This window comes from Rufibacter radiotolerans (assembly GCF_001078055.1).
GTDB lineage: Bacteria > Bacteroidota > Bacteroidia > Cytophagales > Hymenobacteraceae > Nibribacter > Nibribacter radiotolerans.
Genome location: NZ_CP010777.1, coordinates 3329384 through 3387054 on the forward strand (window position 1 = coordinate 3329384; position 57671 = coordinate 3387054).

Genomic DNA, 57671 nt, shown 5'->3' on the forward strand with positions numbered 1-57671 from the left:
GATTTCATTCTTGTACTTTGAAAGGGTCAGGCCCAGGTCCCACTTGAACGCACTGGTATTGATCACCCGGCTGTTTAAAGAAAGATCCACGCCTTGGTTCAGCATTTCACCATTGTTGGTGAACATAAAGTCAAACCCGGTGGCTGAGATCAGTTGCTCCCGAACCAGCATATCATCTGTGACATTCCAGAAGGCGTCAACGCTCAAAGACAATCTTTCATTGAACAGACCCAGGTCCACCCCAGCGTTCAACTTCCGGTTGGTTTCCCACTGTAAGGCAGGGTTGCCTATGTTTCCTCTCACCAGACCCTGGAAATCTAAAAGGCTTTGAGAAACATAATACTGGCGGGCGGTATAGTTACCAATGTCATCATTGCCACTAATGCTGTAGGTGGTGCGCAGTTTCAGCATCTCCACAAGGTCTATGCCTGCCATGAAGTTTTCAGAGGAAACAAGCCAGGCAGCTCCCACAGACGGGAACACCCCAAATTTTCTATCAAACAAACTAATGCCGTTTTCAGCCTCTTTCCCAAACCGGGAAGAACCATCCACGGCCAGGTTAAGCGACAGAAAATATTTATTCAGGAAACCGTAATTGGCATCTGCGTAGTAATTCAACCAGAGCCAGTTGCCAATATCACCACCTGCTCTGCGCAAGGAGGCCGCACCGGTACCAATGGTTCTCAGTTCATCAGTAGCGGAGTTAAACCCAAAACCAGAATCTGTTTCACTGTCATTTTTGCTGTACCTAAGGCCTATGCTGCCATCTACACTGTGTATATGGTTAAAGGTTTTGTTATAGGCAAGGCGGGTGTCACTGAAAACCGCAAACAGCCTTTGTACCTGCGCGCCCATTCTGCTTTCTGCAATGGCGTTTTCTAATTGCTCTGAGCTGGTGCCTCTGCGCGGCACAAAGAAGTTCTCGCGTATTTTATCATAGGTAATGCCGTACTGTGTGCTGGCCACCAGATTTTTGGTTAACGCATAGTTAAACTTAGCTGAACCAAAGAACCTGTAATTGATACCAGTAGTCTGCATGGTATTGGTAATAGCCACCGGGTTACCTACATTAAAGATATCTGTGTCAGATAAGTTAGGGGAGGTAACCCCTGCGCTGGAAATCTCATTTCTGGATAGAAACGGAGCTTTAATTAAGCTAAGGTAAATGGGGTTGGTATTCACGGCAATGCCTTGGTCTGCCAGATTCTGCTCACTGTAAGTGAAGGCCACGTTGGTATTGACCGTGAGTTTTGGCGTCATGTTCAAATCAGCATTGAACAAGGTGTTGTACCGTTGGAACCTGGTATCCTTTACCACCCCGCCATTGTCTAAAACCCCAAGTGAGAGCGCATATTTGGCAATGTTGTCGCCGCCCACTACCCGCATGTAATAATTCTGGCTGTAGCTTCTTTTTAATACTTCTTTCTGCCAGTTTGTATTGTTATGGTAAGTGTAGTAGTCTGGGTTAGATACATTATCATTCATGTATGGCCGTGTCTGAATCTGGTTATCGGTGAGCCCGCTGCTTTTCAAGACATCACTCAAATAAATGCGATAGTTAGCGGCATTCATGACCGGAATATTATCAGGAGCCATGTTCAAACCAGCATAAGAGGCGAAATCTATCTTGGTGGCCAATTCCTGCGCCCGTCCGGTGGTGATAATAATGGCTCCGTTCGCGCCTTTAGACCCGTAGATAGAGGCCGCATCTTTGATAACCGTGATGTTATCTATGTCTTTGACATCAATATTGGAGAGTGGGTTGGTAAAATGATTACTGATGATAGAGCCACCATAATCATTCATGTCATAGATCATCCCGTCTACAATTACCAGTGGCTGGTTAGTGGTATACAGGGAGGAGTAGCCTCTTAGAAAAAGGTTAGCCCCAATACCGGGGGTACCGGAACGGCGCACCACGTTTAAGCCGGCCACTTTCCCCTGCAGGAAGTTTTCAGGGGTTTCAGCAGACGTTGCCCATTTCTGCTGATTTGGATCTAAAGATACTACCGCCCCTGTTCCCTGGTTGTTGGGTTTACTGATGTTGTTGGGTAAAACGGCGATATCATAAATGGAATTGAAATTTACTTCATTTAAGCTGATGGCAACGTTCGTTCTGCCTTTTACCGGTACTTCCTTCCGCTGATAGCCTTCTCCCTCTACCGTAAGACTAGTGGAAGAAGACGGGACAGCCACTGAAAAACCACCGTTATCATCTGTCAAGGCTGCGGAGAAGCCAGGCACACCCACACTTATACCGGCAAGAGGAAGTTTGGTAGCCGCTGCCGTAACAGTACCCGTCACTTTCAAGCCCACCACTGGCTGCTGTGACACCGCTATGGTATCAGAGGAGGCACCAACCGTTCCATTCTGCTGCGCAAATGCACAGACTGGTGTACTGGCTAAGGCCAGCAGGAAGGATAACTCTTTTATTCTTTTATACAAAACAGGCATGTAATTGCTTAGCTTATAGATGATTAAAATACTGGTACTAATTCCAGGTAATCTAGGGTGAGAGGGTTAAGGGCATTGTTTGTAGACAAGGCGCTTCTCAGAAAGGTGTCCAAATTGCCATATTTGGCAACCGTGTACTCTCCTATTTCCTGGCGTACGGCGGTGGTAGATGCCGCTACAGTTTTATAAGGTAACTCTGTGGCAGTGGCGGTTTTAAACGCTATTCGTTGGTCAAAGGCCCCCGTCTGAAAATCATTGATGACGCTCCAGTATACTTTGTACTTAGTAGAGTTCACGTTGGGGACAACATACCGCAGCCACAAACCAGAGGTGCTGTGCCCGGTGGAGCGCAGGTACCGGAACGTTTCCCCCGCTACCTCACTTCTCCTGGTCTGGACGGAAACGGTGCCGGCTTTGTCAGGGTGGCTTAACCGGGATTCCCTTATGCTATAGATGGATTCACCCTCTATTCTGATAGGCTTGATTTTCTCTTCATTGGCCACCGTGAGTTGATCAACCACTAACACCATTCCATTAGAGGTGCGCTCTTCCCGTAACACCGCATTAGGATCAATATGCACCTGCACCCCAGATCTGGAGGTAAGGGTTTGCGGCAAGGTCGCTTTTGTATAAACTCCCCTGAATACAAGGTCTTTGGCAACACTCCAATTGGTTAGGGCATCAGTGCTGTCAACGGTGCTGGTGGCGAAAAACTTCTTGAATCTGTCAAACTCAGCAGTATAGGCGGCATCTGTGAGCAGCACAAAGGTGTAGAGGGAGTCTTCATTTGCGACATTATAGACTCTCTGGAAAAACTGGTTCCGCTTAATAAACCCAGTGTTGGGGTCATAGACAGGTTTACCGGTTGCCGGGTCTACTCCTGTTTGTACCGCCAGGCTGTCTACAAACACCGTTTCTTCCAGTGACTGCAAATAAGCTTTCTGACGGGGGCTTAAGTTGGTAGAGGTTAAGAACTCCCAGGAATTCATTCTAGGCGTAAGAGGCGCATCCACTAAGTGCAATACTCCATTACCTGCATATAAATTTACTGCAATGATTCTTGCCGCGTCTACGGTAGAGGCGGCCTTGTTCCAGAAGATATTCTTTCCGCTTAAGGTCTTTATCTGGGAAGAAGCAGGTAAGGCAGTATGGCTAAAGTATTGTTGGTAACTGATGTGATTGCTCACAAATTGCTTTAACCTGTCTGGATTATTTAAAATGTTCGGGTCTAAATTCTGTAGGGCTTCATTGGTAGGCGCCCATACCGTGAATGATTTGGAAGACTCCAGCACCTCGTTTAAGCCAGTTTGCACAAGCAGCTCACTGAACCGGCTAATCCTGGGGTTTAGGCTGATCTCCTTCATCAGGTTACTACCAAGTGCCGGATCATTTAGAGTTGTATGTTCCTCCCATGCGTCCTTACAGGCAGAGAACCCTGCCAGAATGCAAACAAACAGTACTAATTTTTTATACAAAGCCATTTCTTATGTTTTTTATAAGCAAAACCGTCTTAAGAGCACCCTGGCCCAACTGTAGAATGGGGTCAGGGTGCCTGATTAGTGGACCATCAAATTATTACTGTGCGGACTATTCGTAAACTAGGGTACCGTCTCTCGCAATTTTAGGGAAGAGTTGATCCTGGTCTTCTGGGATCAACTGGATCATGTCAATCTGGTGCACACCATTGCTGGTAGAAAGGCCAACAAACTTAATCTTATGTCGGCCGGTAGTTTCCACCGTGACCGTGCCGGCCAATCTTGCATAAGAATTACCTGGTGTATTAGACACATGGCGTTTTATACCCTGGGCCAGCAATTCTCTTTCAACTCCACCTGGGTAGTAGAGTGCCATATTAATGGTTCTTGGCATTACCTGGTCATTAAAGTACACCTGTAGGGGCGACGAATTCAATATGGTTCTAAAACCAATCCAAACTTTGTATTTGCCTTTTACCACGGTAGGGGTAGTAAATTCCACCAGCCGGGCCACGTTTGAACTCATACGAACCGATAGGTAGTCGCCATAGGCATACCCGTCTGCACTGGCAGTAGAGCCGGGCACGTAGGTAATTCTGGGGTTATTGGAACCCTCAAAGTAAATATCCTTGAAAGCGCCCGGAGCGAAGGCAACACTAGTACCCCCAGACTTTCTGAATTGCGGCAATATTCTTAGTTCTGGTTGATCTGCCAGATCAAAATACACCCGAACCGGATTTCTCTTCTTGATCTGGAAGTTTTCTGTGATGGAGTGAAGCACCCCGTTGGTAGCGGTATTGTCACTGCCTTTTCTATCTACCTGGGCCCCTATCTCCAGCACACCGTTAAAAATATCCTCATTGATCAACACTTTTTCCCCCTTGAGTTTAGAAGTGATAACTTCTTGTGGTGCCAGAGTAGCATGTGATGGAGCTGTTACCAGATCAGCCAGGTACTTACTGTCATCCAAAATACGATAGGCCATGTTCAGGTAAAGGCTGTCCGTTTTATCTGAGGGGTTGCCGGTTTGGGAATACTTTGCCTTTAACTCATCGTAGCTGTTGATATTGATGCTTTTATACACCGAGTTCTTCTGCGCCAACACCGTATACCAGGTCTTCTTTGCAGTACCTCCATCCAAGTTGGAAGAATTTAATAGATTAAATAGACCTGTTGCTTTCAAGGCCGCAGTGAAAATGGAGTACTCTGGGTTGCTTTCCAGCATTTGGCCCACTGTCTGGTTAGCTGGTTGCAAAACACGGTCAATGGAGTGCACAATTCCGTTTCCTACCCTAATGTTCGCATTCACCACATTTGCCTGTCTGTTCACGCGGGTTCTGGCCACTCCATTCTCCAGTTCTGCCCCTGTGATGACGTACTGCCCCAGCATGGTTATCTTAGGGAGCTTGCCATCTGTAAAGCTTGAGGTAGAGATGGTATCTTCCAGTAGATGGAAGCGGATGATCTTCTTCATCTCCTCCACGTCTAACTGGTCCACAGAGGCAACGCCCTTCTCTTTCAGGAAGATGTCAATAGCCTCGTTGGTAGGAGCGAACATGGTGTAGGAACCATAGGCTGCCAGGAAACCGGCTACCTCGGTCTTTTCCAGTATTTTGATCAAACTGGAGAACTTGTCTGCGTTTTTCTCAAAGTACCCCAGCATGTTCACGTCTGAGGTGGTAGAAACGTCTACAATCTCAGATTCACAGCCTGCAAACAGGGTTATAATTATAAGGCAAAGTGCCAGTATTCTAGCCCTTAAGCTTTTGATGAAAATTAAATTTTCCATAATAAGAATTTTTTAATATTTATCTGCCTTTATAGAAAGGGTTTTGCTCAAGACTCTTGTTGGTGGTTAGCTCGTACTGGTAAATAGGCCAGTAGTGGCTATTCTGGTCTTTGTACTTACTTAAGATAGACTGCTGTCTTTCAGGAGAGGCACTGTTTATGACCATTTGGTTTAGCAGATCTTGGCGGGCGTAAGAATTTCTTTTGGCATTTCTTAACACATCAAACCATCTCTTTCCTTCAAAGGCGAACTCGCGGGCCCGTTCCTCCAGAATGAAATCAATCATATCATTCATAGAGTTAGCATCAATGTCTTTGTTGTCAGTGCCGGGCAGGGCGTTAGCCCGCTGGCGCACTCTGTAAATAAGCTCCAGTGCTTCTACCCCCCTTCCATTATTCTGGGCCACCAACGCCTCTGCCTTCATCAGCAGAATATCTGCGTACCTATAGAAGATCCAGGGAGCCGTTGACTGGTCCTGGCTTCTGCCGTCAGAGATATTGAAACCAAGGTATTTCCACACCTCACTGGTAGACACTTTCACAGATGCCGCGGCCCTGATATCAGCATTTAAAACATCTACCGGGTCTGGAGGGAACACATCTTCCAGCACCCGCGTAGCAGCCAGAAACCGCCTGCCCGTTGAGGTACTGAACATGGGGTAAAAAGGGTTGGTGCGCTGCGCGTTGAACTGCAGAGCGAATACCACCTCACTTGAAGTCCCCTGAGCGTAGAGTTGCTGATACCAAAGCGGATTGCCCACGCCTTGTACCAAACCAAACTGCCCTGAGTTGATCACCTTATCTGTAGCTATTATGGCGCTGTCATACTTCTCTTTCCAGAGGTACACATCTGCCTGCATGGCATTGATTGCATACTTTGTAATCCGGCCCTTATTAAAGGAATTGTTCCCGTAGTTGCTAGTGGCTAACTCTTCTGCCTTCAATAAATCCTTTGCCACCTGGTTTAACACCTGCGCTTGGCTTGATTTGGGCAAGGCTATCGTCTGTTCATCACTAATGGTAGCGGTTAATTTCAAGGGAACATCCCCAAAACTGCGGGCCAGGTAGAAATACATGAGCCCCCGTATGGCATAGGCTTCGCCCAGGTATGCATTTAACTGGGCCTGGGTAAAGGTCTGGTCTTCTGCCAGCGCGCCAGGGGCACGCTCTATCACGGTGTTGCACTGGTTAATGGTTCTGTAAAAAGCCCTCCAATCAGAAATAGGGTTGGTATCCACAATGTTCCCGTTCATTACCTCCAGTTCACTGGAGAAGATACCGGTATTGGCCATGAGCATGTCTGCCCTAAGTTCACCCCATAAAAATAGTTTTTCTGCAAAGCCAGGGCTCAGCATAGAGGCATAGATTCCCACTACCGCGGAATTCACCTGCTCCTTGGTTTTCCAGAATTCATCTCCTACAATCCCGTTCTCTGGTTTGAGGTCCAGCCAGGTATTGCAGGCACTTGAGACAAGCACCAACAGGACCAGCGTTGCTTTGTATATATGTTTCTTTAACATTCTATTTTCTGTTAAACAATAACAATAGGTTAGAACCTTACATTAACTCCCAACGTCAGCGTCTTCACCGGCGGGGTTCTGGAGTTATCAAAGCCAATTCTGAAGGGATCACTTCCGGCCAGACCCACTTCCGGATCCTGACCTGTATAGTTGGTGAAGGTAAACAGGTTGTTGGCGGTCACATAGACACTCAGGTCAGTCGCGCCAAACCGCTCTCCTATAGGCTTAGGCACATCATACCGGATGGTAAGCGTTTTAAACCGCAGGAAGGTACCATCTTCTACATACCGGTCTGAGGCCAGCCAGTTATAGCCCATTCTGTTCAAGGCTCGTGGCATGTCTGTCTCATCACCAGGGCGTCTCCATCTTTTCAGGATAGCGGTGCTTTGGTTGGAGTAGTCATACATGTTCTCTGTGCGCATTTTAGTCTCGTTCACAATGTCATACTTGTATCTGAAGTTGAAGAACATATTCACTCTCCAGTTCTTGTATCTCACAGAAGGCCCGAAACCACCAGTAAGCTTAGGGTTTGCATTCCCCAGGTACACCACATCTTTGTAGTCTATGTTTCCATCATGGTTAATGTCTTCATAAATGGCGTCACCTGGCTGAAACACATAGTCAATAGCGGGATATCCAAAACGCATGGGTACCGTCTGACCATTAGGTCCTACAATAGCATTGCCCTTTCTGTCTTTGGCAATAGTTGACTCGGCATCTTTATACACCCCCTTAAATCTGTAGCCATAGAATGAGCCAAAGGGGTTATTTTCCTGGATAGTGATCAGGTAGTTCCCGTTGGCGTTTAGGTTACCCCTCTCCCGTGGATAGTATTCAGAAATTTCCCTGATCATGTTCTGGTTATGGGACAGGTTCAAGCCAAAATCCACTGAAAGGTCCTTAGTTTTGTAGGCGCTCACATTCACTCCTACCTCCCAGCCTAGGTTGTCCATGGTGCCTACGTTCATGTCTACATCCGTGAAGCCGGTAATAGAGGAGATAAGTAGGTCCTGGAAGAACATGTCTTTGGTGCGTCTCTTATAGATATCGCCATCTATGGATACCCGGCGTTTCATCATCACCAGGTTAATACCCACGTTTGATTGCAATACAGTCTCCCACTTCAGGTTATTCAATTTCAAGGTTGACTGGTACAGGCCAGACATACCCAGGTAATTGTAGTCATAGTTTTCATACAGGTCATAGTGCCCGTAGCTGGCCCGGGGCTCATTTCCGCTTGATCCGTAGCTGCCTCTAAAACTCAGGTCATCAATAAATTGGAAGTTCTCCATGAAAGATTCCCCAGACACTCTCCAGCGCCCAGAGATAGAAGGGAAAGTTCCGTACCGGTTGTTCTCCCCAAATTTGGAGCTTCCATCGCGCCGTACCCCTACGTTGATAATGTAGCGGTCAAGGAAGCCGTACTGCGCATTCACTAAAAGGCCAACGCTTCTGGTTTGGGAAGAGGAGGAGCCCAAACGGTGCTCATTCCCCTGAATTCTGGAAGCAATAGAAGGATCTTGCAGGTAGGCAGAGGCTGTATTGGAGGTCATCACCCCAAAGCCCACGTTTCTGGCATCAAAGGTCATGAAAGAGAGTAACCCTTGAAAGGTATGCTTATCCCCTATCTTGGGAGTAAAGAGCAGGTTTGATTTTGTGGTAACACTAAATCTGTCATTGTCAGAGTCTGAGGCTCTGTTTACGGTGGTCTCTGTCCAGGGGCGGCCGGTAGCCGTTTGGGGCAGGAACATCTTTGTTTTGCTGTTATTAATATCAAACTGAATATCTGACGTAGCCAGCAACAAGCCTGACACCACATCATACTGCAGGTTGAATTTTGGGATAACCCGTTCCCCTAATTGTTTATTGATTCCCTCCCGCGCCATAGCTACCGGATTAAAGGTGGAAGGATAGCCTCCCTGGATATTGTTGGCCGGTGAGAAATAGTTAGGCGTGCGTTCTCCAAATTCATTGTATTCATACACACTCATATTGGGCATCTTGTTATAGGCAACGCTTCTTATGGAGTTAGTGTAGTTCTGGTTGTTGTCAAGGTGGGTATAGGCAAGATCTGTTCTGAATCTGATTCTGTCAGAAACGGTAAAATCCAGGTTGATACGCGCCGATATACGGGAGAGGTCTGTACCAATGGTGGTTCCCTGCTGACCGAAGTACCCGATAGAGGTATAGTATCTGGCTTTATCACCACCCCCTGACAGGGAAACGTTATGGTCCTGAATTTTTCCTATCTGCGTGATCTCATCAATCCAGTTGGTGTTTCTGTTGTAATTATGGTACCAGTAAGGATCCTTAGGATCATATTGAAACTCTTTGATAGTGGTAGTATTCAGAGGAGTTCCCGTTCTGTTCATAAAGGCTTCCGGGATGTACTGGGAGTATTGGTCACCATTTAGCATAGGAAGGGGGTCTGGCTGTTTGGTCAGTGACCCTCTGAAGGTGTAGTTAACGGTTGGTTTGCCTATTTTACCTCTCTTAGTGGTAATAACCAGCACCCCATTGGAGGCTCTGGCCCCCCATACCGCGGTTGCGGCGGCATCTTTTAATACTGAAATTTCTAGAATGTCTGTAGGCGCTATGTTCAGCAATTGGGCGTACCCCTGCTCATCTGCCGTAGCGAAATTAAAATCAGAAGCAATCTCAATATCATAGGGCATGCCATCCACTACAATAAGGGGCTCAGAAGAAGAGTTAATGGAAGAAGTACCCCGGATCCTGATCTGCATCCCTGCCCCTGGGTCACCAGTAGAAGACACAATATCCACGCCGGCAAGCCGCCCTTGTAACGCCTCATCTATGGACGCCGCAGGCAGTTCGGCCAGGGCTTTGGCATCAATGGTACCAATAGCGGAGGTCAGGTTACGCTTGTCCACGTCCAGCATTCCGGTACTGGTTTGTTGGTGAGATATAATCTCCACTGTATTTAAGGTGTTAGAGGTAGACTCCAACGCTACATTTACCTCAGACCGGCCATTGACAACAAAGGAGGAGTTCTTATAGCCTATATAGGAGATGACCACCTTGTTTTGAGGGTTCTTCATCCTCAGGGCAAAGCCTCCGTTAATGTCGGTGCTAACGCCGGCCAACGTCCGGTTCTCATTATCTACCTCATACACAGACACCCCAATGAGTGGCTCTTTGGTGACTTTGTCTGTCACCGTTCCCCTTACAATGGTCTGACCAGGCTGGGCATTGGCAAGCACACCGCAGCAAATGAAAACCGCCGTGAGAAGTAAGTAAGAAAAATTGCCTAAAAATCTTTTCATATTGATAATCTATAGATTATGAAAATTCTTAATTATCCTGGTACCGCAGGTAGTTATCAATCTGGTGAATTAAAGCTCTGTTAGACAGAATATTGCTGTTTGCCTTTATGGCGTTCGCTTTTCTTCCAAAAGCATCTGTAATCACCATTTGGCTACCTGTTAAGTTGACACCGAGGGTACCGGTATTGCCGTTCACCGTCTTAAATAAGGTTTCATAGCCTCTTGGCTCCTCAATCTGGTTTTTAAAGGGCACCTGCTCTTTGGCAATGATATGGTACTGGAGGAACCGGGCTACTTTATCCTGGTCTTCAGGGTTCGTAGGGGTGAAGTTAGGAACCCCTGTGGCTACGGCACCAGGTAAGAAACCATCCTTCACCGCCTGCTGTATGGCAGCATTGGTTGGGATTAGGTAAGTATAGGGGGTGCCCACGGTGGTTCCTTTTACATCCAGGGTAGCTGCATCAAACATTAAAGCAGATTTACTGAGGTAGCTATAGAAATGGGAGAAGTTAGGGTTGGCCGCAATATTCTGGCTTGGTTTCAGCTCAGTGAAGTTGAGAATACGGTCCACGTAATACACTACCCCGTTGCTGGTTTCCACAGGACCTGTGAGTTTAACCCGCTCATTTCTGTCAACATTTCCGGCCGCAAACACCTCATTGTTGTTAAACCTGATGTATTCCTCACTAAAGGTCTTAATGATGTCTTCGCCACTAAGGTCTTTGTAAATGGTATTGCGGTTATCACCGGCCGTGACAATGTGCAGGTCTATAATTCTCTGTAACCTAACCTGGGCCTGCGCCCCTGAAATAACAGCGCCTCCGGAAGGCGGGGTGTACACCCAGTAGTTAAAGCGGGTATCCCAGGAAAAACCGGCCGCGGTTAAGACGGCGTCAGAAATAAGGAATAGGGTATACTTTGTGTTGGGAGTGGTAAGGCTTTCTTTGTAGCCGGCCAAGGCCCTGATCATCATGGAATACTTAGGATCCAGATAGGCTTTTCCATAAACTGTATGGAATACATTGGCCTCCTGTACTTTATTGGTACCATAGAAGAAACCGTTGCTCAGCATCTTTGCCTCCACCACGTTGCCGGTTAGGTCTATTCTGGCTTCCTGGCTGGTTTTAAGAGGGGCCTGTTTGAATTTAGAAGGCCAAATGGCTGTAGGAAACAAATGCGCATTCAGGAAATCACGGATAATTTCAATGGGTGCCTCATCCAGTGATCTGTAGTTCTGCAAGAGAACGGTATTGATGTAATTGGTGACTACCTCATTCTTAGGGGCATAGATGGTATAGGTGTTTGACTGGCCTTCATTATTCTGGCGGTTGGCGCCCCGTACCTCAAAACCTTCATCATTTAAGGCAAACTCCAATTGTCCATCATAGATCTTGGCATACACCGGGCTGGTGGAACCTGTCAATACCTTGTTTCTGGCCGTTGCTTCACTGTTTTCCTGGTAATACACCATGTATTTCTCAAACAGGTTACGGAACACGCTGTATTCAGACTTGTTTGCCAGGTACTCTTCAATGTTGTCAAGGGGCAGAATAACCGTGTCCAATTCATGGATCACCCCGTTCTCAGCAATGATGTTTTGGTTTACCACTTTCGCATTCACCACATTAAAGCCCCCATTGTAGGCTGACCCAGGGTAAAACGCATTATAATCTGTTGGGCCCAACTGCTGGTTGGCAGAGAAAATCTGCATGAAGTAGGGCACGTACTTATTGTTGTTATCAGAGAACACATATCCCCCGGTCCGGTTTCCGGAAATAATGTTCTGATTCTGCAGCACCTGGTTGCCCACTTTTACCGTACCGGTGTACACGCCTTTATAGTAAGCCGTTCTCCGTTTAAAGGCCTGGTCTACCACCCAACCGGTGTTTGACTGATAGTCATCCAGCCTATCTGTCATGAAGGCGTTATACACCAACGCATAAGACACAATCTTGACGGCTGTCTCTTTATTGATGGCTTCTACCCCGGCAATTCCGTTTTCGGCAAAGTACTTGGCAAATGCCTGGTCATTTGGCGCAAAAAGCGTCCAGTACCCGGCCGCGCTAAGAATGCTCTTATACTCGGCCTTATCCACCAATGCCAAAAAGTTCTTGAAGTTACCTTTGGCTTCCAACTGCTGGTAAATGGCTGGCTCCAGGTTTTTAGGTCTGGCGTAGTACTCGTCCTTGGTATCACAGTTAGTAAACAGCACTAACAATGACAGGTAGTACAATAAAACTTTTACAGATTTGGTCATAACAACAATGGATGGTAAAGGCTTTAATAGTGTGTTTTGGCCTACATTAGTGGATGGTTTCTGCCGTAAGAGCCACCTTAAATACCACAGCCCTTTTATTATTTAGATTCTTTGATGGAAACAAGGGTAGTTTGGTGCCTGAGATAAGAGGCCTTCCAATAACCACTCTTTTTTTGCACCCACTTCACCCCTTTATTAGTCTCCGGAAACCAACGCAATCGATTGCGCTTACTCTTAAAAAAAAACCTATCCTTCCTCTAGCCCAGATTCCCAACTGAGTTAGTTCAGGCCTAGGCTATTTCCAATACTATGGAGTACTAATGGAGGTGCTTTTTACAGGAAGCAGTATCCTTGGAAGCGTGGCCCGGCATCACAGGAGGCCAGGCAGTGAGGAGGCAATGCCGGTGCAGGTTTTACTGTCTGGAGGCACTTGGCAATATTGTTCACCTTACAAAGGAACCATATTACCATGGTGGGCTTAAATACTTGTAGCTTAGTAAAGTTTCTTCATATAGTATCTGACTACAGGTTAAAACACGTTTTAATGAATTTGATAATTCTTTATGTTCTAAAGGTAATAACTACACCTCACACAACTGTCCTGCGCTGTCCTGCTCTTTCTTTAATTTTCATTTTTTTTCCTGCCTTATCTGGACCTCCTTTTACAAGAATAGGAATAAAGCCTCTGCTTATTGAAAATTTTTAAATTACAGGAAATACGTGAGGTAATTTAGGAAGGAAGGATCTTTGGCAGATAAGGTCTTCTAAGTTCTATCCATTTCCTGGGTGTTATTCCTGTTTCTTCCCTACCTACTTCTTCCCTATCAAAGCCTTCCTAGCCTGGTTACTCAACTCCTACTCTATATTCCAATGGGGCTATTCAGTTATCTCTATTGGCTATGGCCAAGCGCTCTGGTATGCCCTAGCCCAAAAGAGGGCTCCTGTTTTGAGCCTGTTTTCTTAAAAACGGGCTCAAAACGGAAATAAGCCCGAATGAATACCCCACCCGGGCAGGCCTGCTAGATCAGTCATCACCCCTAAACTATAACTGAGCGTTTTGGGCCTGTTTTAGAGAAAACAGGCCCAAAATGCATCCCGACCAATCGTTTCTCTTATGGTGCCTAATATGATAATCCTGCACCTGGATATGAGGTAGTGGCTTAGCTGGTCGTTTGGCTATGCCTTACCCCTGCCGGGCTTAAAGCAGATTTACGCAGATTTAATACTCTACCCTGAGGAGAGAAGAAACTCCTTTTGTCTCCCAACCCACAGAGCAGGGTGAAAGCGTAACCACTTCCCGCCTACCCTCTTTATTCCTCCTCCCGGAAAGGTTAGCAAGGGAATTGCCGACCATGGTTAGGAGCCTTTATAATTTGAATGGGCTACCTTTCATATAGACTTTATATTCCTTCACCATACCCGCAGTACTCTTATCTGTGCGGGGCAAATAGCGCAGGCCCTTAACGGTGACCGTTTCCCCTAAATCCACTACTAATTGGTGCGGGTGCCTGGGTTTGGCAGCGGCATATTGGGTATGCCAGAAAGTAGACTCCTGCTGGTCAAACACCCGGTCTGCCGCGTTATTAGCGGCGGTTACCTCCTCGCTGTCTGCGTACACTACCTTCCATTTCAGGCGGGATATTTGGTTACCCTTTTCATCCAGCAGTTCAAGCTCGGCTATGGAAGCATAGGGATCATCTTCCTTTTGGGCGCTCAAGGCCTCAAAGCAGAGGTATCGCCCATTTACCGGCTTGCCAAACGCTACCTCCTGCCAGCCCGGCGCACCCGGGAAACTCCCTGCATGTATTGGTTTTTCCCCTGTCAGATTCAATGTCTGTCCTTTGGTGCGGTGCAGCAAAGACTCATCTACGCTCAACTGGTCCAGGATAGGCTCTTTTAAACCGGCCACGGTAGTGGCTTGCGGCTGGTCCACGTCCAGGACAATAATTTCGTTTTCGCCTTTTTTCAGCCACACGCCCGGCACGAACAAGGTTTGTTGTGGCCCTATTTTCCAGAAACGCCCCAAGTTGTTGCCGTTTATCCATACCATGCCCTTACCCCATTTGCTTACATCCAGGAACGTGTCACCGGTTTCTTTGAGGGTAAAGGTTCCTTTGTACCAGGCGGGCCCGTCTGCACGGCCTTTTTTGAACTTCGCTTTCTTCTGGAACTTGTAGTCCACCGGGAAGTTATAGACCAGCCAGTTTTTCACCTCGGTGGTTTTCTGGCCATTTATAAGCTCCACTTTCTCAGTGATGCCTTTGCGGTCAATAATGGCTTTGCCGTAATTGACCCGGCCGGTGGCCTCTACCAGAATATCCAGTTGGGAGGCCTTGGCCATGGCGGGTAGTTCAATTGTGGAATCGCCCCGGCGCCGGTCTAATTTACCAAGGGGCTTGCCGTTCAGGAAAACAGTGGCCCAATCATGGACTTCGGTAATCACCAGCCGTTGCCTGGTAGACGAGGCCGGAAGCGTGGCGCGGTACAGGATGCGTCCCCAGCCCTGGTTAAAATACTCCATGGGCTTGATCTTCTCGGTTTTATTGGCCTTGGGCAGATTAGATAATAAGGCGGCACTTTCAGTGAGGGCAAAAGCCAGAATAGCAATTACTGGCTTGGCAGCCGGAATCTCGCCCAAGGTTTCACCGGGCTGCAGATAGTTTTTAAGGAGGTTGCGTACCGCGAAGAATTTCTCTGTGGTGTTGCCCTGCTCCCCAACCGGGGCATTGTAATCATAAGAGGTAGCCATGGCAGAATAAGGTGGCGCGTTGGCTCCCCCCCACTGCCCAAACGAGGTTCCGCCGTGGGCCATGTACAGACTGAAGGAAATCTTCCGGTCCATCATGTCTTTCAGGCTACCAATAAAGCTGCTCACCGAGCGGGTCTCATGCGGCCGGCCCCAATGGTCAAACCACCCCGACCAGTACTCGCTGCACATGAGCGGCGCACTAGGATTTAACTCCTGAAAGGTTTTGAAGCTATTGTCAATGTTGGTCCCGGCCCCAAAGTTGAGGGTGGTGGCCACGCCTTCCAGTTTATAGCGGTTGAAGTTACTGGGCCAGTCGCACCGGAAAAGCTGCACCTTATCAAAACCGGCGTCGCGCACGGCATCACGGGTGGCTTCCATGTAGGCCTGGTCCCCACCAAAGGTGGCGTATTCGTTTTCCACCTGCACCATAATGATGTTGCCCCCTTTTTGGATCTGAAGCGGCGCCAATTGTTTGGCTGCCTCTTTCAGGAACACCTTGGTGCGGTCCATGAAATACGGGTCTTGCAACGTACGCACTTGCACATCTTCCTTCTTCAGGAGCCACCAGGGCAAGCCGCCCATGTCCCACTCGGCGCATACGTAAGGCCCGGGCCGCACTATGCAGTACATGCCATTCTTCTGGGCCAATTTCACAAATTCCGCTACGTCATTCTGGCCTTTAAAGTCAAACTGGCCGGGCTGTTGCTCATGCAGGTTCCAGAAAAGATAGATGCACACGGTATTCATGCCCATGGCCTTGCTCAACTGAATACGCTGCTCCCAGTACTCCCGCGGAATACGGGGGTAATGCAACTCCGCCGCTCTAATCACAAAGGGTTTCCCGTTCAAAAGGAATTCTTTGTTACCCAAGGTAAAGGTACCGGGTTGATTACTCAACGGCTGGGCTTGGGAAGCAAAGGCCCATAAAAAGAGAAGAAGGTATAGGCAATTTTTGAGCATAAAGTATTGGCAAGTGCATTAATAACTAGATCCTTTTCGGGAATAGATGTCCCAGCTGCCACCAGACTTTTAAGCCCGCTTCCTTTCTTAGGAAAGCTGAGCTTTGGGCATTTGGCAACATAAATATTCCTTCCAAAAACTTTCAATAGAGGCAATACCTTCATGTGCTGGTAGTGTTTCTAATAAAAGTTTCAAGATTCTTCTAAAACTAGTGTTATTATGACATTTATACTAAAGAGAATTTAATTTCCTCTCATTTTTTTGATTCTTTCCATTTATTAGGGACAAATCTGAAGAAAGGATTTTAGTTTTAAGCTTCCCACAATCCCTTATCACTTTTGACAGAAGGAAGATCTTGCCTTTTCTCTGGGCGAGACGCCTGGATATACCCTACTGACAGCTAGGCACAGGAAGAGCCACCACCTACTGGCTGCAAAGCAATTTAAAAGAAGACTTTGGGAAAGCAGGAAGCGCCCTTACCTCCCGCCCAAGCTGCCGGCTGCCCATTGCAGGTAGTACTTGGCCTTGCCATACTTCGCCTTAAGCTCATAGAGTTTCACCTGTTGGTTGAGCAGGCTCATTTCCCGGGTATTCACCAGAAACACTGAGCTTTCCCCGTTTTCAAACCGCTGCTGTTCCCCTTCGCGCATAAGGGAGCTGTTGGCAATGATCTGCTCCTGCAGGAGAATCTGCTCTTCCAGCTGTTGCCTTTCATTATAGGCGGCCTGTATCTGGTTCAGGGTTTCGCGGTTGGTTTGCTGCAGCTCCAGTTGAGTGGCATTTATCTTCAGGCGGGTGAGTTGCAGCTTCCCGCGCTCCTGCCTGAGAAATAGCGGGAACCCGAAGCTGGCGCCAAATTTATAGTTATTGGACAGGTACTCGTTCGTTGGCCAGCTTCTGCCCAGAGATCCGCCCGCGCCAATCAGGTTATATTCCAGATTCATTTTAGGCTTAAACTTATCCTGGGCAAACCGCCGCTCTATGTCTAATTGCCGGACTTTGATCTGCAGTTTGGTTACTTCGGGGTGGTTTTCCCGGGCTGTGGTTATGAGGGTAGCCAGGTCTGTAGCAGACAGGGGTTCTGGGTTGGTCCCAATCAGGGAAGGAATCACCGCGGGCGTGATTTCTATAGGTGTATTGTCTTCGCGCCACAGAAAATTAGATGCTACCAGGGCCGCGTTTTGGGCTTCTACCTGCGCCTGCCGCATGAGGGCCAGGCGGTTCTGGGCTTCAATAAGGGCCTCCACGGAGTCTATAGCGGCCAGGTCTCCCTGCACCACCCGCTCCTTTACCGCCTGTAGCCGGGTGTTGGCCAGTTGGTACCCTTGCTGGAAAAGCACCCACCGTTGGTAACTATACGCCCAATCCCAGTAGGCTTTGGCGGCTTCAAAAAGCAGTTTGTTAATGATCTTCACCCGTTCCGCCTCGGCCAGGTCCTGGGCCTGCCTGGCTTGCAACAGGGTAGCCCGGCGCTCATCTATCAACAGCCCCTGCCCAATGGGAACAGAGATGCCAATATAGTTGAGTCCCTCCGGCGGCGTGATATTCTCCCCGTTCACATTTATACCGCTGTTGCGCTCATACCCGGCCTTGACCTCGCCCACCCAGAGGGGCACTTTCAGGACATTGTCCCAGAGGGTGTAATAATTCTTGCCAGATAACTCCTTGTTGTAAAACTTGACATTGGCGGTAGGGTCAAAAGCGCCCCGGGCCATCCTGATCTCCTGCCGGGCCTGGTCAGAGAGTTGGTGCGCCTGCCTGGCCACGGGGTGGTGCAGCGCAATCTGTCGCATAAAGTCATCAATGGGAAACACCCGGGTGCTGTCATTGGCTCGGGCTACTTGACTGCCCATTACCAGCAGCCAGCCTAGAAGCAGGTAAGGGACATACGCGTGGCCTCTCATTTTTCGCTGTCCTCCTGGCTTGGCTTGGCGGCCTTTGCCCCTTTCTCCTCCTTCACCGGACCCACGTAGTCTGGCGGGAAAGCATTGAGTTGGCGCCACAGTTCATAATAGATGGGCACGTCATTGAGCATGGCCCAGCCGTACGCGCCAGAGCCAACCCGTATTGCTTCTGGCCAGGGGCCTTCCTGCGGGTCTGGCACCACCAGCATGCGGTAATTGCCGCCACTGTCTATGTTGTCTATCACGGCTACCTTACCCCCAAACGTACCAAAGCCTACGTTGGGCCACCCAGAGAACACCAAAGCGGGCCAGCCTTCAAACTGCAGGCGTACTTTACGGCCTACCTCTATGAGGGGCACATCCATGGGTTTTACAAATAGCTGCACGGCTAGCTGCGGGTTAGAGGGCATAATAGTGCACACGGCTTCCCCCTCTTTCAGGGTTTCCCCAATACCCGCCTTCAGGGCCCGCACCACATAGCCGTCCTGGGGGGCGGTTATCTGGTAGAAAGAGCTCCTGATCTGCATATTGGCGTACTCGTTCTTCATCTTGGAGATTTCAGCTCGGGTATCCTGCACGTAGGCCCGCGTGGCGTTGAGGTCTGAGCGGGCCTTGGATATCTTGTCCTGGTACTCGGCCTCCAGTGAGGTCAATTCAATACGCGCGTTCAGCAGCTCGTTCCGGCTGATGCCCAGTTTGTTCTGGGTGCCCTGCAGCTTGGCCCGCACTTCCTGTAGTTTCAGACGGCGGCTTTCCAGCTCGGTCAAAGATTTTAAACCCTGCTGATATAGCTTTTCCTGGCGCTTGTACTGGTCCTGGGCTACCTCAAATTCGGCTTTCATGGCCACCACATCGGCGCTGTCGCTTTGCACCTTCATGGTGCCCTGCCGTATTTTGTTGCGGGCTTTCTGCAGGCTGAACTGCAGCCCTTCCTGCAGGGCTTTGATCTGGTTGGTCAGGGCATCGGCCTTGGCCTGGGTGGCTTGTTCACTTCCTTCTTTGGCTTGCACCTGTTCCTGTATGCGCGGCAGCATCTGGGGGTCAAAATATTTTTCCTTCACCTCAGACAGCGTGACAAGGGTATCGCCTTTCTTTACCAGTTGCCCTTCCTGCACCCGCCATTTTTCAATACGACCCGCAATGGTGCTATGCACCGTCTGGGGCCTGTCCTGCGGCTGCAGGGTGGTGACCGACCCGGCCGACCGAATATTCTGGGTCCAGGGGAAAAGCGTGATAATGAAGAGCAAGCCAAACAGGCCAATGCACCAATAGGCGATGGTTTTTCCCATATCTGGCTTGCTTACCAGTTTAAAGGAGTTAAACTGTTCCCACTCCAGTTGGTGGTTGTTTTTAGTGGTTGCCTTTGCCATCTAACTGATTGCCGTTAACTCATCACTTGTTAGTTCCTTGCCTTCCATTTCCCTAATAACATGCCCCTTCTGGAGCAGAACCACCCGGTGGCACAACTGCATAATGAAGGGGTCATTGGAGATGATGATGACAGTCCAGGCCATTTCCGGCTGCAAGAGTCGCCGGCCTATCCGCTCCCGTTGTGCCCTGCCCACAGAGGGAAGAAAATTATCCAGCAACAGCAGTTTAGGCCTTTTGGCAATGCTGCGGGCCAGGGCCAGGCGCTGCACCACACTTGCCGGAATGGTAGACGAGTTACTGCTGACCACCGTCTGAAGCCCTTCTGGCAGCCCTTGTACATAATCCGTCAACTCCACCAGTTCCAGGGCCCAGAGCACGTCATTTAAGGTGACCCCAGGCTGGCCCATGGTGAGGTTTTCACTGATGGAACCCTCAAAAAGATAACCTGGGAGCAAAAAAAGCCCCGTTTGCTCATGCAACACGGTAGTGTCATATTCTTTAAGGGATAACCCGTTATAGGCCACTATTCCCTCATAGTCTGCCAGCACCCCGGCCAGTACTTGGAGCAAGGTAGAACGGCCAGCCTGCTCGGTTCCGGCCAGGCAGACTTTCTGGCCGGGCTCTACCGTCAGGCTTATCCCCTGCAGCGTGGGGTTTCTGGACCCGGCATACTGGTACCCCACGTTCTTCAATTGAATGGAAATTCCTGCGTGCGTGGCCGGGCTTTGGGTAAGCAAGCCCTCTTTTGTTTCTTCGGCGGGCAAGTCTGTCACGCCTCCCAGTTTCTCAAGGCTGGTAAGCACGTCATATACCACATCCAGCTTCACCAGCAGTTTCTCTACGGCATTAATAATTAAGATAATGATAATCTCGGTGGCCACAAATTGCCCCAGGTTGATCTCCTGGTTTACCAGCAACAGGCTACCCATGAGCAAAAGGGCGGCGGTGATGACCGTTTTGAACCCCACAAAGCCGATGTACTGCGTAATGAGCACCTTAAAGTGGGCTTGCCTGGCCTTCAGGTAGCCGCTGGTATAGTAATCCGTCTTTTCAAGGGACAGCTTTTCCTGAGAGGAGGCTTTAAAAACGGTGATAGCACGGCTCACTTCTTCCAGCCAATGCACCAGCCTGTACTTATATTTAGATTCCTCCAGGCTGGTTTTCATCCCTTTGGGGCCTGTGAGGCGTAGCACCAGCACCAGAATAGAAATCATGAGCACCCCAAAGATGATGAAGTAGGGGTGATAGAAAGAGAGCAGGATCACCCCGAACAAGATCTGAATAGCCGCCGCCGAGAAATCTGTCAGCATTTTAGCCAGCCCCTTCTGCAGGGAGATCACGTCAAAGAAGCGGTTCATAAGCTCAGGCAGGTTTTGCACCGCTAGCTGGTCGCTTTTGATCTGGGTGATGCGGGTAGTGAATTCAAAGGCCTTTTTAGCAAAGATCCGCTGCTGAATGTGCTCTACCAATGACAACTGCATTACCTGCAAGCCCCCTACCACCAGTACCCCGATCACAATAAAAAAGATCAGGACAGAAACCGAGGTCACCAACTGTCCGCCAGACACAAACCCTATCAGGCTTTGAATACCTAATGGCAACGATAAACTCACCAGCCCTGAAAAAACCGCATACAGGTAGATAAAGCCAATAACCCGTTTCTCCGGAGCCAGTAACTCTAGGAAACGCTGCATTGGCTTTGGGGCACTAGTTTTTTTGCTCGCCATAAGGGTAACTTTCTGGGGGCTAAACTCTCTTTTTAGTAGTACGACAACGCTTCTGGACTGCAAACCAAATCACGGGGACCCCTAGGCCAGAGTGCAAGGTGTTTAAAAAGGCATGAGAAATTAAAAAGATAGTTCCTTTACATGTCACCATGCCCTTGTTGCGCCTTCTTTTGCAGACGTAAATGCCTCTATCTAGTTCCTCACCTAGTTTCCTAAGGGAAAATCCTAAAAAAGGCTACCATTATCATACGGCATTAAAAAGCATCTGCCAATAAGTAGTAACGTCTTTTTTCTTGGTTTCCTGCAACACCTTTATAATATTCCTCTTCTTTGTTCCTCTTTCACAGGGAACGGTTAGGGAGCCTATGAGGTAATGCACCGTTGTCAGAAGCACTAAACCAGACAGTGGTGAAATTGTTTTAAAATATAGTGAATAAGAACCCTTGCAGAGGAATTTTGCCAGTTCTAGAACTATAAGAAGGAGTTCATGCTCAATCTTGACCTAATATCTATTCCTCTTCCAAAGCATGGCTGTCAGGAGTGTTGCCAGGTCTTAAATGGATGAGAAAACGGGTGCCTACATTTACCACGCTGGAAACCTCTATTTCACCCCCTATGGCGGTCACCTGGGTTTTGACCAGAAACAGCCCTAGTCCTCTTCCTTCGATGTTTTTATGGAACCGCTTGTACAGCTTAAACACCTTGTCGCCGGCTTTCTCCTCATCAAACCCCAAACCATTGTCTCCAAAGAAAATAGCCACCCACTTGACGCTTACCGTGGCTCTGATGGAAATGGTAAGCGGCCTGTCTGGTGACCTGTATTTTATGGCGTTGGAAAGCAGGTTGTGGAAGATACTGAAGAGGTACGCCTTGTTCCCGAACACATAGGTATTTCCAGGAATCTCCAGGTCTATTTTCCCCTCATACGCGTCAAGTGAGTCCCGCAGGCTTTCTACGGCTTCCAGGCAGATTCTCCGCAGGTCAATGCTTTCCATGCTCACCGTATCTTTCTGCACGCCTATGGAGAGAATCTCGTTCAGGTCTTTCAAGACAGCATCAATGGAGATAACGCTTTTGTCAAGGTGCCGCAGGGCTACGTCAAAGTTCTCTGAGTTCTTGTCAAAGACAGAGAGGAAGCGGGTCAGGCCAATGACGTTGGCTACGGGCGCCCTAAGGTTATGGGAAACAATATAAGTAAACTGCTGCAGATCCCGGTTTTGCCTATACAGGTCACGGGTGAGCTGAGCCTGGCTTTCATCTGACTTTTTCTGCAGAGTGACATCTGTCTGAATAGCAATAAACCGTATGATCTTGCCCGAGCTGTCTTTCACCGGAGACACATCTATCTTCACCCAGAACTCCTCACCGGTTTTCTTGAAATTGAGTACTTCATCTGAGAAAGGCTCCCCTTTCTGGTACCTCTCATAAATTCTTCTGGAAGTTTCCAGGTCGGTGCCGGGTCCTTGCAGCAGGTTACTGGGCGTTTTCCCCAAGGCATCTTCCAGGGTATAGCCGTTAAGGTTGGTGAAGCCCTGGTTTACCCACTGGATCAGGCCGTTGGCATCCATGATGACTACGCCATTGGTGGTCTTGCTGGCCACCAGGGAAAGCATACTGAGCTCCCGCTGGTAATTTACCCGTTGCGTGATGTCCAGCATGTGCACCGAAATACCTTCCTCAGCGGGGAAGAACTTCACTCCCAACCAGATTTCCTTTTGAGGTAGAAACGTTTCAAAGGTAACTGCCTGGCCTTTGGCCCTTAACCATTGATAATGCTTGTTAAACTCCCCGGCCAGCGCTTGCGGGAAAACCTCTTCTATGGTCTTGCCCAGGCTCTTATTCTTATCCAGGTCCAGTAGCCGCTCTAACTCACTATTGACAAAGGTAAACCGCAACTCCTTGTCCAGGGTAAAGAAGGCGTCGGTGAAGCTTTCCAGAATGGTGTTGAACTTCTGCGCCTGTTTCTGAATGGTTTCATAGGCCCGCACCATGGTGGTAATATCTTTGGCAATGGTTTCCACCCCAATGGTAGCCCCATTCACTGAGAGCGGGTACATGACCATGTCAAAGATCTTCCGGTCGCCGTTTCGGGCGGCCAACTCCATGTCAAACCGCATGGTACCGCCCAATAAGGCTTCTTTGAAGTACCGGGTGCTCAGGTCGGCGCTCTCCGGGGCCATAAAGGAGGAAACGGGCTGGTCTATTACCTCGTCGGGCTTGAAACCCAGCACCTGGTGAAACGCCTGGTTTACTTCATTGATCTGACCGTCGGGGTTCTGGTGGAAAATGGCGTCTGGGTTCTTCTCAAACAGGTTGCGGTATTTCTGCTCGCTTTCCAGCAGGCTGTGCCTGTTTTGCGTCTGGCTGGTAATGTCCCGGGAACTCACCACCAACCCTTTGACACTGGGGTTCTGGAGCTGGTTGCTCACATAGGTCTCCATCCATTTCCACTCGCCGTTGGCCGCCTTAAACCTAAAGCCCTCTAATTTAATGTAGTTTTTAGAGATAAGAAGGGACTGGAACTTCTCCAGCGCCAAAGGCAGGTCTTCTGGGTGGATTAACTCAAAGGCGCTTTTAGCTATTAACTGCCCCGGCTCGTAGCCCAATATTCTCCTGATGGAGCCGCCCACATAGGTGTAAACCCCTTCTTCATTAACCAGGGCCACCATGTCTGCCCCATATTCTACCAGCGCCTCAAAAAGCTCCTCTTTTTCCCGGAGCTGCCTGATGGCCAACTGCTTTTCGGTAGCATCGCGGCCCACGCAGTAATAGGCATCCTCTTCCTCCACCCAAGTAGCTGACCATTCAATGGCAACTTCCTGCCCATTTTTATGGATATAGAAATTTTCATAAAAAGTAAGATGGGGGCTTGTCTCCAAGGCAAGGGAAGCCTCTTTTAAAGCAGGCAGGTCTTGGGGCCTGATAAAGTCTGTGAACCTACGGCCTATCAGTTCCTGGGGAGTATAGCCTAACAGGTGGGTACTGGCCTCATTAATAAAATTGAAGTGCCCGTTGCTGCTAATAATGCAGTGCAGGTCTAATGAATAATTCATTAGTTTTTCAAAAACACTTACAGCTTGCCCCGTACCCATTCAGCTTTACTAGATATAATTAAACAAAGCATCAGCAGCCCTGTGACCACTGAAGCCACCTCTTGATAAGTACTTTTACAGGAAGGAATAATTGGCAAGTAAAGAAAGGGAAATAAATTTATCATTGCTACCCTAAAATAGGTATCCGTTAACTTTCCTGGCTTGAAAAAGCTGTACGTAAAAATACGTATTCTGGCCGGCTCTACCTCTTTATTAATCTCATTCACAGACATTCACCGCCCAAAATGTATAGTCAGGCGAGCCCCTGTTTCTATCGTCCTTGAAGCAAAAGCATGAAAGCAGAAAACCCTCCCGAAGAAGAAACCCAAAGGGACTCCTACGGAAGGGTTTTCTGGAACAGCAAAAGCACTCTTTTGCCTTGGCCCAGGATGCTTAAATTTTCTTCAGGCCTTTCAAATCATTGTTGCTGGCTTCTTTGATACTGACCGCCAATCCGCCCCCCGAGGCCAGTCTTTGCTTGAGAACGCTTTTGGAGGTAACTACCACTTTCTGCACGGTGTAGCTCTGTGGCTTCTTGTCATAGCTGGCATCTGCACCGTCTGCGTAAATGGTGGCCAGGTATTGCTTGCCTTTAGGTAAAAAAGAGAAGGAAACGGTAGCCGTGCGCGGGTTCTCATCGGTTACGCCGCCCACGTACCACTCGTTTTTGCCTTTGGCCTTGCGGGCGGTGGTAATGTAGTCACCGGGCTCCGCCTCCAGCACATAGGTTGCATCCCAGTCAAGGGCCACGTCTTTAATGAACTGGAACGCGTCTGGGAACCGAAGGTAATTCTCCGGCAGATCTGCCGCCATCTGCAGCGGGCTGTACATGGTCACGTAATAGGCCAGTTGTTTTACCAGGGTGGTGTTCACATTGTTGCCGTGGCCGGTGCTGTAGTAAGAAAGATCGGTCTGGAAGATACCAGGGGTAAAGTCCATAGGGCCGCCCATCAAGCGGGTGAAAGGCAGAATGGTGGTATGCTCCGGGGTAAGGCCGCCCATAGCCTCAAACTCAGTGCCGCGGGCAGATTCCTGGGCAATCCAGTTAGGGAAGGTGCGGTTTAGACCGGTGGGCCGGACGGCCTCGTGGCTGTTAACCATGATCTTGTAATCGGCGGCGGTTTTGGCAACGTGTATATAATGGTTTACCATCCATTGGCCGTCATGGTGCTCGCCGCGCGGAATAATGGGTCCCACGTAACCGGTCTTCACGGCATTGTAGCCGTTGTCTACCATAAACTGAAAGGCTTTGTCTAGCCGGCGCTCATAGTTGGTGGCCGAGGAAGAGGTTTCATGGTGCATCATGATCTTCACGCCCTTAGAAGCGGCGTAGGCCTGCAGCTCTTTCACGTTGAAATCTGGGTAGGGCGTCACAAAGTCAAACACCTCTTCTTTCCAGTTGCCAAACCAGTCTTCCCAGCCAATGTTCCAGCCTTCTACCAGCACGGCGTCAAACCCGTGGGCCGCCGCGAAGTCAATATGGCGTTTCACGTTCTCGGTGGTGGCGCCGTGGCGTTTGTTGGGGGTGTACTTGGTAAAGTCGTCGGTGAGTTTGGTATTGGTCTCGGTGCTGTAGCCCCAGGAGCTTTTACCGGCCACAAAATACTCCCACCACACGCCAATGTATTTCACGGGCTTGATCCAGGACACGTCCTGGTACTTGGTGGGCTCGTTCAAATTCAGGATCAGCTTGGAGGCCAGAATCTCGGTGGCTTTGTCGCTTACCACAATGGTACGCCAGGGGCTCTGGGCGTCTGTCTGGATGTAGCCTTTGTTGCCCACCGCGTCTGGGGTCAGGTGCGCGCTCATTTTCAGGTTCTTCGCGTCTACGTTCAGGTGCATGGCCGGGTAATTGATCAGGCCTGCCTCATGAATATTGATGTACAACCCGTCTGCAGATTTCATCATGGAAGGCGTCTGCACCGAAGGGTTCTTGATAGGCGTTTGCGCAGAGATCTGGACGGTGGCCTTTTTCTGCAGGCCCGGGATCTCAGAGACCTTGGAGGTAGTGTACGGGTACTCGTTGGTGTCATAATCCCCCGGAATCCAGAAGATCTTGTGGTCCCCGGCCAGGTTGAACTCAGTGTTCTCCTCTTTGATGATAAAGTAGTTCAGCTCTTTCTGCTTAGGGAACTCATACCTGAAGCCCAAGCCGTCATTGAACAACCTGAACCTGATCTGGATGTAGCGGTCCTTTGGGGTTTTCTGGGAAAGGGTCACCAGCAGCTCATTGTAGTTGTTCCTGATAGTCTTCTGTTCGCCCAGAATGGGCTCCCAGGTGTCATTCACCGTTTTCTGGGCGGTATTGGTCACCGTGAACCCTGTCATGAGGGAACCAGCGTCTTTGGTTTCCAGGCCCAGGGCACTGGGCTTTATGACCGGTTTGCGCTTGTAAGTGAGTTGGTAAGAGGGCGCCCCGTTGGCCTTCAGCTCAAAGGTAAGGGTAAGGTTCTTGTCTGGGGAGGTAATGACCTGCGCCTCCGCGAAAACGGCAAGGGCAAAGACATATAAAAAGAGCAGTAGTTTACGCATGGACAGATGGCTTAAATAGTCAGTCTAACAAATAGAGCCGCAATTTAAGTCTTCCTTTTGATTTGCCTTGCTTCTGGCAGAAATGTTGGGCGCAAGTAGGCTGGCTGGCAATTGGCGCCACGGGTGCAAAGACTAAGGGAAGCAGAACCTAATCTATTGCCTGAGCGGATGCCCAGGGATAAAAGTTATTTCCGTTTTAAGGCCATTTCCCGGAAAACAGGCCGAAAACAGAGGCACCCAGATTTAACTAAAATGAGGCGAGCAGGATCTTCCAGCCTGTAAGGGAAGAGACCGGGAAAGATTTTTTTTACTGATTGGAATAAGAGCTTAAAAGGAAGTTTCCCCTGACGTTTGGTTTACCGTGAACCCTAATTGTTGGCTATACAAGGCCTTTAAAGCGCTAAGCTTCTCCTGAGATGTTTTGCTGATCTCTTCTGCCGAGACAAAGCCTGCTGTTTCTGAAGTGATGACCTCTCCGAAGAAAGAGTTGTTTTCTTGCTGAGGTGCTATTTGCTTTTCTTGCGTGTTTTCTTCCATATACCCAACCATTTACCGTCAGAATAACAAAATTAACAACCTGATTGTTTTATTTAACGACAATTAGGCCAATCACGGTATTTAACCCATGAAAGCCCTTTTTGCGCCGTTAAATGAAAAACACCATTTAATTATCCTATTTAGGGCCTAAAATTGGCCTTGCTCTGCAAATGCAGTAATTTTACACTATACCCGCTTTTTTTACCTGCGTGACGTTTAATTAACATGCCGCTGCTTCCTTCTTCTACTTACCATTCACCCGCTTACCTTTTCAATGGGCATCTGCAGACTATTTTGCCCAGCAAGTTGAGGCGCAGCCCCGCTGTTACCTATAACCGTGAGCGGATTACCACCCCAGATGATGATTTTCTGGACCTAGATTGGGCTAAAACGGGCTCAGAGACGCTGGTTGTCTTGTCACATGGGTTGGAGGGAGATACGCACCGGCCGTATATGACCGGCATGGCGCACGCCATGAACAAGGCCGGGTATGATGCTCTGGCCTGGAATTTCAGGAGCTGCAGCGGGGAACCCAACAAACTGCTCCGCTCCTACCACATGGGCGCCATGGAAGACCTGGACCTGGTGGTGCGCCACGCCCTGCACACGGGACGGTACAGCACTATTTTTCTGGTAGGCTTTAGCATGGGCGGCAACCTTACTCTCAACTACCTGTCACAGTGGACGGAAAAAGTACCGCCCCAAATAAGCCGGGCCGCCGTCTTCTCTGTGCCTTGCCACATGAAAAGCGCCTGCGTGCAGCTGGCTAAACCCCAGAACCGCATTTACATGAAACGGTTCCTGAAAACCTTGCACGAAAAACTGCAGGAAAAAGCCCGCCGGTTTGACGTTGACCTCCAGGGCTTCCAGAGCATTATGTCCTTTGAACAATTTGATGACCGCTACACGGCTCCCTTCCATGGCTTTAAAAACGCCGAGGACTACTATGAGAAATGCAGTTCGGTGGCCCATCTGCACCGCATTACCGTTCCCACGCTGTTGGTGAACGCGCAGAATGATCCTTTTCTTTCTAAGGAGTGCTTTCCCGTGGAACAAGCCCTGCAGAACCCTAACTTCTACCTGGAAATGCCCCTGGAGGGCGGTCACGTAGGTTTCTCTGAAGGCTTCTTCCAAGGGCTTTACTACTCAGAACGCCGCGCCGTGGAGTTTTTCCAGCAAACCCTCTGATTGCGTTTTGGACCTGTTTTCAGGAAAACAGGCCCAAAACAGGCTTTGGCCATCGGCTTGTTAAGCAGGAGTGAAATATAAAAATTATTAACCTTCCCCTGCGCCTATCAACCATTTGTACCACAGTGGGTTACCAACTTTCTTACTATCCCATTTTAAGCCTGTTTTAAAAAAAACGGCCCTAAAACACATGACAACCGGTTTTCCGGCGTTCCTTCTGCGTGACCAGAGGGTGGATTATCCCCCTGAAACGCGTTGGCCTTTGCCTAAAACCATGCACCGCATCTTGAATTATTTTCTTATAAAAGGGTGAATGGTTTATCTTTGGCTCTACTTGGAACAAGCCGTTAAGTGATTATTTTGAGCAACTTATCCAAAACGTACTCCCTGGCCCTATTAAGCCTGCTTTTGCTTTTAGGTTCCTGCGGAAAATCTTCTTACTCCACCTTCAGCAAGCCCGAGGAGAAATACCGCTCTGCCCGTGAGATTGCTGCCCTTAAGAAAAAAGAACGCCTGGAACGCCGTGAGGCCAAGCGGTCTGGCGGTGGCAAAACCCTCAAAGAGATTCACATCTCCAGCAAAGGCAAGAAAACATCGCGCAGCGTGGCCAGCAACAAAGCCATGCGCCGCGAAATAGAGACGGTTATCTCCACGGCCCGCTCTTTCAGGGGCACTCCTTACAAATTTGGGGGCACTAGCCGCGTAGGCATGGACTGCTCAGGCCTGCTGTGCACTTCTTTCCAGGCCATAGACGTGCAACTTCCCCGCACCTCCAGCCAGCAGAGTGAGTTTGGGCAACCCGTACCCATTCACCAGCTGCAGCCCGGCGACCTGGTTTTCTTTAGCTCCAGCAAAAGCGTCTACAACATTACCCACGTGGGCCTGGTCACAGAGGTGAAGGACGGGGACGAGATCTGGTTCATTCATTCATCCACCTCCCTGGGGGTAAAAGAAGACAACCTGTTTTCCCCGTATTACCAGCGAACCTTTGTAAAGGCGGTAAGGCCGGCCATTTAACGGCAGAGGCACAAAAACGTTATAAGTCAAAATGATGGTTAAGAGATTGATGGGAAGAGAACTTATTTTTTGAAAAACCTTCAAAGAATATAGGCAAGCCTCACTTTCTAATTAAATTTTCTCAAAACCTGCTACCAATTCATTAAGCCCCTGTAGCTAACTAAAACAAAATCTTGAAATTAAGTTGCCCCCGGTCATGGCGTACAAACAAATTTAGTCTCTATATTTGTCGTGTCAATTTACTGACCGCCCAATGATTCCTTCCTCTACGGAGAACTCATTTCCCTTTCTTAGATGCTCTGTTAACATTCTTAATGTTAACTTAACATTAGCTCTGCCTTCTTTTCTATTCACCTGTTTTATTTTTGCACAAAAAAAACCCTTTATGAAAAACCTCTTTACCCGATTGATGCTCATCGTGGTGATGTGTTTGCCGGTGCACCTTAGCTGGGGCCAAGGCGCCACTACCGCCTCTATGAACGGTACTATCACTGACGGTAGTGGAGCTGGCCTGGCCGGTGCTACTATTGTGGCAATTCACACACCTTCCAACACCCAGTACGCGGCTAGCGCCGATGCCAATGGCCGTTTCAACCTGCAAAACCTGCGGGTAGGTGGTCCTTACACCATTACCTCCACATATGTGGGTTACCAAGACCAAAAGAGAGAAAACGTATTCTTAGCGCTTGGCCAAAACCTTAAACTTGATTTCACTTTATCTCAAAGCGCCGTTGGCCTGAGCGAAGTACAGGTAGTAAGCGAGCGCGGCGCTGTGATCAACGCTGACCGTACCGGTGCTTCTACCAACGTTTCTCGTGAGCAGATTGAGCGTCTTCCTACGCTTAACCGCTCTTTAACAGATTTCACCCGTTTAACGCCACAGGCCTCTGGTAACTCTATTGGAGGTGCCAACAACCGTTACAACAACATCACCATTGACGGTGCTGTAAACAATGACGTGTTTGGTCTGGCTGGCAGCGGTACCCCAGGTGGTCAGGCTGGTACGCAGCCTATCTCTCTGGACGCTATTGACCAGATTCAGGTGGTATTGGCTCCTTATGACGTGAAGTCAGGTAACTTTACCGGTGGTGGTATCAACGCCGTTACCCGTTCAGGTACAAATAACATGGAAGGTTCTGTTTACGGCTTTCTGCGTAATGAAAAGACGGTAGGTAAAGACCCTATCACAGACACTAAAGCCGCCGACTTCAAAGACTACCAGACTGGTTTCCGTGTAGGTGGTCCCGTAATCAAAGATAAATTGTTCTTCTTCCTGAACGGTGAGATCACCCGCCGCTCTGAGCCTCTTTTGAACAACCTTGGTGATGCCGGTTCTATTGTACCACAAGCAGATGTAAGAGCTATCTCTGAAAGACTGATCTCTAAGTATGGCTATGACCCAGGCAGCTTCGGTCCATTAGACCGTCGTACTGAAAGCAACAAGTTGTTTGCCCGTTTAGACTGGAACATCTCTAACCTTCATCAGTTAACTCTGCGTCACAACTTTGTTGATGCCTTTGATGACAACATTTCCCGCTCTAACAGCACGTTCCGCTTTGCCAACAACGCGTACGAGTTCTCTAACACCACCAACAGTACCGTAGCTGAATTGAAAAGCCGTTTCTCTGAAAACCTTTCTAACAGCTTAATTGTAGGTTACTCCAGAATCCGTGACAAGCGTGACACCCCAGGTGGCTTGTTCCCACAGGTGACCATCAGATTCAACGGTAGTGGTAGTAACACCATCACCGCTGGTACTGAGCGTAGCTCGGCCTTCAATGAGCTGGATCAGGACATCCTGGAATTCACTGACAACCTGACCCTTTTCAAAGGAAACCACACGTTCACTTTCGGAACGCACAATGAGTTCTTCAGATTCCGGAACCTTTTCGTGAACAACGGTAACGGTTACTTCCAGTTCAACAGCCTGCAAGACTTCCTGGACGAGAAACCTTTCCAGATTGAGCAGACGTACTCCGCAGACCCTACCAACCCTAAACCAGCCGCTAAGTTTGATGCTGCCCAGTTAGGCTTCTACGCCCAGGATGAGATCTCCCTTACTGATAACCTGCGCGTAACGCTTGGTCTTCGTTTAGACGTACCAGTTATGCCAGACACTCCCGCCCGCAATGAGAAGGTAGAGACCGCTTTTGACAAATACCCACAATACACTGACCTGAGAACAGATGACACCCCTAGCGGACAATTGCTATGGGCGCCACGTGCCGGTTTCAACTGGGATGTGTTTGGTGACAAAACCCTGCAACTACGTGGTGGTTCTGGTATCTTCACCGGCCGCGTTCCTTTTGTGTGGTTATCTAACCAATTCACTAACAACGGTATCACGTTCAACTCTTTGTTCTTAGGCAGCCAAACCAAAACCGGTCAGTTTACTTCTAACATTGACGATATCCGTAAATATGGCGCTGCCGGTACTACTTCAGAGATCAACCTGGTAACCTCAGATTTCAAGATCCCACAAACATGGCGTACTAACCTTGCCGCTGACTATGTACTTCCTTTGGGCATTATTGCCACCCTGGAAGGTATCTACTCTAAGACCCTTAACGATATCGTCTACAAAGACATTAACCTGGTGAACCCAATTGCCAGCCTATCTGGTCCAGACAGACGTCCATTGTACCCAACTTCTTCTTCAGCCAGAAGAATTAGCCAGGATTTCACCAACGTTATTCTGTTAGACAACACCAACAAAGGCTATACTTACAGCTTAACTGGTCAGTTACAGAAGAACTTTGACAGCGGCATCAACACCATGGTTGCCTATACTTACGGTGAGTCTAAAGACGTGAACAGCGGTGCCAGCAGCACAGCTAGATCTAACTGGCAGTTTAACCAGGTGGTAACAGACCCTAACAACCCTGAGCTTTCCTACTCTCGCTTTGACATCCGTCACCGCGTAATTGGTTCTGGTGGTTATACCATCAAATGGTTGAACAACTTCAGCACCTCCATCTCTCTGTTCTATGAAGGACAATCTGGTTCTCCGTTCACGTACCTGTACTCTCAAGACTTGAACTCTGATGGAAACACTGGTAATGACCTGATGTTTGTACCACGTGTAAGAGAAGACATTGTTCTAAATGATGTTAAAAACTCTGCCGGCGTGGTAACCCTTTCTGCTGACAAGCAGTGGGAAGATCTTAATGCCTTCATTGAGAATGATGAGTACCTGAAAACCCGCAGAGGTCAGTACACTGAGCGTAACGGTGCCCGCACTCCTTGGACTCACCGTGTAGACCTACGCGTTGCCCAGGATATCTTCGCTGACCTTGGTGGAAAAAACCACACCTTGCAGTTAACGCTAGATGTGTTCAACGTAGGTAACGCTATCAACCAAGACTGGGGACGTAGCTACTTCGTAAACAATGCGGCCGTTGAGTTGGTAAGATTCGCTTCCCGTGATGCTAACAACCGTCCTTCTTTCACCTTTAACAAGCCAGCTGCAGATGTTTGGACTACTTCCTTCTCTTCAAGATGGCAAGGACAAGTTGGTCTGCGTTATATCTTCAAATAATCAATCTCTGATTACTTTCTAAAGAAGGGGCCGAAACTTAGTTTCGGCCCCTTCTTCTTTTATAGACCAATCTATAAACAGCCTTTTGCATGTGTTAACCTGGTCTAGGTGAATAGGCGTTTTAAGGCTGTTTTGGCAAAAATGGGCCTAAAACGGAAATTAGAAGCGCCATAGCCATGGGATTAAATTCACCTGCCGTTCTAATCCTTGCCAGTTGAGACCGCCAAAATAAGGCTTCTTCAAGAGAACATTCAGATAAGACAATGATTACCAATCACTTTCTCTTCAGCATTAAACTTAGCTTTTAGTTCAAGGCATCAGGTGAGGCAGCAGGCGAAAGGGAAAAACAAAAAAGATGGATTATTTTCACCGTTTAGCCCATTAAAAATTTGGCAGTTACTAAAAACCGTCTTACTTTTGTAACATCAAAACGGGGGATTAGCTCAGCTGGCTAGAGCGCTTGCATGGCATGCAAGAGGTCATCGGTTCGACTCCGATATTCTCCACGTTTCTAAAGCACTTATAAGGTAAAACTTGTAAGTGCTTTTTTGTTTTGGCTGACCCCTGCGCACAATAAAAAAGGCGCACCGTTCAGGTGCGCCTTTTTTGACAGCCAGCAAGGCTGTTAAGCTTCCGATTACCTTACAGACTTTTCGTGGCTAATGCGTGTTTGGTTAATTCTTCCTCTAGTTCACCGGCGGCCAGGGCACAGACCACCTCTATCTTGGAATACAGGGCAAACACCATGCTCATGGTCTCTTCGCTCACGTCATCTTGGGTATCTGTCGCGATGATGTTGGCCGCAAAGGCCTGGATGGCTTTGGCGATGCCTTCAAACTCTGGGTTGATGCCCATGGTAGAGAAGGTGGGGATGATGGAATGGGTGGCATTCTTGAGCGCCAACCAGTCTTTCTGGTCAATGGCCTTTTTCATGTTCACCACCAACTGCGGAATCTCCTGCAGGTAAAGCTGGATCATTTCTACCAAACGGACATCATTTTTGGTAATGCGCCGCAGGTAGTCAAAATTGACGCAGGTAAGTGGTTGGGTCTGCAGGTCTTCCCGGTCCTGGTAAACGGTATTCTTGGCGTAGTCAGAGTTTTTAAGGTACTTGATGATCTTGCTGTAAAGCACCTTGTCATCAATGGGCTTGGAGATGTAGTCATTCATGCCCACGGCCTTGCATTTTTCCACATCTACGGTGGTCACATCGGCGGTGAGGGCGATAATAGGAACGGTGAGGTTCATTTGGTTTCTGATATACTCGGTGGCCTCAAAGCCGTTCATCTCGGGCATCTGTAGGTCCATGAGCACAATGTCATACCGGTTGTGGCTCAGCATCTCAACAGCTATTTTCCCGTTGCCCGCCACTTCCATCTCAAACCCGAACTCTTCCAGCAGGGTTTTCATCAATAGTTGGTTCAGGGCTATATCTTCCACCACCAGAATCTTCACGTCTTTGAAGCCAGCCTCCAGTTCAATGCCTAGGCCGGTTTCAGATTCTGGTTTTTCCTGGGTTTTATTGAAACTGAGGATAAAGCTGAACGTGGAGCCCTCCCCTACCTTGCTCTTTACCGTAATGGTGCCGCCCTGCGGTTCTACCAGGTTCTTTACAATGGCCAGCCCCAGACCGGTGCCGCCGTACAACCTGGACGTGCCGCTGGTGGCCTGCTGGAAATTATCAAACACCGTGCTCAGCTTTGATTCCTCAATGCCAATACCGGTGTCTGTCACAGAGAATTCCAGGATCACTTTTTCGGCGTCCTGTACCAACATGCGCGCGCCCACGGTAATCTTGCCTTGGGTAGTGAACTTAACGGCGTTACTGACCAGGTTTAAGATAATCTGGTGCAGGCGCACGGGGTCACCCACCACCACCTCTGGTATTTTAGAGTCATATTCAATGGCCAGTTCCAGGTTGCGTTCCTGAATCTTGGTTTCAAACAGGTGCACCATGGCAAAGATGGAGGCCGACAGTTTGAAGGGAATCTGCTCAAACGACATTTTACCCGCATCAACCTTAGCCAGGTCCAGAATGTCATTAATAAGCACAATAAGGGCATCGCCGCTCAGCTTAATGGCATTGAGGTACTCTTGCTGCTTATCGGTAAGCTCGGTTTTCAGGACTACTTTGGTAAACCCGATGATAGCGTTCATAGGCGTCCTGATCTCATGGCTCATGTTGCTCAGGAACTGCTGTTTGGCTTTTACGGCGTCTTCGGCAATACTGGTGGCCAGTTCGGCTTTGAGCTGGGCTTCCTCGGCCTGGACCATGGCCAGTTCCGCGGCAATTTTGGCTTCGTTCAGTTCGGTGGCAATCCGTTTCTGGTCGGTCACGTCACGGGCCACAATCACCACGCCCAATACATCTCCCTGGTCGTTTTTGTAGACCGAGCCATTGAAGAGCACATCGGTTAGTTTGCCGTCTTTGTGGCGCAAGGTAAGGGGCGAATCTGCCACGGCGCCCTTGGCGAACACCTCCTGGTAAACCTCGCGGGCCATCTGGGAGTCTGTGAAATAGGTAAAGAAATCAGACCCGATGAGTTGTTCACGTTCAATGCCGGTAATGTTCACCGTGGCCTGGTTCATGTCTGTGATCTTGCCTTCGGGGCTAATGGTTACCAGCGGGTCACGGCTGGCTTCTATCAAGCCACGGGCGTAATTGGCAATACGGAGCTCGGCGGCCCGCTTTATTTTCTCATCGTTCTGGAAGGCCAGCTCCTTGTTGGCCAGGACTAATTCCGCGGCACGTTTCTCTTTTTCATCATTCTGAAAGGCCAGCTCAATATTGGCGATGCTCAGTTCGGCGGCCCGTTTCTCTTTCTCATCATTCTGAAAAGCTAACTCTTTATTAGCCACGCTAAGCTCTGCAGCCCGTTTCTCCTTTTCGTCATTCTGAAAAGCCAGCTCCTTGTTAGCTACACTAAGTTCAGCCGCGCGTTTCTCTTTCTCATCATTTTGGAAAGCTAACTCCTTGTTTGCCACGCTGAGCTCGGCCGCCCTTTTCTCTTTTTCATCGTTTTGGAAAGCTAACTCTTTGTTAGCCACGCCCAGTTCAGCGGCACGTTTTTCCTTTTCGTCATTCTGGAAGGCCAGCTCTTTATTAGCAACACTCAATTCAGCGGCCCGCTTTTCCTTTTCATCGTTTTGGAAGGCCAATTCTTTGTTGGCGATGCTCAGTTCCTGGGCCCGTTTCTCCTTTTCGTCGTTCTGGAAAGCCAACTCTTCATTGGCGATGCTCAGTTCCTGAGCACGTTTCTCCTTTTCGTCGTTCTGGAAAGCCAGCTCAGTGTTGGCAATGCCCAATTCCTGCGCCCTTTTCTCTTTCTCGTCGTTCTGGAAGGCAAGTTCCTGGTTGGCAACACTTAATTCATTGGCCCGCTTCTCTTTCTCATTATGCTGGAAAGCCAGTTCTTTGTTGGCGAGGCGCAATTTAGAGGCCCATTTCTTTTCGGCGGTTTCGCGGGCTACCATTACGGCTCCCTGCAACGTTCCTTCCTCGTCTTTGTACACAGAGCCAGTGACAAGCACCTCTGAGAGGGTGCCGTTGGCATGGCTTAGGGTGAAGGGAACGTTAGCCAGATCGCCTTTCTCCACCACTTGGGTGAACATGTCGCGCACGTTACCGGGCTTGGTGAAACAGGTGAAGAAATCTAAGCCTATGAGGTTTTCCCGCGCAACCCCTGTCATGGTTACGGTTGCTTCGTTGGCGTCTATAATGTTGCCTTGCAGGTTCACGGTGACCAACAGGTCGCGGCTGGCCTCAATTAAACGGCGGTATCTTTTTTCACTTTCTTTCATGGGACTGGAAATTACTGCGCTCACCTTATCACAGGTAAGCAATTTGTGGGTGGTTCAACCAGTGTTTCTAAGTCAGCGAAAAGGAGGCCCTAAGCCTCAAAAGAGAAGACGGACCTGATTCTGTAGCGAAGGATGGGTGAGTTGTCGGCAAACCCTACTGATAGTATGTAAGATACGTCTTTTAAAAACGGTATCACTTTATATTTCAGCAAATGCCCTACCAGGTCCGTTATGTAAGGGTTCCGGACGCCGGAGGGCTCTACCCTCCAGGAAACCAGGGAATGGATTGGCAAAGAAAGTGAGAACTCTAACCTGTAATTTCCCAGGCAAAAAGAAGGGCCGGTTACGTAACGCAACCGGCCCTTCTTTTTGAGAAACTCTTTCTTTAGCCTTTCTTGAACAGCGGCCGAACCAGCCTCACTATCTTATCAATAAAGAAGCCTAAAACCACGCCACCTAAAGCTAAGACCACCACTTTTACCACCCAGGCCAGGGCCGGAATGCCAGATAGGGAATGTTCCAGGCTTTCTAATGGGTGGTGCAGGAAGGGAAGCCCATGGGCAATGATTTCAGCGCCTACCCAGAGCATGGCCGCCGTGCCTACGTAGCCCAGGAAACTCAAGAAGTGCGGCATGGATTTAACAATCCCGCGCCCAATCTTCTGAGTGGCAGGATGGAATTTGTCCTGGGCCATGTGCACCCCAATATCATCTGCTTTCACAATCAAGCCCACAAACCCGTACACGGCCGCCGTGATAAAAACAGCCACACTCACCATCACCGCAATCTGGTTAAGCAGGGGCTTGTCTGCTACGGTAGCATAGGCAATGGCCATGATCTCAGCCGAAAGGATAAGGTCAGTACGCACCGCACTGCCCACCCGCTCCTTTTCCAGTTCCTCTGGGGTAATAGTTTCTATCCCCTCCGTTGGCTGGTCATGGTCCTCTGGGTGCTTGCTGAACATGGAATGCACCTTCTCATACCCTTCATAACAAAGATAAGACCCGCCCAGCATGAGAATGGGCGTGATAGCCCAGGGCGCGAAGAAGCCCAGCAACAAGGCCGCCGGGGCCAGAATGAGCAGTTTATTGATCACCGACTTTTTAGCGATCTGGAAAATGATGGAAAGCTCCCTTGACGGGTCAAGCCCCACCACGTATTTGGGCGTCACGGCGGTGTCATCTATCACAATGCCAGACACCTTGCCAGTGGTTTTGGCCACCTGCGTGGGAACGTCGTCCAGGCTGGCGGCACTTACTTTCACCAGGGCGGCTATATCATCTAAAAGCGCGAGAAGGCCAGTAGCCATATTGTTTCTTTAAGTGGAGGGATTCAAAGATTTATGTGCTGAACGTTTATTAAGCCCCAGAGTTCTATCTAACCTGAAGCCTGCCTTGCGTTACCGGCTAAAGCCGAAGTTCTGGCAAAACGTCTGCTCAAAGGTAAGGGAACCATCCTGAAACGCAATAAAACACACAGGTGTCACAGCTGCCTTCCCCCAGCAACCATAAACCGCTATCCAGTACTTTAGTTTTCTGTTTTAGGTCCTTTTCCCAAAAAACAGGCCTAAAACAGAAAGCCTCCCCTAAATTTCTCAGAGGAGGCTTTCTGAATAATTCATCTTGCCTGATGGCTATACAAACAGCCCTTCCACAGACAGGTAGCGTTCGCCGGTGTCATAGCAGAAGGTAAGGATACGGGTGCCCAGTTCTACTTTAGCCAATTGCTGCGCCACCGCAGCCAAAGAGCCACCTGAGGAGATACCCATGAAGATCCCCTCTTCCTTGGCGGCCCGGCGGGCGTAGTCAAAGGCTTCCTGCTGGGTAACCTGGATCACGCCGTCCAATAGGGAGGTGTCCATGATCTTGGGAATAAAGCCTGCGGCCAGCCCCTGGATGGGGTGCGGACCTGGGGCACCGCCGCTCAGCACCGGCGACAAAGTAGGCTCCACGGCAATGACCTTTAAGTTGGGAAATTTCTGCTTCAATACTTTGCCAACGCCGGTAATGTGTCCGCCGGTGCCCACGCCGGTAATCAGGTAATCCACCCCGTCAGGGAAGTCTTGGAGAATCTCCTGGGCAGTGGTATCAATATGTACCTGGGTGTTGGCTTCGTTCTCAAACTGCATGGGAATCCAGGCGTTTCCGTCTTCAGCGGCCATCTCATGGGCCCGCTCAATGGCGCCTTTCATGCCCTTTTCGCGCGGCGTCAATTCCAGTTCCGCGCCGTAGGCAGCCATCAGGCGGCGGCGCTCAATGGACATGGACTCCGGCATGACCAAGGTCAACGGGTGACCTTTCACAGCGGCCACCATGGCTAAGCCAATGCCGGTGTTGCCGGAGGTAGGCTCAATAATGCGTCCGCCGGGTTTTAAGGCCCCGCGCCGCTCGGCGTCTTCCACCATAGACAGGGCTATGCGGTCTTTAATGCTTCCGCCGGGGTTGGCCCGCTCCAGTTTCACCCACACCTGGGCCTCTGGGCCAAATATCCGGTTAATGCGCACCACGGGCGTGTTGCCAATGGTCTGTAAGATGTTTTCTGCTTTCATATAAGTTCTTAATTCAAAATGGCTTAAAGAGACCCATCTGGGCTGGATGGGCACTGAAATTCTCCATACCTCTATCAAGGTAGTAGACTAAAAAGAAAAATAAAAAGGACGCGGTTAGATGGAAAAATCCAGGATATCTTCCGGGGCCTCAGACCGGCTTACCTTTATCTGGGCCCGGTGGTACAGCCGCGAATAAGGTGGTACGCTATCGGTGAGCCATACGTTACCGCCAATGATGCTGTGCGAACCAATGACTGTATTCCCGCCCAATATGGTAGCGCCCGCGTAAATGACCACGTGGTCTTCAATGGTAGGATGGCGTTTGAGGTCTACCATGTATTTGGCTACGCTCAGCGCTCCCAGCGTGACACCCTGGTAGAGTTTCACGTACTTGCCAATAACGGTGGTCTCCCCTATCACTATACCAGTGCCGTGGTCAATGCACACCGGAAAACTAATCTTGGCCCCCGGGTGAATGTCAATACCCGTGCGGCTGTGCGCCGATTCTGACAAGATGCGCGGCAACAACGGAACCCCTGCCTGGTAAAAAAAATGCGCTATTCTATATACCGCCAAGGCATAGAAACCCGGGTAAGAGCGCATCACCTCTTCAATGTGCCGGGCGGCAGGGTCTTCCTCCAAAATAAACTGGGCGTCTGCAATCAGCTGCTCGTGCAGGCGGGGCAGTTCGGCCATGAATTGCTCCACCGTCTGGGCAGCCGGGGCCGGACTTAAATGCAGGATCCCCTCCAGCATAGACTCCAGTTCCTTTTCCAGGAAACTGGCTTCCTGGGCCAGCTCTTTGGCAGAGGCAATGGGCTGCTCGGCCAAAGGCGGAAATAGCATCTGCAGCAACCGGTCCAGAAACTGGCAGAGCAGCGTGGTAGGTATCCGGAGCTGGTTTTGCTGGTGCAGCCCCCAAAGCCGTTGTAAAAATGATTCTTCCATATGATTATCCTTACGATATTTTTCCCGGAAGGAACTATTGGTTGCCTTCTTTCAACCGCAGCAAGGGTAAAACCTCTTTCCCTAGCTTTTGGTTTTTCGTGGTTTAGTAAAGTATAGCAGGGCGTTTTGAGCCTGTTTTCAGAAAAACGGGCCCAAAACGCCGCCGGAGCGTCTGTCTTTCTCCTACTTCTTCTTATCTGGTTTCTAGGTCTTACGTTTTTAAACAGTACGCGTAAGTAAAGGCTTTCCTGTAACTTCACGGCTTATGGCATTCTGGGATAATATTTTTGGCAAGAAACCACCGCAACAGGGCAAACCGCAACTTTCTGTGCAGGAGCGGGTGAGCGCACTAAAACACTTGCCGCCCTTCCTTAAAATGGTGTGGCAGACCAACCCGCGCATGGCCATGGTCAACGTGGTACTGCGCCTGCTCAGGGCGGCGGTCCCTGTGGCCATGCTCTACGTGGGCCAGCTGATCATTGACGAAGTGCTCCGGCTGACCCAGACCAACGACAAGTTGCTGGGCTACCTGCTCACGCTGGTGGCCATTGAGTTCGGACTGGCCGTGGTCTCTGATTTCCTGAACCGGGGCATTGCCCTCATTGATGGGCTCCTGGGCGACCTGTTTGCGAACCAGTCCTCCATCCGGCTCATGGAGCACGCCGCCGAACTGGACCTGGACCAGTTTGAGGACTCGGCTTTCTATGACAAACTGGAGCGGGCCCGCCGGCAGACCCTGAGCCGAACAATTCTCATGAGCCAGGTGCTGGGCCAGATGCAGGACCTTTTGACCATGGTCTTTCTGGCCGCCGGTCTTATTGCCTTCTACCCGTGGTTGTTGCTTCTATTGTTAATAGCGGTACTGCCTGCGTTTCTGGGCGAGTCGCACTTCAATGAGCGCAGTTACTCTTTGGTGCACGGCTGGACCCCGGAACGCCGCGAGCTGGATTATCTGCGCCAGACCGGCGCCAGCGATGATACGGCAAAGGAAGTCAAGATCTTCGGGCTTTCAGATTTCCTGACCAACCGCTTTAGGGAGCTTTCCACCAAATTTTATCTGGATAACAAGAAACTGGCCACCCGCCGGGCCGGCTGGGGCAGCGTGTTTGCCGCACTGGGCAGCGCCGGCTATTACGGGGCTTATGTGTACCTGGTATTGCAAACCGTAAAAGGCCAGGTTTCCCTGGGGCAGCTCACGTTTCTGGCCGGTTCTTTCATGCGCCTTCGGGGCTTGCTGGAATCTGTGTTGAATCGCTTCACCAGCGTGGCCGAAGGCGCCTTGTACCTCCAGGATTTCTTTGATTTCTTTGAGTTGCAGCCCCGCATTACCCGTCAGTCCACGGCCCCGCCTTTCCCCAGACCTATCCGGCATGGCTTCACCTTTGAGAACGTAGGCTTCCAGTACCGAAACTCAGAAAAATGGGCCATCCGTCACCTCAACTTCACCCTGCATGCCGGCGAAAAGCTGGCGCTGGTAGGCGAAAACGGCGCCGGCAAGACCACCTTGGTTAAGCTGCTTTCCCGCCTCTATGACCCTACCGAAGGCCGTATTCTGTTAGACGGTATTGACCTGCGCGAATATGACCCCGCCGAGCTGCGCCGCGAGATTGGCGTGATCTTCCAGGATTTCGTTCGGTTCCAGATGACGGCGGGTACCAACATCGCCATTGGCCGCATAGACCAGAAAGAAAACCAGCCCCGCATTGAATCTTCGGCGCAGCAAAGCCTGGCAGACACGGTCATCGACAAACTTCCCGAGGGCTACGATCAGGTCATTGGTCGGCGTTTCAATAAAGGCGTGGACCTGTCTGGTGGCGAATGGCAGAAGATAGCCCTGGGCCGCGCCTACATGCGTGACGCCCAGCTTTTGATCCTGGACGAGCCCACCGCCGCCCTGGACGCCCGAGCCGAGCACGAAGTATTCCAACGCTTCTCAGAACTCACCAAAGGCAAAACCGCCGTCCTCATCTCCCACCGCTTCTCCACCGTCCGCATGGCAGACCGGATTCTGGTGATTGAGAACGGGCAGTTTGTGGAAATTGGCTCGCATGAGGAGTTACTGGCGAAGGGCGGCCGCTACGCGGAGTTGTTCAGGTTGCAGGCGAAAGGATATTTGTAGAAGGGGATTCTGTTATGGCTTTCGCCATTGGATGAAGAATTTGCTTTTGCCTTGTAGTTGCGGCTTTTCTATGGCTTCAAAAGCTGAGTTGTTTCATCTTCTCGCTCCGAGCGCTCACGGCCGCGGGGCCCCGCAGGGCCTGCCGCTCATCGCGGCACCGGGTCGAGTGCTAGGCGCTCAGACGAAAGGCTGGAATAGGAAAAGAGGGGGAAGTTGCTGTTTTAAGCCCATTTCCCGGAAAACAACCTCAAAACATTATAGCGGTACTTAAACGCAGACTCTCCTCTTGAGGATTGCCCAAACGAGAGTTTGGGGCAGCGAGCGCAACTCTGCAGAGGGGTGTTTACACAGGAGAGAACGCATCCCCCTACCCCCTTTAAAGGGGGTAGGGGGATGACACGCTTATTCTTATCATAAACCTATTTTGAGCCCATTTTTCCAAAAATTGGCCTAAACTCATTACAGGCTGCACCAACTAAACCGCCTCTTCCCGCTTCGGGAACCGGCCTACCAACACAAACAGGAACGCCACAAAACATAAGGCCGCTGCCGACCAGAACACGTAAGGGATAGCTTCTACCCGTTTATCATACACAGACGCGGAAAGAAAAGCACCCAGACCAATGCCGGCTTCCAGGGCGATGTAGACGGTGGCCATGGCGCGGCCGCGGCGGTTGGCGTGGCTGAGGTCAATGGTCCAGGCGTAGAGCGTGGGAGAATTCATGCCAGTGCCAATCCCGTAGAGCACGGCCGCTCCCAGGAACATCATTTTTGAATCGGCGAAGCCGAGGACCAGCATGCCCAGGGCCATCATAAACGTGGAGATGCGTAGGACCGGCACCCGCCCAAACCTATCGGAGGCTCGGCCCGCCAGGAACCGGATCCCGATGGAAGAAACCGTGTAAAACGTAAAGAACAGGCCTTTATTGGGAATGCCCAGGTGTTGGCTGAAATCTGGGGTAACTGTGAGCACGGCGCCGTAGCAGAATAGCGTGAGTAGCATCACCACAAACGGAGGCCACACCCGGGGCTCAAAAATCTCATCCTTCTTGATGCGTAGTAGCCCCAACCTGAATTTCTGCGGATTCACGAGAGTTTCTTTCTGATTTAAAAGCACGAGCACCGCTAGCAGGGCCATGCCGGAGGAGGCGTAAAAAAGAGCGTCTAAGGTAAAATACCGGCTGAACTCCCCGCCAATGGCCGGACCGGCGGCAAGCCCTAAACTTCCGGCCAGGCCGAAGACCCCGATGGCAGCACCACGTTTTTCCAGGGGCACAATGTCTGCGATGTAGGCAGATTCGCCAGTAGGTGTGAAACCGGTGGAGAACCCATGGACCAGGCGCAACAGCAGGAAAGCGGTAACCGTGGTGAGCAAAGGGTACAGCAGACTGCACAGCACGCAGACCGCCACCCCAAAATAAATGACCGGCATACGGCCGATGGTGTCGGTGAGCTTGCCGGAGAAAGGGCGTGACAGTCCGGCGGTAATGGTAAAAAGCCCCACAATATAGCCTTTGTACTCTGCCCCGCCCAGGCTGGTGAGGAAATTGGGCAGCTCCGGGATGATCATGTTGAAGCTAGCCGAGAACAGGAAGGAACTCAAACACAGCAACCAGAACCGGAGGGAGTAAACGTCTGTAGAAGCGGTAGGCATAATAGGTGCAAAGGTCTTAAAATTTGGATCAGCCTTGCTGCTGTTTTTGCGCTATTTTCTGAAAAACAGGGCAAAAACGCCTTCGGGCTTGGGCTTGCCTCTGGATAGGTGCCGCAGACTCAGGACAGTTTTGTATCTTCCGCAGCCCAACCACACCCTATGAACTACTCTTTCAAAATTATTGCCGCCATGCTGCTTTTAGCGGCCGCGGCCTGTACGCCCCCTGCCCAGCAAAGTGGCAGTACTGCCGTCAATAAATTCAGTGATGCCACCCTCCGCAGAATCTACACCCTGCAGGATGAACGCAAAACTCAGGACCTGCTGCCTTTCCTGGGGCGCCCCGAAACCATGTACCGGCGTGAGGCTGCCCTGGCGTTTGGGTCGGTGCAGGACAGCACGGCTATTCCGGCCTTGAGTGCCTTGCTGCAGGACCAGGAGGCCGAGGTGCGAAAGGCCAGCGCCTACGCCTTGGGTCAGATTGGCAAAACCGCCGCCGAGACCGCCTTGATGGAGGCGTATCAGCGGGAGCAGAACATTTCGGCCCGGGCCGAGATCCTGGAAGCCTGGGGCAAGTGCGCCACCCAGAACGGATTTGATATGATTGCCCGTTACACGGCGCAGGCCAATATGGAAGGCGCTCAAGCCTGGGCCCTGTACCGGGCCGGCCAACGCAAACTCAACCATGCCCCTGCTCTGACTAAAGCCGCGGCGCTGTTGACTTCTACCCAGGAAGATGCCCGCCTGGGCGCTGCGCATTTTGTGGGCCGGACCGCCAAACTGGACCCCAGCGCCATTAAAGAGCAGCTGTTCACTACGGTGCAGCAAGACAAAAGCGCTAATGTGCGCATGGCCGTTATGCTGGCGCTGGGCAAAATGAAGGATACGGTGGGCGTGGCCCGAGTGGTGAGTCAGGCCCTGCAGAAGGACGCTGATTACCGGGTGCGCCTGAGTGCCGTTCGGCCCATGAACCAACTGGCCTACGCCGCGGTGCAAGCTGCCGCCTGGAATGCCTTACTTGATGCGCACCCGCACGTGGCCCTCAGCGCTGCCGAATATCTGGCCGCCAAGGCCCCGGCCGCAGAAGCCAGCCGACTGCAGGAAGCTGCCGCCAAACAAAAAGACTGGCGCGTGCGCGCTACCTTGTTTGGGGCCGCTTTGGCCGCTACTCCAGTACCTCAGAAAAGTGCCGTTGGTCAGCAAATACAGCAGCGATTTAAAGCGGCCAGCAACCCGTATGAAAAAGCAGCTCTGCTCACCGCCCTGAGCAAAGACCAGAGCCAGTACCCTTTTATTGAACAACAGACCTTCAACGCGCCGCACCCAGCGGTGAGCACCTCGGGCATTGAGGCGTTGGTGGCTATAAGAGGGCAGAAAAGCTTTGAGGCCTCGGCAGGGCCGGCTTTTAACCAATTGTTCCAGAGAGCGATTCAGTCTGGCGACGTAGCGTTGGTGGGCATTGCCGCCGGTGCTATCCGCAACCCGGAACTGGGTTTGAAGAACGCCTATGCAGACCGCTCCTTCCTGACCCATGCCCGCGACAAACTCACCCTTCCCCGCGACATAGAAACCTACCTGGAACTGCAGAAAACGCTGGACTTCCTGGAAGACAAAACTTCGGCGCCTACGCCGGCTACTCCCTTTACGCATCCTATCAATTGGGCCACAGTTAATAAGCTGGCCAAAAACCAGAAGGCCCGCCTGAAGACCTCCAAGGGCGATATCATCTTTGAATTGTTGGTAGAAGATGCTCCTGGTTCGGTGGCCAATTTTGTGGAGCTGTTGGAGAAAGGCTTCTATAACGGCAAGAACTTCCACCGGGTGGTGCCTAACTTCGTGGCCCAGGGCGGCTGTCCCCGCGGCGACGGCTGGGGCTCCACCGACTACGCCATCCGCTCTGAGTTCGCAGATTTGAACTACCTGGAAGGCTACGTAGGCATGGCCAGTGCCGGTAAAGACACCGAGAGCTGCCAATGGTTCATCACCCACTCGCCCACCCCGCACCTGGACGGCAAATACACCATCTTCGCCAAAGTAGTGAAAGGCATGGACGTGGTGCACCAACTGAATATTGGGGATAGGATTGAGAAGGTGGAGTTGGTAAGATAACTATCCTATATATACTAGCTGAGCAGAAAATAAAATGAGGTCAATTGTTCTTTGGATTATCAATTTGAGTTCTTTTGCCTTCGCCTTTATTTTTGGCGTTACTTGGTTCTCCAGGCTTCGCTTAAAATATAATGAGGAAGGCAATTACTTTGATCCTAATTCTTTGGTTATTTATGACCGTGACGCATTTTTAGTTTATGGAGCATTAACTCTGCTCTTTATTTTGGTTGGAGCCATTAGTTGGATATATACAGCTAAAGCAAATAAAACCAAGCCAAAGAAGTTGAATACTGACATTAAAGCAGAATGAAGTTAAGCAAAAGGTAATATCTCACTTTTGTCATCCTGAAAGGATCTTGTGGGCGAGTTAGAAAAGCATTAAATACACGCTACTGCCGGTCGCCCACAAGATCCTTTCAGGATGACAGAGAGAAAAACTAAGCATATTATAACCCTATATAAAAATGAGAAAGCCACTCCCATGGGAGTGGCTTTCTCATTTTTATAAAATCTATTTTGAGCCTATTTTCCCGAAAACAGCCCTAAAACACTCTACGCCGTAGGGTGCTGTGGCACAAAGACCACTTTCTTTGTCTCAAAAAACTCTTCCTGGAAATACTGGTTCAGGTCATAGACCTGGTGCACAAGGCCAGACTCCGCTAGTTCTTCGGTGAGGTCACCGCCTTTGAGGTAGTAGAGGCCCTGCTCGGGTACAGATTCTTTCTTAAAGCTGAACTGAATCCATTGGTAAAAGGTAGCTAGGCGGGCTACGGCGCGGCTCACAATGAAGTCGTATTTCTCATGCACCTGCTCGGCGCGGGTGTGGCTGGCGCGTACGTTCTGCAGCTTCAATTCATGGGCAATTTCTTCCACCACGTGTATTTTCTTGCCAATGGAGTCTACCAGGTGAAACTTCACCTCAGGGAACAGAATGGCCAATGGCAGCCCTGGCAGACCGCCCCCGGTGCCCACGTCCATGACAGAAGTGCCCGCCGGGAACTGCACCACTTTGGCAATGCCTATAGAATGCAGCAGATGGTTCACCATCAGGTTCTCGGTGTCTTTGCGCGAGATCACGTTTATTTTCTCGTTCCACTCCACATATAGTTCCGCTAGGCGGGCAAACTGCTGCTGTTGCTCTGGCGTGAGATCAGGGAAATAATGGGTCAGGATATTCACGGAGGCTGCGTTCATGGGCCAAAGATAAGGAAACGAGTCCTGAGTTCTGAGTCTTGAGTTCTGAGTTTGCACAAGGTCTTCCTTGCATTAGTGTTTAGAGTCTATTTTTCAGGAAACAGGGTAAAAGTAGGGACAGGGCTTGACCTGTCCGAAACGGTTCTGGCAGTAAGTAGCTTCTAGTTGGAAAACTGCCCTTTCTCTACAATTAGGCTTTTCTGCTTGGCAGGCGCAGGTTGCGTGGGGAACCGCATCGGACAGGTCAAGCCCTGTCCCTACAACGTTCCCATTCGGCCCTGTTTTGGGGTTATTTTACCAAAAACAGGCCTGAAACAGATAGAGCAGCCTTTGGGGCTGCTCTATCTGTTTCATCTTTATTGTGCTACCTGATACGCACTACGTGCTACTAAATAAGGTGCTTCTTGTTTTTTACCATGTCATAGAGCAACTCACGGGCGCGGTGCAGCTGGGCCTTTACGGTTCCCAGGGGTGCGTTCAGCTCAGTGGCTATTTCCTCGTAAGAGAGCTCGTCAAAGTAGCGCAGGGTTACCAGGCGCTGGTATTTGTCTGGCAGCTTGCTTACAATGTACTGCATGATCTCAATCTTCTGGTTCTTGATGGCCGTCTCCTGAGGGTTCAGGTTGTTGTCCTTGAAATCAATGGTGATCTCATCGCCGTTATCGATCTTGATGGCCGAGTCAATGCTCATAGTCTTGATCTTGTTCTTCCGGATGAAGTCAATACAGTTGTTGGTGGCAATTCTAAACAGCCAGGTACTAAAGGCGTACTCTGGGTTGAATTTGTGGAGGTTACGGAAGGCTTTCGCGAATGCTTCAATGGTGAGATCTTCGGCGTCATCGGCGTTACGCACCATCTTCAGGACCACGTGATAAACTGGCTTCTTGTAAATCTGCATCAGTTCCGCGTAGGCCTTCTCATCCCCCTCCTCTACCGCTGACTGGATCAGTTTAAAATCGTGTTTCGCTTTCGCGGAAAATTGCTTGTTTACTTCCATCTTATCTTTTTAGTCATTAATACAGAGATGCCAATCCCTATATAGTTGAGATAATACCCTAGTTCCAGAACAGGCAAGAGCCACCAGGAGAGTGGATCTTGCAGTCGGCGGGCTACCGCCATGTAAATTGCCCAGACCGCCACGTACCTTGCTCCAATAATAACGCCAACATAAGGCGTTTGGTGCTGCAAGCCTAAAAGAACTAGTGATATTATATAAAATAATATATTTGACAGGACAAAAAGTCCGATTCTGAACCGCTCTGCGCCAGAATACTGGCGACCTGCCGCCATGTGTCTCCGCTTCTGTTTCCACCAGTTGCGCCACTTCGTCTCGGGGGAGCTTTGCGTGTGGCTCTCGGCGTCCAGCATGATCTGTACGGTTGAATGCCGCGCGGCCTCCTGCACAAATAAATCATCGTCGCCGCCCAGTGATCTGATGTGGGAGGAAAACCCTTTGTTCCGGAAGAAAGTCGATTTTGTATAAGCCAGATTTCGGCCGACACCCATGTACGCTTTGCCCCGCTTGGCAAACGACAGATACTGCATCGCGGTCAAGAAGGTTTCAAACCGAATTAAATGATTTAAGAATCCATATATCTGCATATACGGAGAAACGCCTAAAACGATGTCGTTCCCGCCCACAAAACCACCGGCCATGCGCTGTGCCCAGCGGTCAGAAGCCGGCCGGCAATCTGCGTCTGTAAAGAGAAGGTGCTCATTTTGAGCTGCTTTCACGCCAAGGAAAAGAGCGTATTTCTTGGGGCTCATGAGCGCCGGCGTTTCCTTTACCCGCACTAATTTAAGGCAAGGATTTTCCAACTGATATTCTTTCACCAGCACGTGGGTGCCGTCCCAGGAGCGGTCATCAATAAGGATAACCTCATAGGGCTGCGGGTAGTCCTGCTGCAGCAATAAGGGCAACAACTCCTGCAGGTTCTCTACCTCATTGTGGGCGGCCACTAGAATAGAGAGCGGCGGCAAGGCGGCGGGGTCCTGCGGCACGGGGTCTTTGTGGAACGCCAGCGGCAGAAAGTAATAAAGCTCATAGAAAAACTGCACCAGCACACAGGCACCTAGCAGGTATAGGAGAAAATTCTGGAGTAGAAGTGTGTAATCCAAGGCGAATGAAAACTGAAACCAAAAATAGCACAAATTTTGGTGTGCCCCGCAACGCCCGGGCGGTGAAACGGGCGGTTGTTTGTATCTTTGCTGTTTGGAGAAGCGGTTATAGTCAAAAGCGTGGCCCGTAACCTCACAAGAAGGCTTCCCCAGCACTTTACCTATTGCACATGACCTTTGATTTAGTAGCGAAAGATCCCGCTTCCAAAGCCCGGGCCGGGGTACTCACCACCGCCCACGGCAATATACAGACCCCTATTTTTATGCCGGTGGGCACCGCCGGTACCGTAAAGGCTGTGCACCAGCGCGAACTCAAAGAAGACGTAAAGGCCCAGATCATTTTGGGCAACACCTATCACCTGTATTTAAGGCCGGGCCTGGGCGTGCTGGAGAAAGCCGGCGGCCTGCATAAATTCAACGGTTGGGACTTCCCCATCCTAACCGACAGCGGCGGGTACCAGGTTTTCTCGCTTTCAGGCACCCGCAAGATCATTGAGGAAGGCGTGAAATTCAGGAGCCACATTGACGGTTCCACCCACCTGTTCACCCCAGAGAACGTGATGGACACTCAGCGCACCATTGGCGCCGACATTATCATGGCCTTTGACGAGTGCACGCCCTACCCCTGTGACTACCACTACGCCAAGAACTCCATGGACCGCACGCACCGCTGGCTGCAGCGCTGCATTGACCGCTTTGACACCACAGAGGGCAAGTACGGCTATGAGCAAACCCTCTTCCCTATTGTGCAGGGCAGTACCTACAAAGACCTGAGAATCCAGTCGGCGGAGATGATTGCCAGCAAAAACCGCCCCGGCAACGCCATTGGTGGCTTGTCTGTGGGTGAGCCCGCCGAGATGATGTATGAGATGACCGAACTGGTCTGCGACATACTGCCCGCCGATAAACCGCGTTACCTCATGGGCGTGGGCACACCGGCCAACATCCTGGAGAACATCGCCCTGGGCGTAGACATGTTTGACTGCGTGTTGCCTACCCGCAACGCGCGCAACGGCATGCTGTTCACCACGCAGGGCATCATCAATATCAGGAATGAACGCTGGAAAGAAGACTTCTCGCCTATTGACTCTGAGTTAGGCGGCTACGCCAGCACGTTCTACAGCAAAGCCTATCTGCGTCATTTGATGCACGCCACCGAGATGCTGGGCGCCCAGATTGCCAGCGTGCACAACATCACCTTTTACCTCTGGCTGGTGGGCCAGGCCCGCGAGCAGATCATAGCCGGCACCTTTGCTACTTGGAAAGACCAGATGGTAAAGAAACTTATGACGAGACTTTAATTAATAATTAGTAATTAAGAATTAATAATTAGAAAATCTTGCCCCATTCGTTGGAGAAAGTTCTTAATTGTTAATTATTAATTCATAATTAAGAAAGCGTGAAGCTATTAGATAAATACATCCTTAAGAAGTTCCTGACCACGTTCGTGTTTGTGGTACTCATCTTGATGGCCGTGATCTGCGTGATTGACTTTGTGGAGAAGAACGATGACTTCATCCAGAACAATCTCTCTGTGAAGACCATTCTGCTGGATTATTACATCAACCTGATTCCGTTTTACGCCAACCTGCTCAGCCCTATCACGGTCTTTATTGCCACCGTGTTTGTGACGGCCAAGCTGGCCTCGCACACCGAGGTTGTGGCCATTCTGAGCAGTGGGGTGTCGTTTAAGCGCATGCTGGTGCCCTACATCATTGGGTCGGTGGTGATTGGTATCTTTATCTTCTTCTTCTCTTCCTACGTGATCCCGAACGCCAACAAAACCCGCGTGGCCTTTGAGATCAAATACGTCAAAAACCCCTACACCTTTGAAGGCCGCAACGTGCACTTCAGAATTGGGCCTGACTCCTACGTGTACCTGGAAAGCTATAACAACCACGCCAACGTGGGCTACAAGTTCACCCTGGAAACCATCAAAAACCAAGAACTCATCCGCAAACTTTCCTCCGAGTCCATCCGGTGGGACAGCACCAAGCAGAAGTGGCACCTGGACGCCTATACCCTCAGGGTCTTCAACGGCGACAAGGAGACCATTACCCACGGCGGGGCTGTAGACACCACCCTTAACCTGCTGCCCAAAGACTTCGCCAGTACCTACCGCCTGAAAGAGACTTTAACTAACGCCGAACTGAACGCCCTCATCAAAGAAAAGCAGCTGCGCGGCTCCACCGATGTGGAAATGTACATGACCGAGAAATACGAGCGCATGAGTTACCCGTTCGCCATTACCGTACTCACCGTGATTGGCGTGATTCTGAGTTCACGGAAAGTGCGCGGGGGCGTGGGTCTGCAGATTGCATTGGGGTTCGTGCTGGCGTTTATCTTTATCATTTTTGTGATGATGAGCCGAAGCCTGGCCTCGGTGGGTGGAATTCCGCCGCAACTGGCGGCTTTTGTGCCGCTGGCGGTGTTCACAGTCATTGGCATAGTCCTCTACCGAACGGTACCAAGGTAGTTGTTGGTGGTTAGTTGTTAGTAGTTAGTTCAAAGCATTTCTCTGGCGCGAGTCTCCAGACTCGTGACGAAGGATGAAGTAAGTCTCCAGACTCACCGGAAACTGCGGACAGAAAGGCTATTGTTCAGCAAGGTAAATTCGCTACTGTCGAAGCGAAGGTAGTCTGGAGACTACCTAGCACCCCATGTCACGAGTCGGAGACTCGCGCCAGAACCAGAAGGAATTTTAATAGAAAGATAATAAGCGTTTTGGGCCTATTTTTAGAGAAACGACCCTAAAACAGATTCATCCTTTATACCATCATTTTGTCAGCTTCTCACTCTTCTACCCCGCGCTTTAAAGATTACCTGGAGCTTCACTTCATCATTCTGCTGTGGGGTTTTACCGCTATTCTGGGTAAGTTGATTTCCATCCCGGCGGTGGAGTTGGTTTTGTACCGGACTATTCTGGCGGCTATTGCCCTGGCGGTGGTAATTAGGTTCAAAGGTGGTTCCTTTAAGATTGGCCGGCAGAATATTGTCAAGATTGTGGGGGTGGGCTTTATGATTGCCGCCCACTGGATTCTGTTCTTCGCCTCGGCAAGGGTTTCCTCGGTTTCAATTTGTCTAGCGGGTATGTCTACAGCCAGCCTCTGGACCTCGCTGCTGGAGCCTATGTTCACCAAGAAAAAGATTAAGCCGCATGAAGTGGGGTTGGCCATTCTCATCATCATCGGCTTGTACATCATCTTCCGGTTTGAGTTTGACCACGTAGTGGGAATTAGCATGGCGTTAGGGTCGGCATTTCTGGCCGCCTGTTTTACCATCATCAACAGTAACCTCACCAAGACCCACGCCCCCGCTACCATTACCTGCTTTGAGATGGCCGGCGCCTTCCTCGCTACCGCGCTGTTTCTGCCCTTCTACCGCACCTGGATGACCGAAACCGGCACCCTCCAACTGGCTGTGAACTTGTGGGATGTGCTTTGGATTGGGATTCTAGCGTTGGTCTGCACGGTGTATGCCTATACCGGCGCCGTGCGCCTGATGCAGAAGTTCAGCGCCTATACCATGAACCTGACCGTAAACATGGAACCAGTCTATGGCATCATCCTGGCCTGGTTTATCTTCAAGGAAGGCGAGCAAATGTCGGCGGGGTTCTATTATGGGGCCAGCATTATCCTGTTCAGCGTGTTTCTGCACCCCATTCTGGAAGGCATCAGAAACCGCCGCATCAGAAGGCTACAGGACTCCCTGCCAAACTGAGTACTCCTTCGGGAACGGTAATGGGGGCACTGGTGGCGTTTTAAACAACCCGTACATGGTAGACCCAGACCCCGACATAGACGCATAGACCGCACCCATTCCATAGAGCTGTTTCTTGATCTCCTGAAGCAGCGGGTACTTAGGAAACAGGCTCGCCTCAAAATCATTTACCACGGTATCTTTCCATGCAGTAATCTCCTGGGCCAAAAGCGTTTTAAGGCTGTTTTCTGGAAAACGCGGCGAAACCCCGGCGTAGGCCTCGGCGGTACTAATGGCAAGATTGGGGTACACTAATAGTATATACCACCCGGTCAAGTCCACCGATATAGGCTCAAACACATCCCCTTTCTCAACGGCCAGCACCGGTTTATTCTGCACAAAGAAGGCGCAGTCGCTGCCCAGTGGCCGGGCATAGTTTTCCAGTTGCTCAGAAGAAAGGTTGAGTTTAAAAAGTTCGTTCAGGATTTTAAGCGTAAAGGCCGCATCAGAAGAGCCGCCTCCCAGGCCTGCCCCCATGGGGATGACCTTGTGCAGGTGCATCTGGATAGGCGGTAACCCGAAATCCTTCTGCAGCAATTGATAGGCCTTCCAGCACAGGTTGGCCTTAGGCTCCCCCGGCACCGGCAACCCCGACAAGGTAAATGTAGATTCTCCTTGCGCCGGCAGAATCTCCAACGCATCGGTCCACTGCACGGGATAAAAGCAGGACACCAGGTTATGGAAACCATCGGGCCGTTTCTCCACTAACTGTAACCCCAGGTTTATCTTCGCGTTCGGGAATTGAATCATGCTGCAAGATAGTAGTGATTGGTTATTAGTTGTTAGTGTTTAATGTCCATGAAGCAGTGAATAGCAATACAAAAGCAAAATTTGGTACCTTTCGTTTTGGAGCCGTTTTCTGAAAAACAGGCTCAAAATGGGTTTGCATGGAATTGTTATCATCGCACTTCTTTATAGATAATTTAGCCCACTCATTAGCACATCAGCACCTTTAAGAATTAGCACATTAGCAAATGTACCAACCCCACGGAAAACGCCTTTTAGACCTTCTGCTTGCCGGTGCCGCCTTGGTGGTGCTTTGGCCGGTCATTCTGGTGGTGGCGGCAGTGCTGTGGATTGGATTTAAGGGCCAGGTACTGTTCAAGCAACCGCGTCCGGGTCTGCACGGCAACCCTTTCCTGTTCTACAAGTTCGTGACCATGACCAATGCCCAGGATAGGTTCGGGCAGTTGCTGCCTGATGCCCAGCGCCTCACTCCGCTGGGGAAGTTCATCAGAAAAACCTCGTTAGACGAATTGCCCCAGCTTTTTAATGTACTGCGCGGCGATATGAGCATTGTCGGCCCCCGGCCGCTGTTGATGGAATACCTTCCGCTTTACTCACCGGAGCAGGCGCGACGGCACCAGGTAAAACCGGGCATTACGGGGTGGGCCCAGGTAAACGGCCGGAACCTGCTTAGTTGGGAAGAAAAGTTTACCTTTGATGTGTGGTACGTGGAACATCTGTCTCTAAAAGTAGATCTGATGATCCTTTGGCGTACCATACGGCACCTGTTCAAGCCCGACGGTATTTCGGCGCCCGGCACTGCCACCATGGAACGCTTTACCGGTTCTGCCAACAAACCATGAGCATAGAAAAAAAGCCAATTGTGATCGTAGGGGCCGGCGGGCTGGGCCGCGAGGTGCTCATGCTGTTGCTGCAGATAAACCAGGTGTCCCCCGTGTGGGACATTTTGGGTTTTTATGATGATGTGGCGCCTGCTGGGCAATTGAATGGTTATCCCTACCTTGGCACCATTGCTGAGTTAAACACCACCAGGAAAGCATTGCACGTAGCTCTTGCCATTGGCAGTTGCCAGGCCAAACAAGCGGTGGTAGCGCGGTTAAATAATCCTTTATTAGCGTTTCCGGTATTGGTCCATCCCTCGGTGTTGCTTTCTCCTGCCCAGGAAAACCACCTTGGCGAAGGCTGCATCATTTGCCAAAACTGTATCCTTACCACCAACGTCACATTAGGCAAACACGTCTTGTTGAACCTGGCCTGCACCATTGGCCATGACGCCATTCTGGGCGATTTCTGCTCGCTTATGCCGCAGGTGGCGGTAAGCGGCGGCGTTCGGTTGGGCAACGGCGTGTACGGGGGCACTAACAGTTCTATTTTACAAAACTTGAAAGTAGGGGCCTTTACCACCATAGGCGCCGGGGCGGTAGTCACTAAAGATTTACCCAGTTATTGTACCGCCGTTGGTGTGCCGGCCCGTATCATTGCCCAAACCGCATGAGCCAACCCCAGGATTTCATTTACCTCTCGCCCCCGCACATGAGCGGCCGGGAGCAGCACTATATCCAGGAGGCGTTTGACCTGAACTGGATTACCTCGGCGGGAGCCAACATCACCGGCTTTGAGCAGGAATTGGGGGGATATCTGGGAATGCATGTAGCGGCTATTTCCTCAGGCACGGCAGCCCTTCATCTGGCACTTCTCGCTTTAGGCATTGGTCCCGGCGATGAGGTTTTCTGCTCCACTTTCACTTTTGTGGCCACCGCCAACCCTATCTTGTATGTAGGCGCTACCCCGGTTTTCATTGACAGTGAACCTACCACCTGGAACCTATGCCCTTCTGCGCTGGAAGATGCCCTGAAAGACCGTGTCCAGAAAGGTAAGTTGCCTAAAGCCCTGATTCTGGTGCACCTGTATGGCATGCCGGCCCAAATGAAGGAAATACAGGAGATAACCGCGCGCTACGGAGTGCCTATCATAGAAGATGCCGCCGAAGCCCTGGGTTCCCGCTACCAGGGGCAACTGGCCGGCACATTTGGCATCATCAGTGCTTTTTCTTTCAATGGCAATAAAATCATTACTACCTCAGGCGGCGGGGCCCTGGTTTCTGCAGATGCCAAGCTGGTGGAACACGCCAAGTGGCTTGCCACTCAGGCCAAAGAACATACCCCTTACTACCACCATACCACGTTGGGTTATAATTACCGCCTCAGCAACATCAGCGCTGGTATTGGCCGGGGCCAGTTAGAGGTGCTGGAAGAACGGGTGCAGCAAAAGCGGACGGTTTTCCAGAACTACAAGCGGCTGTTGGAAGATGTACAGGAGATAGAATGGCTGCCGGAACCCGAGGGCTTTTTCTCTAACCGCTGGCTTACCTGCATCACGCTTAAAAAAGGGAGTAGCCTTACCCCTGAGCAGCTTCGCCTGAAATTGCTGGAAGGCCTCATAGAAGCCCGCCCGCTCTGGCAACCCATGCACCGGCAGCCCCTCTACCATGGCGCGGCTTATTATGGCGGCGGCGTAGCCGATGACCTGTTCGCCCGCGGACTTTGCCTGCCCTCTGGCTCCAGCCTTTCTCTGGCAGATCAGGAGCGCGTGGTCCGTGAAATCAAAGGGGCGTTTTAGGCACGTTTTTCTTAAACCGGCCCTAAAACAGAAAATCCTGTTCCGCCGAAGCAGAACAGGATTTTTGTCTTAAAAGAACAAAGACTATTTCTTGCCTTTTTTCTCTTCTGTCTGAGCGCTCTTCAGTGCTCTTGGGATCGTTACCGTAGCCACTGGTGAAAGTGGGTTAGTCAAGATCACGTAGTTCTCAGGAGTAATTTTGTTTACTTTGATAGACTTACCTAACTCCAGGTCAGAGATATCAACTGCGATAGTATCTGGCAGGTTAGCTGGAAGCGCCTTCACGCGCAGCTTGCGCAGTTTGGTTACCAATTTACCACCGGCCATAACACCTGGCGAAGAACCCACGAAACGTACTGGCACGTCTACTTTCACTTCTTTCTCGTCATTCAGCAACAAGAAGTCCACGTGCAGTAATTGCTCGTTCACTGGGTGGAACTGCAGGTCTTGCATGATGGCTTTGTAAATAGTGCCTTCTACGTTCAATTCTACCTGGTACACGTTTGGAGAGTAAACCAACTCACGGAACAGGATAGCCGGAACAGAGAAATGAACTTGCTCTGAACCACCGTACAACACACATGGAACTTGAGCTTCCTCACGAAGCGCTTTGGCTTCGGATTTACCGAGATTTGCTCTTTTAAACCCTATAATCTCTAAGCTTT

General features: G+C 50.2%; 36 protein-coding genes and 1 tRNA gene (2 of these 37 running past the window's edge). 13 read left to right on the forward strand and 24 right to left on the reverse strand.

Annotated elements, in window-relative coordinates:
* The 14 genes from TH63_RS13710 to TH63_RS13775 form a co-directional block, all read right to left on the reverse strand.
* A protein-coding gene (locus TH63_RS13710; protein ID WP_048921436.1) for a SusC/RagA family TonB-linked outer membrane protein crosses the window boundary here: on the reverse strand, window positions 1–2454 show its 5' portion. It extends 765 nt beyond the left edge of the window; only the first 2454 of its 3219 coding nucleotides appear in the window; its start codon is at window positions 2452–2454; its stop codon lies off the left edge, out of view.
* A 23-nt stretch (window positions 2455–2477) separates the two neighbouring features.
* A complete protein-coding gene (locus tag TH63_RS13715) occupies window positions 2478–3818 on the reverse strand; it encodes a fasciclin domain-containing protein (RefSeq protein ID WP_048921437.1) in 1341 nt (446 codons plus the stop codon).
* A gap of 223 nt (window positions 3819–4041) precedes the next feature.
* Window positions 4042–5718, reverse strand: a complete 1677-nt coding sequence (locus tag TH63_RS13720) for a fasciclin domain-containing protein (protein WP_048921438.1) — start codon at window positions 5716–5718, stop codon at window positions 4042–4044.
* A gap of 19 nt (window positions 5719–5737) precedes the next feature.
* On the reverse strand, window positions 5738–7237 hold the full coding sequence (locus TH63_RS13725) for a RagB/SusD family nutrient uptake outer membrane protein (protein WP_048921439.1): 1500 nt from the start codon (window positions 7235–7237) through the stop codon (window positions 5738–5740).
* A gap of 29 nt (window positions 7238–7266) precedes the next feature.
* Entirely contained in the window at window positions 7267–10521 is a 3255-nt protein-coding gene (locus tag TH63_RS13730; RefSeq protein WP_048921440.1) for a SusC/RagA family TonB-linked outer membrane protein, read from the reverse strand.
* Between the two features lie 28 nt (window positions 10522–10549).
* Window positions 10550–12778, reverse strand: a complete 2229-nt coding sequence (locus tag TH63_RS13735) for a fasciclin domain-containing protein (RefSeq protein ID WP_048921441.1) — start codon at window positions 12776–12778, stop codon at window positions 10550–10552.
* Between the two features lie 1366 nt (window positions 12779–14144).
* Window positions 14145–16397, reverse strand: coding sequence for a beta-galactosidase (locus TH63_RS13740; RefSeq protein WP_197088559.1), 2253 nt, complete (start codon window positions 16395–16397; stop codon window positions 14145–14147).
* A 23-nt stretch (window positions 16398–16420) separates the two neighbouring features.
* Window positions 16421–16651 (reverse strand): hypothetical protein, encoded by a 231-nt coding sequence (locus TH63_RS20575; protein ID WP_197088560.1) that lies wholly within the window; start codon window positions 16649–16651, stop codon window positions 16421–16423.
* A gap of 312 nt (window positions 16652–16963) precedes the next feature.
* Window positions 16964–18391 carry a TolC family protein gene (locus tag TH63_RS13745; RefSeq protein ID WP_076606494.1) on the reverse strand — a complete coding sequence of 476 codons (1428 nt, stop codon included), beginning with the start codon at window positions 18389–18391 and terminating at the stop codon, window positions 16964–16966.
* Window positions 18388–19761 carry an HlyD family secretion protein gene (locus TH63_RS13750; RefSeq protein ID WP_048921444.1) on the reverse strand — a complete coding sequence of 458 codons (1374 nt, stop codon included), beginning with the start codon at window positions 19759–19761 and terminating at the stop codon, window positions 18388–18390. The genes TH63_RS13745 and TH63_RS13750 overlap by 4 nt, the downstream gene beginning before the upstream one ends.
* Window positions 19762–21456, reverse strand: a complete 1695-nt coding sequence (locus tag TH63_RS13755; RefSeq protein ID WP_048921445.1) for a peptidase domain-containing ABC transporter — start codon at window positions 21454–21456, stop codon at window positions 19762–19764.
* A gap of 542 nt (window positions 21457–21998) precedes the next feature.
* On the reverse strand, window positions 21999–24542 hold the full coding sequence (locus TH63_RS13760) for a PAS domain-containing sensor histidine kinase (RefSeq protein WP_048921446.1): 2544 nt from the start codon (window positions 24540–24542) through the stop codon (window positions 21999–22001).
* Window positions 24543–24974: 432 nt separating this feature from the next.
* The gene (locus TH63_RS13770; protein ID WP_048921448.1) at window positions 24975–27113 is read right to left on the reverse strand and encodes a glycoside hydrolase family 97 protein; all 2139 of its coding nucleotides are present in this window, start codon (window positions 27111–27113) and stop codon (window positions 24975–24977) included.
* Between the two features lie 327 nt (window positions 27114–27440).
* Window positions 27441–27650, reverse strand: a complete 210-nt coding sequence (locus tag TH63_RS13775; protein ID WP_156180617.1) for a hypothetical protein — start codon at window positions 27648–27650, stop codon at window positions 27441–27443.
* A gap of 225 nt (window positions 27651–27875) precedes the next feature.
* Here TH63_RS13775 and TH63_RS13780 point away from each other — a divergent pair, with 225 nt between their 5' ends.
* The 4 genes from TH63_RS13780 (at window position 27876) to TH63_RS13795 (ending at window position 33899) form a co-directional block, all read left to right on the forward strand.
* A complete protein-coding gene (locus tag TH63_RS13780; protein WP_048921450.1) occupies window positions 27876–28838 on the forward strand; it encodes a YheT family hydrolase in 963 nt (320 codons plus the stop codon).
* A gap of 360 nt (window positions 28839–29198) precedes the next feature.
* Window positions 29199–29855 carry a C40 family peptidase gene (locus TH63_RS20725; protein ID WP_231583478.1) on the forward strand — a complete coding sequence of 219 codons (657 nt, stop codon included), beginning with the start codon at window positions 29199–29201 and terminating at the stop codon, window positions 29853–29855.
* A 385-nt stretch (window positions 29856–30240) separates the two neighbouring features.
* The gene (locus TH63_RS13790) at window positions 30241–33393 is read left to right on the forward strand and encodes a TonB-dependent receptor (RefSeq protein WP_053093816.1); all 3153 of its coding nucleotides are present in this window, start codon (window positions 30241–30243) and stop codon (window positions 33391–33393) included.
* 432 nt (window positions 33394–33825) lie between these two features.
* Window positions 33826–33899: transfer RNA gene (locus tag TH63_RS13795), tRNA-Ala, on the forward strand.
* Window positions 33900–34035: 136 nt separating this feature from the next.
* Here the strand turns inward: TH63_RS13795 and TH63_RS13800 are convergent.
* The 4 genes from TH63_RS13800 to TH63_RS13815 all read right to left on the reverse strand — a co-directional run bounded on the left by TH63_RS13800 (window position 34036) and on the right by TH63_RS13815 (window position 40690).
* The gene (locus TH63_RS13800; protein WP_053093817.1) at window positions 34036–37194 is read right to left on the reverse strand and encodes a PAS domain S-box protein; all 3159 of its coding nucleotides are present in this window, start codon (window positions 37192–37194) and stop codon (window positions 34036–34038) included.
* A gap of 385 nt (window positions 37195–37579) precedes the next feature.
* Window positions 37580–38503 carry a DUF808 domain-containing protein gene (locus TH63_RS13805; RefSeq protein WP_048921452.1) on the reverse strand — a complete coding sequence of 308 codons (924 nt, stop codon included), beginning with the start codon at window positions 38501–38503 and terminating at the stop codon, window positions 37580–37582.
* Between the two features lie 324 nt (window positions 38504–38827).
* Window positions 38828–39742 carry a cysteine synthase A gene (gene cysK, locus TH63_RS13810; protein ID WP_048921453.1) on the reverse strand — a complete coding sequence of 305 codons (915 nt, stop codon included), beginning with the start codon at window positions 39740–39742 and terminating at the stop codon, window positions 38828–38830.
* A 114-nt stretch (window positions 39743–39856) separates the two neighbouring features.
* On the reverse strand, window positions 39857–40690 hold the full coding sequence (locus tag TH63_RS13815) for a serine O-acetyltransferase (RefSeq protein ID WP_048921454.1): 834 nt from the start codon (window positions 40688–40690) through the stop codon (window positions 39857–39859).
* 265 nt (window positions 40691–40955) lie between these two features.
* Here TH63_RS13815 and TH63_RS13820 point away from each other — a divergent pair, with 265 nt between their 5' ends.
* Window positions 40956–42809 (forward strand): ABC transporter ATP-binding protein, encoded by a 1854-nt coding sequence (locus TH63_RS13820; protein ID WP_048921455.1) that lies wholly within the window; start codon window positions 40956–40958, stop codon window positions 42807–42809.
* 475 nt (window positions 42810–43284) lie between these two features.
* Here the strand turns inward: TH63_RS13820 and TH63_RS13825 are convergent, their stop codons facing one another.
* Entirely contained in the window at window positions 43285–44463 is a 1179-nt protein-coding gene (locus tag TH63_RS13825; protein WP_048921456.1) for an MFS transporter, read from the reverse strand.
* A 159-nt stretch (window positions 44464–44622) separates the two neighbouring features.
* On the opposite strand from TH63_RS13825, the gene TH63_RS20085 reads away from it, so the two are divergent.
* Both TH63_RS20085 and TH63_RS13835 read left to right on the forward strand, forming a co-directional pair.
* Complete coding sequence (locus tag TH63_RS20085) at window positions 44623–46569, forward strand: peptidylprolyl isomerase (RefSeq protein ID WP_082161697.1); 1947 nt, start codon at window positions 44623–44625, stop codon at window positions 46567–46569.
* A gap of 34 nt (window positions 46570–46603) precedes the next feature.
* Window positions 46604–46879 (forward strand): hypothetical protein, encoded by a 276-nt coding sequence (locus tag TH63_RS13835; RefSeq protein ID WP_048921457.1) that lies wholly within the window; start codon window positions 46604–46606, stop codon window positions 46877–46879.
* Window positions 46880–47121: 242 nt separating this feature from the next.
* Here the strand turns inward: TH63_RS13835 and rsmG are convergent, their stop codons facing one another.
* The 3 genes from rsmG to TH63_RS13850 form a co-directional block, all read right to left on the reverse strand.
* Window positions 47122–47763 carry a 16S rRNA (guanine(527)-N(7))-methyltransferase RsmG gene (rsmG, locus tag TH63_RS13840; RefSeq protein WP_197088561.1) on the reverse strand — a complete coding sequence of 214 codons (642 nt, stop codon included), beginning with the start codon at window positions 47761–47763 and terminating at the stop codon, window positions 47122–47124.
* Window positions 47764–48151: 388 nt separating this feature from the next.
* Window positions 48152–48760 carry an RNA polymerase sigma factor gene (locus TH63_RS13845; RefSeq protein ID WP_048921458.1) on the reverse strand — a complete coding sequence of 203 codons (609 nt, stop codon included), beginning with the start codon at window positions 48758–48760 and terminating at the stop codon, window positions 48152–48154.
* On the reverse strand, window positions 48751–49881 hold the full coding sequence (locus TH63_RS13850) for a glycosyltransferase (protein ID WP_048921459.1): 1131 nt from the start codon (window positions 49879–49881) through the stop codon (window positions 48751–48753). Before TH63_RS13850 ends, TH63_RS13845 begins: the two co-directional genes overlap by 10 nt.
* Before the next feature lie 170 nt (window positions 49882–50051).
* Between TH63_RS13850 and tgt the strand changes: the two genes are divergently transcribed.
* From tgt to TH63_RS13865, 3 genes are all read left to right on the forward strand, one after another.
* Window positions 50052–51182, forward strand: a complete 1131-nt coding sequence (gene tgt, locus TH63_RS13855) for a tRNA guanosine(34) transglycosylase Tgt (RefSeq protein ID WP_048921460.1) — start codon at window positions 50052–50054, stop codon at window positions 51180–51182.
* A 98-nt stretch (window positions 51183–51280) separates the two neighbouring features.
* Window positions 51281–52357, forward strand: a complete 1077-nt coding sequence (locus tag TH63_RS13860) for an LptF/LptG family permease (protein WP_048921461.1) — start codon at window positions 51281–51283, stop codon at window positions 52355–52357.
* Window positions 52358–52662: 305 nt separating this feature from the next.
* Window positions 52663–53601, forward strand: coding sequence for a DMT family transporter (locus TH63_RS13865; RefSeq protein WP_048921462.1), 939 nt, complete (start codon window positions 52663–52665; stop codon window positions 53599–53601).
* Here TH63_RS13865 and ispE read toward each other — a convergent pair.
* Window positions 53578–54390, reverse strand: coding sequence for a 4-(cytidine 5'-diphospho)-2-C-methyl-D-erythritol kinase (gene ispE / locus TH63_RS13870; RefSeq protein ID WP_048921463.1), 813 nt, complete (start codon window positions 54388–54390; stop codon window positions 53578–53580). The two genes, TH63_RS13865 and ispE, sit on opposite strands and share 24 nt — an antisense overlap.
* Before the next feature lie 224 nt (window positions 54391–54614).
* Between ispE and TH63_RS13875 the strand changes: the two genes are divergently transcribed.
* Genes TH63_RS13875 through TH63_RS13885 form a run of 3 tightly spaced genes read left to right on the forward strand, consistent with a single transcriptional unit; the run spans window position 54615 to window position 57006 of the window.
* Window positions 54615–55229 (forward strand): sugar transferase, encoded by a 615-nt coding sequence (locus TH63_RS13875; protein ID WP_048921464.1) that lies wholly within the window; start codon window positions 54615–54617, stop codon window positions 55227–55229.
* The gene (locus TH63_RS13880; RefSeq protein WP_048921465.1) at window positions 55226–55882 is read left to right on the forward strand and encodes an acetyltransferase; all 657 of its coding nucleotides are present in this window, start codon (window positions 55226–55228) and stop codon (window positions 55880–55882) included. Before TH63_RS13875 ends, TH63_RS13880 begins: the two co-directional genes overlap by 4 nt.
* Complete coding sequence (locus TH63_RS13885; protein WP_048921466.1) at window positions 55879–57006, forward strand: aminotransferase class I/II-fold pyridoxal phosphate-dependent enzyme; 1128 nt, start codon at window positions 55879–55881, stop codon at window positions 57004–57006. Before TH63_RS13880 ends, TH63_RS13885 begins: the two co-directional genes overlap by 4 nt.
* Window positions 57007–57090: 84 nt before the next feature.
* Here TH63_RS13885 and TH63_RS13890 read toward each other — a convergent pair whose 3' ends face one another.
* A protein-coding gene (locus TH63_RS13890; RefSeq protein ID WP_048921467.1) for a 50S ribosomal protein L25/general stress protein Ctc crosses the window boundary here: on the reverse strand, window positions 57091–57671 show its 3' portion. Its footprint extends 4 nt past the window's final position; only the last 581 of its 585 coding nucleotides appear in the window; its start codon lies off the right edge, out of view — the gene reads right to left on this strand; its stop codon occupies window positions 57091–57093.

Bases quoted from the DNA above. Each gene is read 5' to 3' on its own strand.
- TH63_RS13715 (WP_048921437.1), bottom strand. From the start codon at position 3,818: ATGAAGGAGATCAGCCTAAACCCCAGGATTAGCCGGTTCAGTGAGCTG.
- TH63_RS13720 (WP_048921438.1), bottom strand. From the start codon at position 5,718: ATGGAAAATTTAATTTTCATCAAAAGCTTAAGGGCTAGAATACTGGCA.
- TH63_RS13725 (WP_048921439.1), bottom strand. From the start codon at position 7,237: ATGTTAAAGAAACATATATACAAAGCAACGCTGGTCCTGTTGGTGCTT.
- TH63_RS13730 (WP_048921440.1), bottom strand. From the start codon at position 10,521: ATGAAAAGATTTTTAGGCAATTTTTCTTACTTACTTCTCACGGCGGTT.
- TH63_RS13735 (WP_048921441.1), bottom strand. From the start codon at position 12,778: ATGACCAAATCTGTAAAAGTTTTATTGTACTACCTGTCATTGTTAGTG.
- TH63_RS20575 (WP_197088560.1), bottom strand. From the start codon at position 16,651: ATGAAGGTATTGCCTCTATTGAAAGTTTTTGGAAGGAATATTTATGTT.
- TH63_RS13745 (WP_076606494.1), bottom strand. From the start codon at position 18,391: ATGAGAGGCCACGCGTATGTCCCTTACCTGCTTCTAGGCTGGCTGCTG.
- TH63_RS13750 (WP_048921444.1), bottom strand. From the start codon at position 19,761: ATGGCAAAGGCAACCACTAAAAACAACCACCAACTGGAGTGGGAACAG.
- TH63_RS13755 (WP_048921445.1), bottom strand. From the start codon at position 21,456: ATGCAGCGTTTCCTAGAGTTACTGGCTCCGGAGAAACGGGTTATTGGC.
- TH63_RS13760 (WP_048921446.1), bottom strand. From the start codon at position 24,542: ATGAATTATTCATTAGACCTGCACTGCATTATTAGCAGCAACGGGCAC.
- TH63_RS13770 (WP_048921448.1), bottom strand. From the start codon at position 27,113: ATGCGTAAACTACTGCTCTTTTTATATGTCTTTGCCCTTGCCGTTTTC.
- TH63_RS13775 (WP_156180617.1), bottom strand. From the start codon at position 27,650: ATGGAAGAAAACACGCAAGAAAAGCAAATAGCACCTCAGCAAGAAAAC.
- TH63_RS13780 (WP_048921450.1), top strand. From the start codon at position 27,876: ATGCCGCTGCTTCCTTCTTCTACTTACCATTCACCCGCTTACCTTTTC.
- TH63_RS13790 (WP_053093816.1), top strand. From the start codon at position 30,241: ATGAAAAACCTCTTTACCCGATTGATGCTCATCGTGGTGATGTGTTTG.
- TH63_RS13800 (WP_053093817.1), bottom strand. From the start codon at position 37,194: ATGAAAGAAAGTGAAAAAAGATACCGCCGTTTAATTGAGGCCAGCCGC.
- TH63_RS13805 (WP_048921452.1), bottom strand. From the start codon at position 38,503: ATGGCTACTGGCCTTCTCGCGCTTTTAGATGATATAGCCGCCCTGGTG.
- cysK (WP_048921453.1), bottom strand. From the start codon at position 39,742: ATGAAAGCAGAAAACATCTTACAGACCATTGGCAACACGCCCGTGGTG.
- TH63_RS13815 (WP_048921454.1), bottom strand. From the start codon at position 40,690: ATGGAAGAATCATTTTTACAACGGCTTTGGGGGCTGCACCAGCAAAAC.
- TH63_RS13820 (WP_048921455.1), top strand. From the start codon at position 40,956: ATGGCATTCTGGGATAATATTTTTGGCAAGAAACCACCGCAACAGGGC.
- TH63_RS13825 (WP_048921456.1), bottom strand. From the start codon at position 44,463: ATGCCTACCGCTTCTACAGACGTTTACTCCCTCCGGTTCTGGTTGCTG.
- TH63_RS20085 (WP_082161697.1), top strand. From the start codon at position 44,623: ATGAACTACTCTTTCAAAATTATTGCCGCCATGCTGCTTTTAGCGGCC.
- TH63_RS13835 (WP_048921457.1), top strand. From the start codon at position 46,604: ATGAGGTCAATTGTTCTTTGGATTATCAATTTGAGTTCTTTTGCCTTC.
- rsmG (WP_197088561.1), bottom strand. From the start codon at position 47,763: ATGAACGCAGCCTCCGTGAATATCCTGACCCATTATTTCCCTGATCTC.
- TH63_RS13845 (WP_048921458.1), bottom strand. From the start codon at position 48,760: ATGGAAGTAAACAAGCAATTTTCCGCGAAAGCGAAACACGATTTTAAA.
- tgt (WP_048921460.1), top strand. From the start codon at position 50,052: ATGACCTTTGATTTAGTAGCGAAAGATCCCGCTTCCAAAGCCCGGGCC.
- ispE (WP_048921463.1), bottom strand. From the start codon at position 54,390: ATGATTCAATTCCCGAACGCGAAGATAAACCTGGGGTTACAGTTAGTG.
- TH63_RS13875 (WP_048921464.1), top strand. From the start codon at position 54,615: ATGTACCAACCCCACGGAAAACGCCTTTTAGACCTTCTGCTTGCCGGT.
- TH63_RS13880 (WP_048921465.1), top strand. From the start codon at position 55,226: ATGAGCATAGAAAAAAAGCCAATTGTGATCGTAGGGGCCGGCGGGCTG.
- TH63_RS13885 (WP_048921466.1), top strand. From the start codon at position 55,879: ATGAGCCAACCCCAGGATTTCATTTACCTCTCGCCCCCGCACATGAGC.